This is a genomic window from Escherichia sp. UTM R2, assembly GCF_048593455.1.
Lineage (GTDB): Bacteria > Pseudomonadota > Gammaproteobacteria > Enterobacterales > Enterobacteriaceae > Escherichia > Escherichia coli.
Genome location: NZ_JBFWDY010000002.1, coordinates 115,343 through 173,013, shown reverse-complemented (window position 1 = coordinate 173,013; position 57,671 = coordinate 115,343). Strand labels below are relative to the sequence as shown.

Annotated in this window: 47 protein-coding genes (1 of these 47 cut by a window edge); 19 read left to right on the top strand and 28 right to left on the bottom strand. The window is 50.3% G+C overall.

Translation table 11 applies throughout. The features are described 5' to 3' along the window. Positions 1–5: 5 nt before the first annotated feature. From arsR to AB4H76_RS01595, 6 genes are all read left to right on the top strand, one after another. The gene (arsR, locus tag AB4H76_RS01620) at positions 6–359 is read left to right on the top strand and encodes an As(III)-sensing metalloregulatory transcriptional repressor ArsR (RefSeq protein WP_000008957.1); all 354 of its coding nucleotides are present in this window, start codon (positions 6–8) and stop codon (positions 357–359) included. A 53-nt stretch (positions 360–412) separates the two neighbouring features. Further along, complete coding sequence (gene arsB / locus AB4H76_RS01615; protein ID WP_077492218.1) at positions 413–1,702, top strand: arsenite/antimonite:H(+) antiporter ArsB; 1,290 nt, start codon at positions 413–415, stop codon at positions 1,700–1,702. 12 nt (positions 1,703–1,714) lie between these two features. Then, on the top strand, positions 1,715–2,140 hold the full coding sequence (gene arsC, locus AB4H76_RS01610) for a glutaredoxin-dependent arsenate reductase (protein ID WP_000065769.1): 426 nt from the start codon (positions 1,715–1,717) through the stop codon (positions 2,138–2,140). Positions 2,141–2,768: 628 nt separating this feature from the next. Continuing rightward, positions 2,769–3,992 carry a hypothetical protein gene (locus AB4H76_RS01605; RefSeq protein WP_085452735.1) on the top strand — a complete coding sequence of 408 codons (1,224 nt, stop codon included), beginning with the start codon at positions 2,769–2,771 and terminating at the stop codon, positions 3,990–3,992. Between the two features lie 247 nt (positions 3,993–4,239). Then, positions 4,240–4,806 (top strand): outer membrane lipoprotein Slp, encoded by a 567-nt coding sequence (gene slp / locus AB4H76_RS01600; RefSeq protein ID WP_001057453.1) that lies wholly within the window; start codon positions 4,240–4,242, stop codon positions 4,804–4,806. 155 nt (positions 4,807–4,961) lie between these two features. Then, positions 4,962–5,492, top strand: a complete 531-nt coding sequence (locus AB4H76_RS01595; protein ID WP_000478619.1) for a helix-turn-helix transcriptional regulator — start codon at positions 4,962–4,964, stop codon at positions 5,490–5,492. Positions 5,493–5,533: 41 nt separating this feature from the next. On the opposite strand, the gene AB4H76_RS01590 is transcribed toward AB4H76_RS01595, so the two are convergent. From AB4H76_RS01590 to hdeA, 3 genes are all read right to left on the bottom strand, one after another. Next, the gene (locus AB4H76_RS01590; protein WP_001296814.1) at positions 5,534–6,181 is read right to left on the bottom strand and encodes an MgtC/SapB family protein; all 648 of its coding nucleotides are present in this window, start codon (positions 6,179–6,181) and stop codon (positions 5,534–5,536) included. 63 nt (positions 6,182–6,244) lie between these two features. After that, positions 6,245–6,571 carry an acid-activated periplasmic chaperone HdeB gene (hdeB, locus tag AB4H76_RS01585; protein WP_001298717.1) on the bottom strand — a complete coding sequence of 109 codons (327 nt, stop codon included), beginning with the start codon at positions 6,569–6,571 and terminating at the stop codon, positions 6,245–6,247. A gap of 115 nt (positions 6,572–6,686) precedes the next feature. Then, positions 6,687–7,019 carry an acid-activated periplasmic chaperone HdeA gene (hdeA, locus tag AB4H76_RS01580; protein ID WP_000756550.1) on the bottom strand — a complete coding sequence of 111 codons (333 nt, stop codon included), beginning with the start codon at positions 7,017–7,019 and terminating at the stop codon, positions 6,687–6,689. A 254-nt stretch (positions 7,020–7,273) separates the two neighbouring features. Here hdeA and hdeD point away from each other — a divergent pair, with 254 nt between their 5' ends. Both hdeD and gadE read left to right on the top strand, forming a co-directional pair. Beyond that, the gene (hdeD, locus tag AB4H76_RS01575; protein ID WP_000965672.1) at positions 7,274–7,846 is read left to right on the top strand and encodes an acid-resistance protein HdeD; all 573 of its coding nucleotides are present in this window, start codon (positions 7,274–7,276) and stop codon (positions 7,844–7,846) included. A gap of 798 nt (positions 7,847–8,644) precedes the next feature. Then, positions 8,645–9,172, top strand: a complete 528-nt coding sequence (gene gadE / locus AB4H76_RS01570) for an acid resistance transcriptional activator GadE (protein WP_001295217.1) — start codon at positions 8,645–8,647, stop codon at positions 9,170–9,172. Here the strand turns inward: gadE and AB4H76_RS01565 are convergent, their stop codons facing one another. After that, positions 9,173–9,451 carry a hypothetical protein gene (locus AB4H76_RS01565; RefSeq protein ID WP_001205328.1) on the bottom strand — a complete coding sequence of 93 codons (279 nt, stop codon included), beginning with the start codon at positions 9,449–9,451 and terminating at the stop codon, positions 9,173–9,175. 107 nt (positions 9,452–9,558) lie between these two features. Here AB4H76_RS01565 and mdtE point away from each other — a divergent pair, with 107 nt between their 5' ends. Both mdtE and mdtF read left to right on the top strand, forming a co-directional pair. Beyond that, positions 9,559–10,668, top strand: coding sequence for a multidrug transporter subunit MdtE (gene mdtE / locus AB4H76_RS01560; RefSeq protein ID WP_306308715.1), 1,110 nt, complete (start codon positions 9,559–9,561; stop codon positions 10,666–10,668). Positions 10,669–10,692: 24 nt separating this feature from the next. Further along, the gene (gene mdtF, locus AB4H76_RS01555) at positions 10,693–13,806 is read left to right on the top strand and encodes a multidrug efflux pump RND permease MdtF (RefSeq protein ID WP_000024892.1); all 3,114 of its coding nucleotides are present in this window, start codon (positions 10,693–10,695) and stop codon (positions 13,804–13,806) included. A gap of 362 nt (positions 13,807–14,168) precedes the next feature. Here the strand turns inward: mdtF and gadW are convergent, their stop codons facing one another. The 4 genes from gadW to ccp form a co-directional block, all read right to left on the bottom strand. Further along, complete coding sequence (gadW, locus tag AB4H76_RS01550) at positions 14,169–14,897, bottom strand: acid resistance transcriptional activator GadW (RefSeq protein ID WP_077491482.1); 729 nt, start codon at positions 14,895–14,897, stop codon at positions 14,169–14,171. 368 nt (positions 14,898–15,265) lie between these two features. Continuing rightward, the gene (gadX, locus tag AB4H76_RS01545) at positions 15,266–16,090 is read right to left on the bottom strand and encodes an acid resistance transcriptional activator GadX (protein ID WP_001191058.1); all 825 of its coding nucleotides are present in this window, start codon (positions 16,088–16,090) and stop codon (positions 15,266–15,268) included. 359 nt (positions 16,091–16,449) lie between these two features. Continuing rightward, positions 16,450–17,850, bottom strand: coding sequence for a glutamate decarboxylase (locus AB4H76_RS01540; RefSeq protein ID WP_000372240.1), 1,401 nt, complete (start codon positions 17,848–17,850; stop codon positions 16,450–16,452). A gap of 210 nt (positions 17,851–18,060) precedes the next feature. Further along, the gene (gene ccp / locus AB4H76_RS01535) at positions 18,061–19,458 is read right to left on the bottom strand and encodes a cytochrome c peroxidase (protein WP_000784821.1); all 1,398 of its coding nucleotides are present in this window, start codon (positions 19,456–19,458) and stop codon (positions 18,061–18,063) included. A 404-nt stretch (positions 19,459–19,862) separates the two neighbouring features. Here ccp and AB4H76_RS01530 point away from each other — a divergent pair, with 404 nt between their 5' ends. Next, positions 19,863–21,512 carry an alpha,alpha-trehalase gene (locus tag AB4H76_RS01530; protein ID WP_077491964.1) on the top strand — a complete coding sequence of 550 codons (1,650 nt, stop codon included), beginning with the start codon at positions 19,863–19,865 and terminating at the stop codon, positions 21,510–21,512. 50 nt (positions 21,513–21,562) lie between these two features. Here the strand turns inward: AB4H76_RS01530 and AB4H76_RS01525 are convergent, their stop codons facing one another. Beyond that, the gene (locus tag AB4H76_RS01525) at positions 21,563–22,165 is read right to left on the bottom strand and encodes a helix-turn-helix transcriptional regulator (RefSeq protein WP_001167676.1); all 603 of its coding nucleotides are present in this window, start codon (positions 22,163–22,165) and stop codon (positions 21,563–21,565) included. 519 nt (positions 22,166–22,684) lie between these two features. Between AB4H76_RS01525 and AB4H76_RS01520 the strand changes: the two genes are divergently transcribed. The 3 genes from AB4H76_RS01520 (at position 22,685) to AB4H76_RS01510 (ending at position 26,379) form a co-directional block, all read left to right on the top strand. Continuing rightward, complete coding sequence (locus AB4H76_RS01520; protein ID WP_001493482.1) at positions 22,685–23,584, top strand: LysR family transcriptional regulator; 900 nt, start codon at positions 22,685–22,687, stop codon at positions 23,582–23,584. A gap of 48 nt (positions 23,585–23,632) precedes the next feature. Beyond that, positions 23,633–24,646, top strand: a complete 1,014-nt coding sequence (yhjD, locus tag AB4H76_RS01515) for an inner membrane protein YhjD (protein ID WP_000191237.1) — start codon at positions 23,633–23,635, stop codon at positions 24,644–24,646. Positions 24,647–25,056: 410 nt separating this feature from the next. After that, entirely contained in the window at positions 25,057–26,379 is a 1,323-nt protein-coding gene (locus tag AB4H76_RS01510) for an MFS transporter (RefSeq protein WP_001149003.1), read from the top strand. A 181-nt stretch (positions 26,380–26,560) separates the two neighbouring features. Here AB4H76_RS01510 and AB4H76_RS01505 read toward each other — a convergent pair whose 3' ends face one another. Both AB4H76_RS01505 and pdeH read right to left on the bottom strand, forming a co-directional pair. Next, positions 26,561–28,621, bottom strand: a complete 2,061-nt coding sequence (locus AB4H76_RS01505; RefSeq protein ID WP_001296794.1) for an AsmA family protein — start codon at positions 28,619–28,621, stop codon at positions 26,561–26,563. Positions 28,622–28,690: 69 nt separating this feature from the next. Further along, the gene (gene pdeH, locus AB4H76_RS01500) at positions 28,691–29,458 is read right to left on the bottom strand and encodes a cyclic-guanylate-specific phosphodiesterase (protein ID WP_001295219.1); all 768 of its coding nucleotides are present in this window, start codon (positions 29,456–29,458) and stop codon (positions 28,691–28,693) included. A 231-nt stretch (positions 29,459–29,689) separates the two neighbouring features. Between pdeH and kdgK the strand changes: the two genes are divergently transcribed. Next, entirely contained in the window at positions 29,690–30,619 is a 930-nt protein-coding gene (gene kdgK, locus AB4H76_RS01495) for a 2-dehydro-3-deoxygluconokinase (protein WP_001300928.1), read from the top strand. 95 nt (positions 30,620–30,714) lie between these two features. Here the strand turns inward: kdgK and AB4H76_RS01490 are convergent, their stop codons facing one another. The 9 genes from AB4H76_RS01490 to bcsR all read right to left on the bottom strand — a co-directional run bounded on the left by AB4H76_RS01490 (position 30,715) and on the right by bcsR (position 46,456). Continuing rightward, a complete protein-coding gene (locus tag AB4H76_RS01490) occupies positions 30,715–32,211 on the bottom strand; it encodes a M16 family metallopeptidase (protein WP_001163141.1) in 1,497 nt (498 codons plus the stop codon). A gap of 220 nt (positions 32,212–32,431) precedes the next feature. After that, on the bottom strand, positions 32,432–33,718 hold the full coding sequence (dctA, locus tag AB4H76_RS01485) for a C4-dicarboxylate transporter DctC (RefSeq protein ID WP_000858214.1): 1,287 nt from the start codon (positions 33,716–33,718) through the stop codon (positions 32,432–32,434). Positions 33,719–33,900: 182 nt separating this feature from the next. After that, positions 33,901–35,889: a biofilm formation regulator HmsP gene (gene hmsP, locus AB4H76_RS01480; protein WP_001266293.1), complete on the bottom strand. Its 1,989-nt coding sequence runs from the start codon at positions 35,887–35,889 to the stop codon at positions 33,901–33,903. 81 nt (positions 35,890–35,970) lie between these two features. Beyond that, positions 35,971–39,444, bottom strand: a complete 3,474-nt coding sequence (gene bcsC / locus AB4H76_RS01475; RefSeq protein WP_001225124.1) for a cellulose synthase complex outer membrane protein BcsC — start codon at positions 39,442–39,444, stop codon at positions 35,971–35,973. Further along, positions 39,426–40,532 (bottom strand): cellulose synthase complex periplasmic endoglucanase BcsZ, encoded by a 1,107-nt coding sequence (bcsZ, locus tag AB4H76_RS01470; protein WP_001295222.1) that lies wholly within the window; start codon positions 40,530–40,532, stop codon positions 39,426–39,428. The genes bcsC and bcsZ overlap by 19 nt, the downstream gene beginning before the upstream one ends. Before the next feature lie 6 nt (positions 40,533–40,538). Then, a complete protein-coding gene (bcsB, locus tag AB4H76_RS01465; protein ID WP_077491630.1) occupies positions 40,539–42,878 on the bottom strand; it encodes a cellulose biosynthesis cyclic di-GMP-binding regulatory protein BcsB in 2,340 nt (779 codons plus the stop codon). Positions 42,879–42,888: 10 nt separating this feature from the next. After that, complete coding sequence (gene bcsA, locus AB4H76_RS01460) at positions 42,889–45,507, bottom strand: UDP-forming cellulose synthase catalytic subunit (protein ID WP_000025914.1); 2,619 nt, start codon at positions 45,505–45,507, stop codon at positions 42,889–42,891. Further along, entirely contained in the window at positions 45,504–46,256 is a 753-nt protein-coding gene (gene bcsQ, locus AB4H76_RS01455) for a cellulose biosynthesis protein BcsQ (protein WP_000279530.1), read from the bottom strand. Before bcsQ ends, bcsA begins: the two co-directional genes overlap by 4 nt. Positions 46,257–46,267: 11 nt before the next feature. Then, positions 46,268–46,456 (bottom strand): cellulose biosynthesis protein BcsR, encoded by a 189-nt coding sequence (gene bcsR / locus AB4H76_RS01450; RefSeq protein WP_001063318.1) that lies wholly within the window; start codon positions 46,454–46,456, stop codon positions 46,268–46,270. Positions 46,457–46,728: 272 nt separating this feature from the next. Here bcsR and bcsE point away from each other — a divergent pair, with 272 nt between their 5' ends. From bcsE to bcsG, 3 genes are read left to right on the top strand one after another with little or no spacing between them, the layout of a single operon-like run. Next, the gene (bcsE, locus tag AB4H76_RS01445; protein WP_085452742.1) at positions 46,729–48,300 is read left to right on the top strand and encodes a cellulose biosynthesis c-di-GMP-binding protein BcsE; all 1,572 of its coding nucleotides are present in this window, start codon (positions 46,729–46,731) and stop codon (positions 48,298–48,300) included. Further along, on the top strand, positions 48,297–48,488 hold the full coding sequence (bcsF, locus tag AB4H76_RS01440; RefSeq protein WP_000988308.1) for a cellulose biosynthesis protein BcsF: 192 nt from the start codon (positions 48,297–48,299) through the stop codon (positions 48,486–48,488). The genes bcsE and bcsF overlap by 4 nt, the downstream gene beginning before the upstream one ends. Beyond that, the gene (gene bcsG / locus AB4H76_RS01435; RefSeq protein ID WP_000191622.1) at positions 48,485–50,164 is read left to right on the top strand and encodes a cellulose biosynthesis protein BcsG; all 1,680 of its coding nucleotides are present in this window, start codon (positions 48,485–48,487) and stop codon (positions 50,162–50,164) included. The genes bcsF and bcsG overlap by 4 nt, the downstream gene beginning before the upstream one ends. An 86-nt stretch (positions 50,165–50,250) precedes the next feature. On the opposite strand, the gene ldrD is transcribed toward bcsG, so the two are convergent. From ldrD to AB4H76_RS01420, 3 genes are all read right to left on the bottom strand, one after another. After that, positions 50,251–50,358, bottom strand: a complete 108-nt coding sequence (gene ldrD, locus AB4H76_RS01430) for a type I toxin-antitoxin system toxic polypeptide LdrD (protein ID WP_000141634.1) — start codon at positions 50,356–50,358, stop codon at positions 50,251–50,253. A 375-nt stretch (positions 50,359–50,733) separates the two neighbouring features. Then, a complete protein-coding gene (locus AB4H76_RS01425; protein WP_001295224.1) occupies positions 50,734–50,841 on the bottom strand; it encodes a type I toxin-antitoxin system toxin Ldr family protein in 108 nt (35 codons plus the stop codon). A gap of 375 nt (positions 50,842–51,216) precedes the next feature. Further along, positions 51,217–51,324 carry a type I toxin-antitoxin system toxin Ldr family protein gene (locus AB4H76_RS01420; protein ID WP_001295224.1) on the bottom strand — a complete coding sequence of 36 codons (108 nt, stop codon included), beginning with the start codon at positions 51,322–51,324 and terminating at the stop codon, positions 51,217–51,219. Positions 51,325–51,799: 475 nt separating this feature from the next. On the opposite strand from AB4H76_RS01420, the gene AB4H76_RS01415 reads away from it, so the two are divergent. Next, complete coding sequence (locus tag AB4H76_RS01415; RefSeq protein WP_001295225.1) at positions 51,800–53,071, top strand: aromatic amino acid transport family protein; 1,272 nt, start codon at positions 51,800–51,802, stop codon at positions 53,069–53,071. Positions 53,072–53,100: 29 nt separating this feature from the next. Here AB4H76_RS01415 and dppF read toward each other — a convergent pair whose 3' ends face one another. From dppF to dppA, 5 genes are all read right to left on the bottom strand, one after another. Continuing rightward, positions 53,101–54,105: a dipeptide ABC transporter ATP-binding subunit DppF gene (gene dppF, locus AB4H76_RS01410; protein WP_000107012.1), complete on the bottom strand. Its 1,005-nt coding sequence runs from the start codon at positions 54,103–54,105 to the stop codon at positions 53,101–53,103. Then, positions 54,102–55,085, bottom strand: a complete 984-nt coding sequence (gene dppD, locus AB4H76_RS01405) for a dipeptide ABC transporter ATP-binding protein (protein WP_001196486.1) — start codon at positions 55,083–55,085, stop codon at positions 54,102–54,104. Before dppD ends, dppF begins: the two co-directional genes overlap by 4 nt. Positions 55,086–55,095: 10 nt before the next feature. Beyond that, positions 55,096–55,998 carry a dipeptide ABC transporter permease DppC gene (gene dppC, locus AB4H76_RS01400; RefSeq protein WP_000084677.1) on the bottom strand — a complete coding sequence of 301 codons (903 nt, stop codon included), beginning with the start codon at positions 55,996–55,998 and terminating at the stop codon, positions 55,096–55,098. Between the two features lie 9 nt (positions 55,999–56,007). Beyond that, entirely contained in the window at positions 56,008–57,027 is a 1,020-nt protein-coding gene (dppB, locus tag AB4H76_RS01395; RefSeq protein ID WP_000938855.1) for a dipeptide ABC transporter permease DppB, read from the bottom strand. A gap of 307 nt (positions 57,028–57,334) precedes the next feature. Continuing rightward, positions 57,335–57,671: the final stretch of a dipeptide ABC transporter substrate-binding protein DppA gene (dppA, locus tag AB4H76_RS01390; protein WP_001222883.1), read on the bottom strand. It continues 1,271 nt past the right edge of the window; 337 of the gene's 1,608 nt are visible here — the last part of the coding sequence; the start codon falls outside the window, past its right edge; it ends in the stop codon at positions 57,335–57,337.

The following is a 57,671-nucleotide window of genomic DNA, read 5'->3' as shown; positions in this document are numbered from 1 at the left end:
GCAATATGTCATTTCTGTTACCCATCCAATTGTTCAAAATTCTTGCTGATGAAACCCGTCTGGGCATCGTTTTACTGCTCAGCGAACTGGGAGAGTTATGCGTCTGCGATCTCTGCACTGCTCTCGACCAGTCGCAACCCAAGATCTCCCGCCACCTGGCATTGCTGCGTGAAAGCGGGCTATTGCTGGACCGCAAGCAAGGTAAGTGGGTTCATTACCGCTTATCACCGCATATTCCAGCATGGGCGGCGAAAATTATTGATGAGGCCTGGCGATGTGAACAGGAAAAGGTTCAGGCGATTGTCCGCAACCTGGCTCGACAAAACTGTTCCGGGGACAGTAAGAACATTTGCAGTTAAAAATTTAGCTAAACACATATGAATTTTCAGATGTGTTTTATCCGGGAGGCATTATGTTACTGGCAGGCGCTATCTTTGTCCTGACCATCGTATTGGTTATCTGGCAGCCGAAAGGTTTAGGCATCGGCTGGAGTGCAACGCTCGGCGCAGTACTGGCGTTAGTTACGGGCGTGGTCCATCCGGGTGATATTCCGGTGGTGTGGAATATCGTCTGGAACGCGACGGCTGCGTTTATCGCCGTCATTATCATCAGCCTGCTGCTGGATGAGTCCGGCTTTTTTGAATGGGCGGCGCTGCACGTCTCACGCTGGGGTAATGGTCGTGGTCGCTTGCTGTTTACCTGGATTGTCCTGCTCGGTGCTGCCGTTGCCGCCCTGTTTGCCAATGATGGCGCGGCGCTTATTTTGACACCGATTGTCATCGCCATGCTGCTGGCTTTAGGGTTCAGTAAAGGCACTACGCTGGCGTTCGTGATGGCGGCCGGATTCATTGCCGATACCGCCAGCCTGCCGCTTATTGTCTCCAACCTGGTGAATATCGTTTCCGCTGATTTCTTTGGCCTCGGCTTTCGCGAATACGCCTCGGTGATGGTGCCGGTGGATATCGCCGCGATTGTTGCCACGCTGGTGATGTTACATCTCTATTTTCGCAAAGATATTCCGCAGAACTACGATATGGCGCTGCTGAAATCTCCCGCAGAAGCGATCAAAGATCCTGCTACGTTCAAAACTGGCTGGGTTGTTTTACTGCTTCTGCTGGTGGGATTTTTCGTCCTGGAACCGCTCGGCATTCCGGTGAGCGCCATTGCAGCTGTGGGCGCGCTGATATTATTTGTCGTCGCTAAACGCGGTCATGCGATTAATACGGGTAAAGTCCTGCGCGGTGCCCCCTGGCAGATTGTCATCTTCTCGCTCGGCATGTATCTGGTGGTTTATGGCCTGCGCAATGCCGGATTAACGGAATATCTTTCTGGCGTACTCAACGTGCTGGCGGATAACGGCCTGTGGGCCGCGACGCTCGGCACCGGATTCCTCACCGCCTTCCTCTCTTCTATTATGAACAATATGCCGACGGTACTGGTTGGCGCGTTGTCCATTGATGGCAGCACGGCATCTGGCGTTATCAAAGAAGCGATGGTTTTTGCCAATGTGATTGGCTGCGATTTGGGACCGAAAATTACCCCAATTGGTAGCCTGGCTACGCTACTCTGGCTGCACGTACTTTCGCAGAAGAATATGACTATCAGCTGGGGATATTACTTCCGTACAGGGATTATCATGACCCTGCCTGTGCTGTTTGTGACGCTGGCTGCGCTGGCGCTACGTCTCTCTTTCACTTTGTAATGAGATACTGATATGAGCAACATTACCATTTATCACAACCCGGCCTGCGGCACGTCGCGTAATACGCTGGAGATGATCCGCAACAGCGGCACAGAACCGACCATTATCCATTATCTGGAAACTCCGCCAACGCGCGATGAACTGGTCAAACTCATTGCCGATATGGGGATTTCCGTACGCGCGCTGCTGCGTAAAAACGTCGAACCGTATGAGGAGCTGGGCCTTGCGGAAGATAAATTTACTGACGATCGGTTAATCGACTTTATGCTTCAGCACCCGATTCTGATTAATCGCCCGATTGTGGTGACGCCGCTGGGAACTCGCCTGTGCCGCCCTTCAGAAGTGGTGCTGGAAATTCTGCCAGATGCGCAAAAAGGCGCATTCTCCAAGGAAGATGGCGAGAAAGTGGTTGATGAAGCGGGTAAGCGCCTGAAATAAAGCGGCGATATCCCCCCCACAGGTTGTTAGAAAAGTGCGCTTTATTTATGTCGGATGCGACGCTGGCGCGTCTTATCCGACCTACAAAGTTATGAAAATTCGATGAATAGTATGTTATTTGTAGGCCTGACAGGCGTAGCGCATCAGGCGATTTTGCTATTTACACAGTACTCCCTGCGTGAGATTCCAATTATCGCGTCCAGCATGGTGTATCAGTGAGCTGCTTAGTTATCAGCGATACAGCGCAGTAGTTTAAAGACGTACTGGATTATGATTTATCAGTGGTTTACACAACAAATTATTAAATAATTATAAGATACCTTAACCCATTTTATTATTACACATCTAAAACATCACAAAAAAAATCACTTCACACACTATCAGAGAACATAATAACTTTTTAAAATGAGCGCATTTTGATAGTTGTTAACGATTTCCTTTACGATACTATCACTACCCTTTTTTTACACACAAATATTACCGGGTGGAGATAAAAGGGAAATCAAAGGTAATTATATCAGGAAGATATAACGCATTACATTTATTGTGTGTAGAAGAAAATCCATTCCTGTTCTAATTATCCAATTTAAACATCTTAGCATAAAACAAATGATGAATAAGGAATTTTATGTCAATTGACTTTACCCCAGGTATAATAAATACATATCACGGCGATATTTATAACTGCACAACAAATACCGATAATGCTAAAACGCCAGACACACCGAAGTGGCCTTGCGATAATTGGGAAGAACAACAACCCATTAATTCCACATTCTCTGGAGAAGGATATATCTCTGATCAATATGATTTAGCGCAACACCAACTTCAACAAATTAATGCGTGCCACACGAACACTACATATACAAATGCAGACTACTCAAAAGTTGTGGCTCAACTTGTAAGTCTTATTACTAACATTGAAACGATAAGTTCGACACAACTTACGCAACAGACACAATCAATACTTAATCAGATTAATAACATTAGATATGAAAAAAACAAAAGTGCTGAATGTCGAATCATTGTTGTCGCTAATCCTAAACCCGACAAGGCAATCATAACTAAAATTAGCGTAGAAGAGGGAATACCCATAACATTCAGTGTCCAAACCATGTTTTCAGATACTAATTTTATTGCTGAACAACGAGCTGACTTACCAACTAATATAAAAGATATTCAAAGCCTGTATCAAAAAATGACGAAGTTATATATTGAGCACAGTGAAAATAAAAACAGGATGAAAGTCTTTGCCGGAACCAACTTTATTGATTTCAATATGACAGGACAGAACCTGTCCGGGTTCGTTCTAACCTTGTCAAGGTTTTATTTCGAAGATCTACTTAATATAAATTTCACTGACGCAAATTTAGGTGACACTATTTTTTTACATAAAGAACACCCTACCCCCAAATTATATAAAGATGGACAATATCTTGACAAGCAAATCGAAGGTTTATTTTCAACATTATTAACCATTAATGACAACCTTTTACGAGCAAAAGCGGAAATTGCTTCGACAATAATTAAATTTTTAGAGGCCAGGATAACCAATCTTTCATACAATGACATATTAAAATATCAGCAAGAATTCCAAAAACAATGTTATAAGCAAGTTAAATCCTTTACGACACTCTCTCGATACAATAAAATTCAAACATGGGAAGAAATGTCTGAATATCAATTCGAAGTATTTCAATACGAGACGCTTAACCCAAAAAAAATGTCACACACGCCTTATTTAAAGAGGCCACTGCCTAATGAAAAAGATATAAATTATGGGGTGGAAATAGAAATACCATCTGGTAAAAGAATTCGCTTATCAAATCATTACCAGAATATAATACCATAATATTGATTATTAGCACTTTATAATCATTGAATAAAAATAGATTTTATGTACTTTTAAAACAATGCACTATATTATGGGGTGATGGATATTCATGTCACGCCCCAAAATTAACTGAGTTCACCTAAACAGAAAGGATATAAACATCAGACAGGTTTACGTTACTATCAGGCATATCACCTCAGAATCAGATGAAAACTATAAAGAAATATCTATTATGGTTTTAATATTTGTTGATAAGGATAGTAACATGAACATGACAAAAGGTGCACTCATCCTCAGCCTTTCATTTTTGCTTGCCGCATGTAGTTCAATTCCGCAAAATATCAAAGGCAATAACCAACCTGATATTCAAAAAAGTTTTGTTGCTGTTCATAACCAGCCGGGGTTATATGTTGGTCAACAAGCGCGCTTTGGTGGGAAGGTTATCAACGTTATCAATGGCAAAACGGATACGTTGTTAGAAATCGCTGTATTACCGTTGGATAGCTATGCGAAGCCTGATATTGAAGCCAACTATCAGGGCCGACTGCTCGCCAGACAAAGCGGCTTCCTTGATCCAGTGAACTATCGTAATCACTTTGTTACCATCCTCGGTACCATTCAGGGTGAACAACCAGGCTTTATCAATAAAGTCCCGTATAACTTCCTGGAAGTGAATATGCAGGGCATCCAGGTGTGGCATTTGAGAGAAGTGGTTAATACCACCTATAACCTGTGGGATTACGGCTATGGTGCATTCTGGCCGGAACCGGGCTGGGGTGCGCCTTACTACACCAATGCGGTGAGTCAGGTAACACCTGAGCTGGTCAAATAACACCACCGAAAGATGCAGATGCTTTCTCAGCATCTGCATCATGTATTACATAAAATTAATATACAGTAAGCTAACTATTATTATTATAAGCCCTGTCCTGTTAATTACCTTTGGCAAACTGATTATAAAGTTAATGTCCGCACCAGGAGTCGGTTATGTTTCTTATAATTACCAGGGATACGATGTTCTTCACCGCGATGAAAAACATTCTGAGTAAAGGTAATGTCGTTCATATACAGAACGAAGAAGAGATCGACGTAATGTTGCATCAGAATGCCTTCGTCATTATTGATACATTAATGAATAATGTATTTCATTCTAATTTTCTCACTCAAATTGAACGATTAAAACCTGTCCATGTCATTATTTTCTCCCCCTTTAATATTAAACGCTGCCTGGGGAAAGTGCCGGTGACCTTTGTTCCGCGGACTATCACTATCATTGATTTTGTCGCACTCATCAATGGCAGTTACTGCTCTGTGCCTGAAGCGGCTGTGTCACTTTCGCGCAAGCAACATCAGGTTCTGAGCTGCATTGCGAATCAAATGACAACGGAAGATATTCTGGAGAAACTGAAAATATCGCTAAAAACGTTCTACTGCCATAAACACAATATCATGATGATCCTCAATCTTAAGCGGATCAATGAGCTGGTACGCCATCAGCATATTGATTATCTGGTGTGAATTTCAGGCTTACGGTGAGTCTGGCTACGCTGCCACACAGATTAGCTAATTGAAACGCCTTTCACCCCTGCCATACCTTTTAATAATCGCAACAGGTCTTCTATCGACGTTGTGGCATGAAGCTGGATATCAATGGCGACCACTTCATGATCTTCATTTTCCTGCAACGAAACTAAATCAGTTTTTATTTTTTGCTGCTTAAACCAGTCGAGCATTGATACCGTATTACCGTTCACTAATGTCAGCTGTAAATGGTAATTTTTGTTCATCAGGCGGAAGGTTAATTGATGGAAGACTTCCAGCACCAACAAGGTCATCACTGAACCATAAATACCCAGTTCGTACATACCGCTGCCAATAACCATACCTATGGCGGCGGTCACCCAGATATCCGCTGCCGTCGTCAGACCTACAATATTTTGGTTACGAACGAGAATGTTACCTGCACCGATAAACCCGACGCCCGTCACCACCTGAGCAGCAATACGGCTGGGGTCGAGTCCGACGTGATCTAAAGACAGCACGTCAGCAAAACCATATTTCGAAACAATCATAAACAGGGCGCTTCCCATGCCAATTAATACATGTGTGCGTAACCCTGCTCCTTTGCCGCGCATTTGCCTTTCCATGCCAATAGCGCCACAGGCAATTGCCGCGAGTATAAGACGTATAATAAATTCTGCTGTCATATAAAAATGCAAAAAGGAGCAGCAAGATGGCTCAACTTGCTACTCCTTTTTACTTGTACCTCATTAATTCGGCAAGTCATTAGATGCTTGATTTTTGAAGGTATACAAATTTTTCTGCGGGTTTTTTTTGCAGTATTCGATCACTTTAGGAATTTGAGTGAGATCGGTTTCATTTAAAGTAACGGTATCGCCACCTTTATATACTGTTTCTTCATGCAGCATCCACCATGCAACCGGGGTCATTGCTTTTGGATTCAGATCAATAAATTCCTGGCAGGTCATATCTTTAGCGGATTCATTGGCTGCCAGCGCAGATTGTGCGTTCACCAGTGACAAAGCCGCTACAGCGCCCATAAAAATAAACGCTTTACGGAGAGATGAAATATTCATTTTGTAACCCATTCAATATAGAGATTATATATGAACAGGAGGAATAGCTGCTTTTAAAGAAGATATTCCGGCCTGTTCAATATGCAAGGAAGTACGATGTAACGCATTCCCGGAATTACATATCTTTCTTAATTTTGTCCCATTCGCCTTTAACTTTATCTTTAAAGTTGGCTTGTTTATCCTGAGTACAAGCCTGAACGATAGCTGGGGTTACGGTTGCAATACCCTGAACATCTAAAACCGCATCTTCTGGTTTATCTTTGTTGTTCAGCGCTTCAGCAAAACCAACTGCAGTTGGCTGGAAGGATTCGTCCACAGCCAGGAAATCTTCACAGGTCCAGGAGTTGACCGGTTTTTTGTTATCAGCTGCTTTTTGCGCATCCGCTGCATTGCTCACAACTGGCAGAAGAAGCAGACCACCAAGAATAACGCCTAATACTTTTTTCATCGTAATATCCTCAACTATAAAGTGAAAGAGCCGTCACGAATCAATTTCGACACTGAGGTTATAACCTGGTTTTCTGTATATGTCATGTTGATGGAAAATATCAAAATCAGATATTTTTATTTCAATACAATGAGTTACAGATGCATCAGATACTGCAATTAGGAAATTTTTATTAAATCGACTGCATTCTTAGACGCGTTTTTGGCATAGATTGATAGCAGGGGATTTTCTTCTTAATTTTATAGGGTGGTTCTATGTTATATATAGATAAGGCAACAATTTTGAAGTTTGATCTGGAGATGCTTAAAAAACATCGCAGAGCAATCCAGTTTATTGCCGTGCTGCTGTTTATCGTCGGGTTGCTGTGTATCAGTTTCCCGTTCGTCTCTGGCGATATTTTAAGCACAGTAGTGGGTGCATTATTAATCTGCTCGGGTATTGCGCTTATTGTCGGGTTATTCAGCAACCGCAGTCATAATTTCTGGCCGGTATTATCCGGTTTCCTCGTCGCAGTCGCCTATTTATTGATCGGCTATTTCTTCATCCGCGCACCGGAGCTGGGCATTTTTGCCATTGCGGCATTTATTGCCGGTTTGTTCTGTGTTGCAGGAGTTATTCGCCTGATGAGTTGGTATCGTCAGCGTTCAATGAAAGGCAGCTGGCTACAGCTCGTTATTGGTGTGCTGGATATCGTCATTGCCTGGATATTCCTTGGTGCAACGCCGATGGTGTCTGTAACGCTGGTTTCCACACTGGTGGGAATTGAACTGATATTTAGCGCCGCCAGCCTGTTCAGCTTCGCCAGTTTGTTCGTTAAGCAGCAATAATTACCCCGGTTGTCACCCGGATCATAGTCACTTGATGTGACTATGATCCGATTAATACTCTCTCCGCTACGCAGTGTTGTAGATCAATTGCGCACTATCATTGAAATAATTACCTGCTAGTGATTATTTCAACCTACTGAATTTCATCTAATTTTTTTTACTCCATGGCAAATTAGCCATTTCAAACATTATCATGGCTGATATTTTCCGTAGTCAGGTTTAATGTTTTAAAAGTGCTGTGGGAAAGTGAACAAAGAGTTCCGTAAGCGTTGATGCTATGGGCGGTTAAATAAGTAATCCGGGTTCATTTTTTTGCAACTGGCGTTGATTACATTGCATAAATATCCGTGTCTCCAGACGCTATATAAAAACCTGAAGACATGAATGCGTTATTTACTCAGGTAATTTCAATGCGTTAAAAGAAAGCTGGCAATCCAATTGCCAGCTTAAGTCGAAACAAGGAGACTCGATATTTAAATCGGATTACATTTTAACTTTAGTAATATTCTTCAGAGATCACAAACTGGTTATTGATAACTTATTCTTGGGCAGTAATCCGCAAACGTTAACTTTTTGTTTACTATTTACAAGCTGATAACAACCAGGAATCTTACTTAGGATCAATATATGGAGTGCGTGATGGATAAATCTGAAGTATTGATTAGTGTTAATAGACGTATTAGTTCACGAAGGGTAAAGTTCTTATAGGCGTTTACTATATTGAACAACGATTCGGACAAGGATGTAAATAATGAAAAGGATGACATGTTCGAAACGATAACGGCTAAGGAGCAAGTTATGATTTTTCTCATGACGAAAGATTCTTTTCTTTTACAGGGCTTTTGGCAGTTGAAAGATAATCACGAAATGATAAAAATCAATTCCCTGTCAGAGATCAAAAAAGTAGGCAATAAACCCTTCAAGGTTATCATTGATACCTATCACAATCATATCCTTGATGAAGAAGCGATTAAATTTCTGGAGAAATTAGATGCCGATAGAATTATTGTTTTGGCACCTTATCACATCAGTAAACTAAAAGCTAAAGCGCCTATTTATTTTGTTAGCCGCAAAGAAAGTATCAAAAATCTTCTTGAGATTACTTATGGTAAACACTTGCCCCATAAGAATTCACAATTATGTTTTTCACATAATCAGTTCAAAATTATGCAACTGATTCTGAAAAATAAAAATGAAAGCAATATCACGTCGACGCTCAATATTTCGCAACAAACATTAAAGATTCAGAAATTCAACATTATGTACAAGCTGAAACTAAGACGTATGAGCGACATCGTCACCCTGGGTATCACATCTTATTTTTAGTCAGGAGATAAGCAACTGAAATTGATGGCTGGCATGACGAGGGATGCAGATGCTGATTTCATTACCCCCGGTGATTACTAAAGGAGAGGCTAAAACGACTTTATTCCCCTGGTATGTGTATCCACCAGTAGAACCCTTCGTTGCCCGAATGCTGGCAGGAACTGTTGGCAGAACGGCAACATTTTTTTTGTCGTTGACCTCACCATGTCGATCACTGTGCCTGTATCCCACCTTACTGGCTGACAACCCCACTATGCCGCTGGTCTGTAAATCCCTCATATCTCTCCTCGCGCGCAATTTAAAGAACCGTTATTTCTCAAGAATTTTCAGGGACTAAAATGAACAGAAGAAGAAAGCTGTTAATACCGTTGTTATTCTGCGGCGCGATGCTCACCGCCTGCGATGACAAATCGGCGGAAAACGCCGCCGCCATGACGCCTGAGGTCGGTGTCGTCACACTCTCCCCCGGTTCGGTCAATGTGTTGAGCGAATTGCCCGGTAGAACCGTTCCTTATGAAGTTGCCGAGATACGTCCCCAGGTGGGCGGTATTATCATTAAACGCAACTTTATCGAAGGCGATAAAGTGAACCAGGGCGATTCGCTGTATCAGATTGATCCTGCACCTTTACAGGCCGAGCTAAACTCCGCCAAAGGCTCGCTGGCGAAAGCGCTCTCTACCGCCAGCAATGCCCGCATCACCTTTAACCGCCAGGCATCGTTGCTGAAGACCAACTACGTTAGCCGTCAGGATTACGACACCGCGCGCACCCAGTTGAATGAAGCAGAAGCCAATGTCACCGTCGCCAAAGCGGCTGTTGAACAGGCGACGATCAATCTGCAATACGCGAATGTCACCTCGCCGATTACGGGCGTCAGCGGGAAATCGTCGGTGACCGTCGGCGCACTCGTTACCGCTAATCAGGCAGATTCGCTGGTTACCGTACAACGTCTGGACCCGATTTATGTCGATCTCACGCAGTCGGTGCAAGATTTCTTACGCATGAAAGAAGAGGTCGCCAGTGGGCAAATCAAACAGGTTCAGGGCAGTACGCCAGTACAGCTCAATCTGGAAAATGGTAAACGCTACAGCCAGACCGGCACGCTGAAATTCTCCGACCCGACGGTGGATGAAACCACGGACTCCGTGACGTTACGGGCGATTTTCCCCAACCCAAATGGTGACTTGCTGCCTGGCATGTACGTCACGGCATTAGTGGATGAAGGTAGCCGCCAGAATGTATTACTGGTGCCGCAGGAAGGCGTCACCCACAACGCCCAGGGTAAAGCAACGGCGCTTATTCTGGATAAAGACGATGTTGTGCAGCTACGCGAAATTGAAGCCAGCAAAGCCATCGGCGACCAGTGGGTTGTCACCTCTGGCTTGCAGGCTGGCGATCGGGTGATCGTTTCCGGTTTGCAACGCATTCGTCCGGGTATCAAAGCACGAGCAATTTCCTCCAGCCAGGAAAACGCCAGCACCGAATCGAAACAATAACGTTGCAGGCTTAAGGGGACTTTCATGGCTAACTATTTTATTGATCGCCCGGTTTTTGCCTGGGTACTTGCCATTATTATGATGCTTGCAGGTGGTCTGGCGATCATGAACTTACCGGTTGCGCAGTATCCGCAGATTGCGCCACCGACCATTACCGTCAGCGCTACCTATCCAGGTGCCGATGCGCAAACGGTAGAAGACTCGGTCACTCAGGTGATTGAGCAAAATATGAATGGGCTTGATGGCCTGATGTACATGTCTTCAACCAGTGATGCGGCGGGTAATGCCTCTATCACTCTGACCTTCGAGACTGGGACATCTCCTGATATCGCACAGGTTCAGGTGCAAAATAAACTGCAACTCGCTATGCCTTCATTACCTGAAGCGGTGCAGCAGCAGGGGATTAGCGTTGATAAGTCGAGCAGTAATATTCTGATGGTAGCGGCGTTTATTTCTGATAACGGCAGCCTCAACCAGTACGATATCGCGGACTATGTAGCGTCTAATATCAAAGACCCGCTAAGCCGTACCGCGGGCGTTGGTAGCGTACAGCTCTTTGGTTCCGAGTACGCCATGCGTATCTGGCTGGACCCGCAAAAACTCAATAAATACAATCTGGTACCTTCCGATGTTATTTCCCAGATTAAGGTGCAAAACAACCAGATTTCCGGTGGTCAACTGGGTGGCATGCCACAGGCGGCAGACCAGCAACTAAACGCCTCGATCATTGTGCAGACGCGTCTGCAAACGCCGGAAGAATTTGGCAAAATCCTGTTGAAAGTTCAGCAAGATGGTTCGCAAGTGCTGCTGCGTGATGTCGCCCGCGTAGAACTTGGAGCGGAAGATTATTCCACCGTGGCGCGCTATAACGGCAAACCTGCTGCCGGGATCGCCATCAAACTGGCTACCGGAGCAAACGCCCTGGATACCTCGCGGGCAGTCAAAGAGGAGCTGAACCGCTTATCAGCCTATTTCCCCGCAAGTCTGAAGACGGTTTATCCTTACGACACCACGCCGTTTATCGAAATTTCTATTCAGGAAGTTTTTAAAACACTGGTTGAGGCTATCATCCTCGTCTTCCTGGTCATGTATCTGTTTTTGCAGAATTTCCGTGCCACAATCATCCCGACGATTGCCGTACCGGTGGTTATTCTCGGGACGTTTGCGATCTTGTCGGCGGTCGGTTTCACCATCAACACGTTAACTATGTTCGGGATGGTGCTGGCGATAGGATTACTGGTGGATGACGCCATCGTGGTGGTGGAGAACGTCGAGCGTGTCATTGCGGAAGATAAGCTACCACCGAAGGAAGCGACGCATAAATCGATGGGGCAGATCCAACGTGCGCTGGTCGGTATTGCTGTTGTTCTTTCCGCAGTGTTTATGCCGATGGCCTTTATGAGCGGCGCAACCGGGGAGATCTACCGCCAGTTCTCCATCACGCTGATCTCCTCCATGCTGCTTTCAGTATTTGTGGCAATGAGCCTGACCCCTGCCCTGTGCGCCACCATTCTGAAAGCCGCGCCGGAAGGCGGTCACAAACCTAACGCCCTGTTCGCACGCTTCAACACGCTGTTTGAAAAATCAACTCAGCACTATACCGATAGCACCCGCTCGCTGTTGCGTTGTACCGGTCGCTACATGGTGGTCTACCTGCTGATTTGCGCCGGGATGGCGGTGCTGTTCCTGCGTACACCGACCTCTTTCTTACCAGAAGAGGATCAGGGGGTATTTATGACCACCGCGCAGTTACCTTCCGGTGCCACCATGGTTAACACCACGAAAGTGCTGCAACAGGTGACGGATTATTATCTTACAAAAGAGAAAGATAATGTTCAGTCGGTGTTTACCGTTGGCGGCTTTGGCTTCAGCGGCCAGGGGCAAAACAACGGCCTGGCGTTTATCAGTCTCAAGCCGTGGTCTGAACGTGTCGGTGAGGAAAACTCGGTTACCGCGATCATTCAGCGGGCAATGATTGCGTTAAGCAGTATCAATAAAGCCGTCGTCTTCCCGTTCAACTTACCCGCGGTGGCTGAACTGGGTACCGCGTCAGGTTTTGATATGGAACTGCTGGACAACGGTAACCTGGGGCACGAAAAACTAACCCAGGCACGAAACGAGCTGTTATCACTGGCAGCGCAATCGCCTGACCAGGTCACCGGGGTACGCCCGAACGGCCTGGAAGATACGCCGATGTTCAAAGTGAACGTCAACGCCGCGAAAGCTGAGGCAATGGGTGTGGCGCTGTCTGATATCAACCAGACAATTTCCACCGCCTTCGGCAGCAGCTACGTGAACGACTTCCTCAACCAGGGGCGGGTGAAAAAAGTGTATGTCCAGGCAGGCACGCCGTTCCGTATGTTGCCGGATAACATCAACCAATGGTATGTACGCAACGCCTCTGGCACGATGGCACCGCTTTCTGCCTACTCGTCTACCGAATGGACCTATGGTTCACCGCGATTGGAACGCTACAACGGCATCCCGTCAATGGAGATTTTAGGTGAAGCGGCGGCCGGGAAAAGTACCGGTGACGCCATGAAATTTATGGCAGACCTGGTCGCTAAACTTCCGGCAGGCGTCGGCTACTCATGGACCGGACTGTCGTATCAGGAAGCGTTATCCTCAAATCAGGCTCCCGCACTATATGCCATTTCACTGGTCGTGGTGTTCCTCGCCCTCGCCGCACTTTATGAGAGCTGGTCAATTCCGTTCTCGGTGATGTTGGTTGTTCCGTTAGGCGTCGTTGGCGCATTACTGGCCACCGATCTGCGCGGCTTAAGTAATGACGTCTACTTCCAGGTTGGTTTGCTGACCACCATCGGGCTTTCCGCCAAGAACGCCATCCTGATTGTCGAATTTGCCGTTGAGATGATGCAGAAAGAAGGGAAAACGCCGATAGAGGCAATCATCGAAGCGGCGCGGATGCGTTTACGCCCAATCCTGATGACCTCTCTGGCCTTTATTCTCGGCGTGCTGCCGCTGGTTATCAGTCATGGTGCCGGTTCTGGCGCGCAAAACGCGGTAGGTACCGGCGTGATGGGCGGGATGTTTGCCGCAACAGTACTGGCAATTTACTTCGTTCCGGTCTTTTTCGTTGTAGTGGAACATCTCTTTGCCCGCTTTAAAAAAGCGTAACGTGTAAATGAGAGTAAGGTTGAACGTGAAGGTTCAGCCTTACTCTTTCCTGCTAACCATTCACCACTCAACAACCAGCTAACCGTCAGGAATACCAGGCTTAGTACACAGCACTGAAAGTAGAAACCACTCCAGCCATTCGTCATCAATTTGAACAGCACAATACTGACCCACATTCCCGTAATCGTATGAATTGTCAGCTTAATAATCCCAAACATGCCGAGTCTTTTCCTCCTGAAAATACCTATACCGCCTGGCAAACTGCGAAAGAGAACTAGCCGGTAGCCCGGCAGAAATCATCAGGGAAGAGTTTCACATGAAGCAGGTGTGAGATCCTGACCAATATTCAAATGCGAAATATGTCAGGAAAAGGTACCTGGCGAATGTTGCGCAAACTGATGTGGCGTTACACCATAATATTGTCGAAATGTGTTTATAAAGTACGACGTACTGCTATAGCCACATTTTTCCGCAATAGTATGCAGAGGAATTTGACGTAACTCGAGTAATCGTCTGGCCATCGACATCCTGGAGGCGAGTAATATTTTACTGAAACAGGTATTTTCATCCTGCAACTTTTTTTTGATTAGACTCTCGCTGGTATACATTCTTTCCGCAATATCGCGCAGATACCAACGTTTGGCGATATCAAAGCTAATAAGGCGTTCAACTTTTCCTGAAACAGTACTGATACTATTGAAAAGTAAGGGGATCAGTTCTTTCTTATGAGAAAACATCGATAAACAGGAAAGATAGAGCATTTTGCTCAGTATCGGCGAATTTACCCCGGAGTCATTGAAACTATCAAAAATCGCCGTCACCAGCGGCATGGGGGGTGACTGGTTAATTAACAGACGGTCTTTGCTATGTAACCCTAAATTGCGTGGTATCTGACGAATATTTTGTAAGTAATGGCAAACTGTCAGCTCATCGATATCCAGTCGTCGCGTATCCGGTGAACAAAACGCAAAATCGTCTGCCAAATTTTTATCCAGTAACAGGATACTCTCGCTGTGCAACGATATTTTTTGCTGTTCATGATAAATATCGAATGAACGACGAACGAGGATCACCGAGCAGACATGCGTCATGACTATCCCTTATATTTCATTACTGCGATTATTTCAATTTCAGTATACTAATGAAATGATGCCAGACTGTTTCTTAGCGCAAAAACTGCCAGATTTGGTAGGACCAAAATTTATCCACAAAGTAGTTTTGCATAACAGTTAATTGATAATAAGTAAATGCAGCACGAATATATTTTCGCACAGCGTATAGCTTATGTTTATAAAAAAATGGCTGATCTTATTTCCAGTAAAAGTTATATTTAACTTACTGAGAGCACAAAGTTTCCCGTGCCAACAGGGAGTGTTATAACGGTTTATTAGTCTGGAGACGGCAGACTATCCTCTTCCCGGTCCCCTATGCCGGGTTTTTTTTATGTCTGAGTAAAACTCTATAATCTTATTCCTTCCGCAGAACAGTCAGTGCCGTAAAAATTCCCTTGCGCAACAATACTTGCCGCCGAGTCACGGTTCGACAATCTCTGCGCCGATCGCTCCTGATACTCTGTGGGCGTCATCCCATAATAATTTCGAAAGACGTAAATGAAATACGACACGCTGTGATATCCACAGGATACTGCAACTCGCTTAATTGAAAAACCATGTATAACAATAAGTTGCAAAGCACGTTGCATTCTACACTCAGTAAGCAACTGTGAATATGATGTCTCTTCTTCGCGCAATTTTTTCTTTAACAGACTTGGACTCATCAACAGCTCGCTGGCGATTCGGGCTAGTGTCCACTCATGGGCGATATTATTATTGATAACCGTACAAACTCGTGTTCGCATGTTCGGTTGTAAAACGTTCAGAAGCAGCGGTATAAAGTGCTCATCCTCAAGAAAAACAGATAACAACGCAAAGATTAATGCTCTTTTACGTAGCATTTCTGCATAGCGAAGATTCTTATTCTGCGATAGTTGCGCAACTTCCTGAAAAACAGGAATATCTCTGCTACAGTGATGAACGAGTAATGAAGAAACTTTTTTATGTGCATGAAGATTTAATGCCTCCTCCTTGAGCATCGGGAGAAATAATGAAAGCGTGTCCCTTGACACGAATACAAAATTTTCAACACACTTATCTACTCGAATTTGGCTTGCATCCGCAAAAACCAGGTCACCGCCATTAAAATAGCGATATTCACCATTAACCATGGTGAGAATATATTTATGTCTTGCGTACGCAATTAGACAATTCCCATGTAGTGATTGCATAGTTGGCTTAATATTACATAAACATATTACTGTTTATTAATGTAGCACGCCGCCCTCTTAAGTCAAATTGATTGATAAATAAATTTAAACGAAGCGGGAAAACAGGATGATAATCTACGGGCAGGATGACTGGATTTATAATACAAAAGACGTGCTTAAGAACGCAGTGAAATTAATAGTAAGCAAATAATCCCTTGCAGTGACATTAAAGATATCCGTTACATTGAATAAACATTCATATAACATATATCTTATCAACACGATGAATAGACAGCCAATATATTATTGCTATTAATAAGCAACCGAATGCCCAGCTGTTTTTTAAAGGTTGGGCATTCGGTTTTTACAACGTTATGTTATCAGGTGTGTTTAAAGCTGTTCTGCTGGGCAATACCCTGTAGTTTCGGGTGATCGCTGAGATATTTCAGGGAGGCTTTGTAGTCTTCCAGCAACAGTTCAGCAAAGTCCATTTCGAAGCCGCGACGACACATAATGCGCATCACCACGATGTCGGTGGCTTCACCGCCGAGAGTGAAGGCCGGAACCTGCCAGCCGCGCAGACGCAGACGTTCAGAGAGGTCGTACAGGGTGTATCCCGGATCTTCACCATCTTTCAGTTTGAAGCAAACCGCCGGGATGCCTTCGTCCGGGCGACCCGTACAGATGAACTCATACGGCCCCAGTTTGGCGATTTCATCCGCCAGATAAGCGGCAACCTGGTAAGAGGCGTTCTGTACTTTGGTATAGCCTTCACGACCGAGGCGCAGGAATTCATAGTACTGTGCAATTACCTGACCTGCCGGGCGGGAGAAGTTGATGGCAAAAGTACCAATCTGACCACCCAGGTAGTCAACGTTGAACACCAGTTCCTGCGGCAGCGCTTCTTCGTCACGCCAGATAACCCAGCCGCAGCCCAGCGGAGCCAGACCGAATTTATGGCCTGAAGCACTGATCGATTTCACCCGCGGCAGGCGGAAGTCCCAGACGATATCCGGGGCGACGAACGGTGCCAGAAAGCCACCGCTGGCGGCGTCGATGTGCATGTCGATGTCGATACCGGTGTCGGCCTGGAATTTATCCAGCGCATCGTGCAGCGGTTGCGGGAACTCATAGTTACCGGTGTAGGTCACGCCGAAAGTCGGCACCACGCCGATGGTGTTTTCGTCACAGGCTTCAATCATGCGTTTCGGGTCCATAAACAACTGACCGGGGCGCATAGGGATCTCACGCAGCTCCACATCCCAGTAGCGGGCGAATTTATGCCAGCAGATTTGTACCGGACCGCACACCAGGTTTGGTTTATCCGTTGGTTTGCCTGCAGCTTCCATACGCTTGCGCCAACGCCATTTCATCGCCATCCCGCCGAGCATACAGGCCTCGGAAGAACCAATGGTGTTGGTGCCAACGGCCTGACCATTTTTCGGCGCAGGCGCATGCCACAGATCGGCAACCATATTTACGCAACGCAGGTCGATGGCTGCGGATTGCGGATATTCTTCTTTGTCGATCCAGTTTTTATTGATCGACAAATCCATCAATTTATGGACGTTTTCGTCGTCCCAGGTCTGGCAGAAAGTGGCCAGGTTCTGACGAGCGTTGCCATCAAGATATAATTCATCATTGATAATCTGAAATGCGACATCATCGCGCATTTCGTGCAGCGGAAATCGTTTTGACTCCGCGATAGTAGAAATGGCCTTTGCGCCAAAACGTGAATCGAGTAGTTCTGAGCGGAAATCCGTTAACAGCTTCTGGTCCATTTCGAACTCCTTAAATTTATTTGAAGGCAATAAAAAAGTAGGATTTATCCGCAATGGAAGCAAGGCATTACAGGCTTAATTTAAATAACAAAATCCTAAGCAGAAAAACGACTTTTTATAATATAAACATTTAACATGATAATATTAAAAACAGACTTTATTATCGTAATAAAAATCGCCCAAACATTCCTGTTCGGGCGATCAAATTAATTATTGTTTATCCTGCATATACGGCGTGTACACCCCGTTCAGACTGTGCAGGAAAGCTACGATATCATCCACATCCTCCTGCGGCAGCTCTTTGCCTACCTGATAGCGCAACATCAGTTTCACCGCCCCGTCCAGCGTCGGCACGTCACCGCGATGGAAGTACGGTGCCGTTAAAGCAACGTTACGTAAACCGGGTACTTTCTGACGCAATTTATCACGCTCTTCTTTAGTCACATTCATACGACCAATATCCGCCGCCGTAATTTCCCCAAAGTTAAAGTCTTTTTTCAGCCCCAACGGTTCAAAGGAACGTCCGCCGAGAATAATACCACCATGACAAGTTGCACATTTATTATCTTTAAATAATTGATAGCCTTTTTTCTGTTGCGCCGTCAGCGCATTTTCATCTCCACGCAACCATTTATCAAATGGGGAATCCGGCGTAATTAATGTTTTCTCAAATTCAGCAATGGCATCAGTAATATTTTCGCCACTGAAACCTTGCGGATAGACTTCGAGGAACTGCGCTTTAAGCTGCGGATCTTTTTCCAGCTTAGCAATAATTTCGTCCCAGGATTTCGACGCCATTTCAATCGGGTTCAACGGCGGTCCACCAGCCTGATCCTGCAATGTTGCCGCACGACCATCCCAGAACTGCTCAACGTTAAATACTGAGTTAAATACCGTCGGCGCGTTAATCGGCCCAACTGCGCCACCAACACCAATTGATGTTTTTCTGCCATCGACGCCCCCCGCATTCAACGCATGGCAATGAGCGCATGAAATGGTGCTATCAGCCGATAAACGGGGATCGTGATACAGCGCAAAGCCCAACGCCACTTTTTGCGCATCAGTAGGCAGTTTTTGCGGGATGGGCTGCACCGGTTCATTGCGATGTTCCGGAGCAGTATCATTGCTGGCGTAATATTCCGCGCGCTGTTTTGCAATCCAGGCGAGTATTTCCGCCCGCTCTTCATCACTCACCTTACCCGCCCAGTGTAGCGCGGTATAACGTGTTGGTGGCATAGTTTCATACTGCATCACCCATTCAATCTTATTCAGATCGCTTTGCGAAACGGGTTTATCAGCCAGCAGTGCCGCACGCACGGCCTCGAGGTTAAAAGATTTATATCCAAGCTTAATGTCGTAATCCATCAACTGTTTCGCGCCAGGAATATAATAATAGGCGGGTAATTCTGCCGAAGGCGTGTGGCAATAGTCGCATCCTTTTTCGCGGAGAAAGCCTAAAACCTTATTATTTTCACTGACAGCAGATGCCTGAACATCGGCCTGTTTACTGCGTTTATTATCGTGGTACCACACATAACCAGATAACCCTAAATAGCAAATCGCGACGCCAGCCAGGCCGATCGCGGTAATACGTGAGACCATTTTCATTATTCTTCCCTCACGGTGGTGAGTTATTGTGACCCAGAAAATTTTCCAGAATGCTGCAAACGTCTCTGCGAGACAAAGCCATCATAAAAAACAGGGAGATACGCTTTTTGATAGGAATCAATCAATTACATGAATATAAACTATCAATAAGATAGCCTGTACCTATTACCCAGATCAGGATTGGCATATCATGATTGCGGCGAGAGCAGGATTGAATGTTCTGAAAATGAAAAACAACACGAAATCCGTATTTTTATAAATTCCATGGATATTAGTGCGTTATATTTTTTGACAGGTTAATAAACGTGATCCACCGCACGCTTTGTCGCCCACCAGGCGGAGCGAATGACTACCCTTAAAGAAAAGCCCGATAATTAGCGACGAATTTCGGAGGTTGGATCCTTATGCTCAATCAGAAAATTCAAAACCCTAGTCCAGACGAACTGATGATCGAGGTCGATCTCTGCTATGAACTGGACCCGTATGAATTAAAACTGGATGAGATGATCGAGGCAGAACCGGAACCCGAGATGATTGAAGGGCTGCCCGCCTCTGATGCGCTGACGCCTGCCGATCGCTATCTCGAACTGTTCGAGCATGTTCAGTCGGCGAAAATTTTCCCCGACAGTAAAACCTTTCCCGACTGCGCACCCAAAATGGACCCGCTGGATATTTTAATCCGCTACCGTAAAGTGCGCCGTCATCGTGATTTTGACTTGCGCAAGTTTGTTGAAAATCACTTCTGGCTGCCGGAGGTCTACTCCAGCGAGTATGTATCGGACCCGCAAAATTCCCTGAAAGAGCATATCGACCAGCTGTGGCCGGTGCTAACCCGCGAACCACAGGATCACATTCCGTGGTCTTCTCTACTGGCGCTGCCGCAGTCATATATTGTCCCGGGCGGCCGTTTTAGCGAAACCTACTATTGGGACTCCTATTTCACCATGCTGGGGCTGGCGGAAAGTGGTCGGGAAGATTTGCTGAAATGCATGGCCGATAACTTCGCCTGGATGATCGAAAACTATGGTCACATCCCCAACGGCAACCGCACCTATTATTTGAGCCGATCGCAACCACCGGTTTTTGCGCTGATGGTGGAGTTGTTTGAAGAAGATGGTGTACGCGGTGCGCGCCGCTATCTCGACCACCTTAAAATGGAATATGCCTTCTGGATGGACGGTGCAGAATCGTTGATCCCTAATCAGGCCTATCGCCATGTTGTGCGGATGCCGGACGGATCGCTGCTCAACCGTTATTGGGACGATCGCGACACGCCGCGTGACGAATCCTGGCTTGAGGACGTTGAAACCGCGAAACATTCTGGTCGCCCGCCCAACGAGGTGTACCGCGATTTACGCGCGGGAGCGGCCTCAGGTTGGGATTACTCTTCCCGTTGGCTGCGTGATACTGGTCGTCTGGCGAGCATTCGTACCACCCAGTTCATCCCCATCGATCTGAATGCCTTCCTGTTTAAACTGGAGAGCGCCATCGCCAACATCTCGGCGCTGAAAGGCGAGAAAGAGACAGAAGCGCTGTTCCGCCAGAAGGCCAGTGCCCGTCGCGATGCGGTAAACCGTTACCTCTGGGATGATGAAAACGGCATCTACCGCGATTACGACTGGCGACGCGAACAACTGGCGCTGTTTTCCGCTGCCGCCATTGTGCCGCTCTATGTCGGCATGGCGAACCATGAACAGGCCGATCGTCTGGCAAACGCCGTACGCAGCCGGTTACTGACACCTGGCGGGATTCTGGCAAGCGAGTACGAAACCGGTGAACAGTGGGATAAACCCAATGGCTGGGCACCGTTACAATGGATGGCAATTCAGGGATTTAAAATGTATGGCGATGACCTTCTGGGTGATGAAATCGCGCGCAGCTGGCTGAAAACGGTGAATCAGTTCTATCTGGAACAGCACAAAATGATCGAGAAATACCATATTGCCGATGGTGTTCCCCGCGAAGGCGGCGGTGGCGAGTATCCGTTGCAGGATGGGTTTGGCTGGACTAACGGTGTGGTACGCCGTTTAATTGGTTTGTACGGCGAACCATAATATTTTTACAGCCAGCCGCTAACTTCCTGCTGGCTGTAAAATTATCCTCTTCAGGAGGAGATATTTAACATCATTGCCGCCTGGGTGCGATTTTTCACTTCCAGACGGCGATACAGGGATTCCAGATGCGCTTTTACCGTTCCGGTACTGATATTCAGCGCTCTGCCGATCTCCTTATTTGATTCGCCCGCCGCTAACATGGTTAAAATCTCCCGCTGGCGGGCGCTTAACGATTTGAGATCTTTAATGTCCTTTTCCGGCGTCGTCCGCCAGTCTCCAGGCAGAAACATCATCCCCATCGCCGCACTATTTACCGCCAACGCAAATGTCTCGACGGTTGAATCACGAGGCACAATGGCCAGCACATTAAAATGGATAACTTCCTGTAACCACCGTTTATTGCAATCCGTCGCCGTGATTAACACCTTAACCTCAGGAAACTGCACCACGGTTTTTTGCAGCAACCAGTAGCAAAACTCACCATCCTGATCGCCATCGAGCATAACTAAGGCTTCAGGGTAACTTTCCAGCTTTTGCCATAACTCGTCTGCCTGACTGGCCCCCTGAATACTCACTCCTGGAATACGCTGCTGTAAACTGATTTTCATTCCATGAATAAATATTGACTGCCTGTCAAACATGACTATTTGCATAACTGAATCTCCACCTGAATACGTTAAAAAGACTTAAGTAGTGGAAGGGTATTACCCGCGAGAAAAAATAAGAATTCGCCATTTGGCGGTGGCCATTCTACAGAGATGACGCGTAGAAAATAGTTACCGATATAAATAGTTACAGCTAAACGCCTGAAATTACATGTCGAGGGCACTATTTAAAACAATTTTGAGGATTTCCTTATATTGGTGGTTAGTACGCATGCAATTAAAAATGAAACTCCGCGACCACAAGCAAAAATAACAAACGGCAATGAGACAAAAATAAGCACAAATAGCCAACACGTCCTCTATTCACTTTAAAGGGAATCGCTGAAAAATACGCTCTGTTTAGGGGGATTCACCTTTCTCAGAAAGCTATTCCGCCCTTTTCCTGCTGAGAAATCGCCACATTCGTCATGACAACATTGTGAAACCCGGCATTAGATGTTAGAAAAAACAATAAACAATGCGATATGCGCGTTACTGTTTCGCTGTGAATAACAATCGGTCAAAGAAATGGATAAAATTCACGCAATGCAGTTGTTCATCAAAGTCGCGGAGCTGGAAAGTTTTTCCCGCGCGGCGGATTTCTTTGCTTTGCCAAAAGGAAGTGTTTCGCGCCAGATACAGGCACTGGAACATCAACTTGGCACCCAGCTTCTCCAGCGCACCACGCGACGGGTCAAACTCACGCCAGAAGGCATGACCTATTATCAACGAGCAAAAGATGTGTTGAGTAATCTCAGCGAACTGGACGGTCTGTTTCAACAGGATGCCACCAGTATCAGCGGTAAATTACGCATCGACATCCCGCCAGGAATCGCGAAAAGCCTGTTACTGCCGCGCCTGTCGGAATTTCTCTATCTGCATCCGGGAATTGAGCTGGAACTGAGTAGCCATGACCGTCCGGTAGATATTCTTCATGATGGTTTTGATTGCGTGATACGCACTGGCGCGTTACCGGAAGATGGCGTTATCGCCCGTCCCCTCGGCAAACTGACCATGGTCAACTGTGCCAGTCCGCACTATCTGACGCGCTTTGGTTATCCGCAAAGCCCCGATGATCTGACTTCACACGCAATAGTGCGTTATACACCGCATCTGGGTGTACATCCGTTAGGTTTTGAGGTTGCCAGCGTTAATGGCGTCCAGTGGTTTAAGTCTGGCGGCATGTTGACGGTAAACAGTAGCGAAAACTATCTCGCCGCCGGTCTTGCCGGTCTGGGGATTATTCAGATCCCGCGCATTGCCGTGCGCGAAGCCCTGCGTGCCGGGCGGCTTATTGAAGTATTACCTGGCTACCGTGCCGAGCCGCTCTCCCTTTCGCTGGTTTATCCGCAGCGTCGGGAGCTTTCCCGGCGTGTAAACCTGTTTATGCAGTGGCTGGCTGGCGTAATGAAAGAGTACCTGGACTGACCGACTATACTTTTTAAGAATGACCACGACAGAAGGACAAAAGAGCGGATGACGCAGGAAAACGAGATCAAACGTCCCATCCAGGATCTGGAGCACGAGCCGATTAAGCCGTTGGATAATAGCGAGAAAGGCAGCAAAGTTAGCCAGGCGCTGGAAACCGTCACCACCACTGCCGAAAAAGTCCAACGCCAACCGGTTATTGCGCACCTGATTCGCGCGACAGAACGCTTTAACGATCGGCTGGGTAACCAGTTTGGTGCGGCTATCACCTATTTCTCATTTTTGTCGATGATACCAATTTTGATGGTGTCGTTTGCCGCAGGGGGCTTTGTGCTGGCCTCCCATCCGATGTTGCTACAGGATATCTTCGACAAAATTCTGCAAAACATCAGCGATCCGACGCTAGCCGCCACGTTGAAAAACACCATCAACACCGCCGTTCAGCAGCGTACGACTGTAGGGCTTGTCGGCCTGGCGGTGGCACTTTATTCCGGCATCAACTGGATGGGTAACCTGCGTGAAGCGATTCGTGCCCAGTCGCGCGATGTCTGGGAACGCTCGCCGCAAGATCAGGAGAAGTTCTGGGTAAAATATCTGCGAGATTTTATTTCGCTGATTGGTTTGTTGATTGCGCTGATTGTGACGCTTTCGATCACCTCGGTTGCCGGTTCGGCGCAGCAAATGATTATTAGCGCCCTGCACCTGAACAGCATTGAGTGGCTGAAACCGACGTGGCGATTGATTGGCCTGGCGATTTCCATCTTCGCCAACTATCTGCTTTTCTTCTGGATCTTCTGGCGGTTGCCGCGCCACCGTCCGCGCAAAAAAGCCCTGATTCGCGGAACATTTCTGGCTGCTATTGGTTTTGAAGTGATTAAAATCGTGATGACCTACACCCTGCCATCGTTGATGAAATCCCCCTCTGGCGCAGCATTTGGTTCCGTGCTGGGGCTGATGGCATTTTTCTACTTCTTCGCCCGTTTGACGCTGTTTTGCGCGGCGTGGATTGCCACCGCCGAATATAAAGACGACCCGCGAATGCCGGGGAAAACGCAGCCTTAAAATAGGCCGGATGCGGCGTAAACGCCTTATCCGGCATACGATTTTATTCGGCCTGGCTCCCCGTAGGCCGGATAAGATGCGCCAGCATCGCATCCGGCTATAATGCGCACATAACCTCTTGAAACTCGTCCCCAGAGCCTCTTCAGCCATCTATTTGGGAGCAAACAATTTCATTCCAACTCATAACCCCAGCATATAAATCCAGTTGGTAACTTTTATTTAACCTGAAACCAGTTTTATCCACTATTTATAAAATTATGTGAAGCATTTCATAGAAGAAAAATCACTGGCCTAAACATTATCCCCTTTTTGCCTGATTTTTGACCATTTCCGCGATTTGTTACACATTGAAATATCACTTTTGCTGTGCGTAATATGGCTATTCGTTAGCCAAAAAATAAGAAAAGATTATGCAAGCAACAGCCACAACACTCGACCACGAGCAAGAATACACGCCGATCAACTCGCGTAATAAAGTCCTTGTCGCCTCTCTCATTGGCACAGCCATTGAGTTCTTCGACTTTTACATTTACGCCACTGCGGCCGTTATTGTGTTTCCGCATATCTTCTTCCCGCAGGGCGATCCTACGGCAGCAACGCTACAGTCGCTCGCCACCTTCGCCATCGCCTTCGTCGCGCGCCCCATTGGCTCTGCCGTTTTTGGTCATTTTGGCGATCGCGTTGGGCGTAAAGCGACGCTGGTCGCCTCGTTGCTAACGATGGGGATTTCGACCGTGGTGATTGGTCTGCTGCCGGGCTATGCCACGATTGGTATTTTCGCCCCGCTGCTGCTGGCGCTGGCTCGATTTGGTCAGGGCCTGGGCTTAGGCGGTGAATGGGGCGGCGCGGCGCTGCTGGCGACTGAAAACGCCCCACCGCGCAAACGTGCACTGTATGGCTCCTTTCCGCAGCTGGGCGCACCGATTGGCTTCTTCTTTGCCAATGGCACTTTCTTGCTGCTTTCCTGGCTACTGACCGACGAGCAGTTTATGAGCTGGGGCTGGCGTGTGCCATTTATCTTCTCGGCGGTGCTGGTCATTATCGGCCTGTATGTTCGCGTGTCGCTGCATGAGTCGCCGGTGTTTGAGAAAGTCGCTAAAGCGAAAAAACAGGTGAAGATCCCGCTGGGTACGCTGCTGACCAAACATGTTCGCGTAACCGTACTGGGTACGTTCATTATGCTGGCAACCTATACGCTGTTTTACATCATGACGGTCTACTCTATGACCTTTAGTACCGCCGCCGCGCCAGTTGGGCTTGGCCTGCCGCGTAACGAAGTGTTGTGGATGTTGATGATGGCAGTTATTGGTTTTGGCGTGATGGTGCCAGTCGCTGGATTACTGGCTGATGCCTTTGGTCGCCGTAAAAGCATGGTAATCATCACCACGCTGATCATCCTGTTCGCGCTGTTCGCCTTTAACCCACTGCTCGGTTCTGGCAACCCGATTCTGGTTTTTGCCTTCCTGCTGCTGGGGTTAAGTCTGATGGGTCTGACCTTCGGGCCAATGGGTGCGCTGTTACCAGAGCTGTTTCCGACAGAAGTGCGTTACACCGGAGCATCGTTCTCTTACAACGTAGCGTCGATTCTCGGGGCTTCCGTTGCGCCATATATCGCAGCCTGGTTGCAGACTAACTACGGGCTAGGTGCGGTGGGGTTATATCTGGCGGCGATGGCTGGCTTGACGTTAATCGCCCTGCTGCTGACCCATGAGACGCGACATCAGTCGTTGTAATAAGAGTGAAAAGCCTGATGCGCTACGCTTATCAGGCCTGAATTTCCATACAATATATTGAATTCGCAAGGATTTGTAGGCCGGATAAGGCGTTCACGCCGCATCCGGCATGAACAAAGCACACTTTGCCAACAATCTAAATCTGTTTAATTGCCGGATGTCAGACATCCGGCAATTATCATCACTTCTTCATCTGCGACAAAATCGTCCGACACTGATTAGCCTCCCCTTCGGAAGGTGAGATCAGTGCCAGTAACGCCGCCGCCGGTGTTACCAGCGTTGCCAGTGCCGCAGCAACAGCACCACGGGCAATCAGCGGTCCGGCTTTCACCCCAGCCTGCGGATTTTTAAACGTCCCCCGCACATACAGCGGCGAACGCAGTGTGATAATCCGAATTCCTTTACTCTCCGGATCAATAGTCAAATCCAGCTGTTCCGAAGCAAAACTTGCCGTGCCGGTAACATTAATCAACGCGTTCTCAGTATCGAAAGCAAAAATCTGCGGGCGCGCCACGCCGTTGGCAATATTCAGATTCGCCGCCGCGCAGTTCACCCGCACCTCATCATCACCAAATATCGCACCGACAATGTAGTTGCCGACATTCAGCCCAACAATCTCCATCAGGTTGCGGCTCACCAGCCCGTCATTCATCAACAGTTTCAGGTTGCCGTTACTGTTGCCTAAAAGTGCCGCCACCGAGTTACCGCTACCGCGTAGTTCCGCGTCACCGTTCATTTCCCCCAGCGTCTTCTGCATCAGTTCCACATCGGGCATCAGTTCTTTCAGTTTCAGTCGACGAGCCTGAATATCTGCCCGCCCCTGCATCGGCTTTTTATCGCCTTCCAGATGAATATTCGCCGCAATGCTGCCGCCCGCCATGCCAAATTTCAGCGGTTGCAGGCGCAGGTCAGCATTTTTGAGGATGATATGAGTAGAAAGATCGCTAATCGGCAGGCTACTGCCATGCTCAATGCGCCGCCCTTTGAAGCGAACATCGGCATCCATAACGTCCCATTTATCGGTTTCGAAGCGGTCATAAGGCAGCACTTTGCCCGCAGGCTGAACGCTTTTTTCGCCCTTCTTCTGTTCAGACCGTTTCGACTTTTCTGCCCCTTTCCCGGAATCAACGCCAATCAACGGTCCCAGGTCCGCCAGCCGCAATTGCCGCGACTCGACATCACCTTCCAGTTTTGGTCGTGGCTTTCCGGTGGTGTAGACCAGAGAACCGTGGATATCGCTATCACCAATTCGCCCATTAAAACCGCGATAATCAAAGACCGACGATTTTTCAGTGTCGATTTTCGCTACCAGCCGACCATCCGTTTCAAACGGCGGGGTATCGGGCAGCAGAACGCCCGTCAGTTCATAGAGATCACCCAGTGAATCGCCAGAAAATTTAAGCCGTAAATCGACACCGCCCATCTTCATTGGGTCATTCACGACGCCATCAAAAGCAACACGGGTGTTACCAGAGCGGAAATCAGCCTGTACCGGAAACGGCGTCCCTTCGCCACGCAGCGCCAGCATACCGCCTATTTTTCCCGTACCCGTGAGCGGTTCACCGTTATATCGTCCCTGCGCCTTCAGGCCAAAAACGTAATCGCCCACCTTTTCTTTATCCGCTTTACCTTTCGATCCAGTAACTTCGCTGAACGGCAGCGGCTTGCCTAAGGGATCAACAAAAATCTCCAGATCCGCTTTGCTTACTTTGTCATCAATGGCGATCCGCCCTTGATCGAAAAGAATATTATCCAGCCGAAACGACCATGCCGACGGCTTTGCATTCGCGTCTTTGTTATCATCGTTGGCAAGATTAAACGTCCAGTTATTGTTCTTTTCAGAGAGGCGAATCAGGCGCGCGTCGGGCTTTTCGAGCTTGATCCACGGCAGCCAGACCGTTTTGGTCAGCAGCGCCAGCGGGGCCAGCGTTGCCTCTACGCGTGGCAAATGCACCATCGTGACTTCGGGAATATCCGGTGGATTGCCAAGAATGATGTCTTCCGCGTGTACATGGGGCCACGGCACCCAGCTGCGCCAGCCAGTTTCTTGTTTTTGCCGCTCCCACACCACGCCCAGATCGCCACGGATAGCGAACGGACGATTCAACTCCGCAGAGACTTTCTGGTTGATAGTCGGTTTGAGTCGATTCCAGTCAAAAGTTGCAATCAAAATGATCGCCACGACAATCAACAACAAGAAAGCCCCTGAAATCGCAGCGGTTATTTTGCCTGCCTTGCTCATCGTTCGCTTCCTCATATTCTTCCTGTGCCAGTCCTAAAGATAGTCCAGCCAGGCGGAAAATGAGGCAGCTTATAGCGCCAGAACCGCCGTATTCAGCGTTTCTATCGGTGCCGGGCGTGAAAGAAACCAGCCTTGTGCGGCGAATGCGGGCGAGTTCTGAACATCACGCCACTCTTCCGGCGTTTCTACGCCCTCGACAATCACCCCGCGACAATAGCGATTCATTAGATGTAAAAGCTGAGAAAAGAGTGTGCGTCCTTCCGGCGACTGACGCAGCATCACAAACAGTTCTCGCGCGATTTTGATGTAGTCATAACGCACTTCACTTAGCGCAGAGAAATTTGCCATCCCGGTACCAAAATCATCCAGCCACAGCGGGCCAAATTCACACATCGAGGCAAAGGTTGAATCTTTCGGCAGACGGATATGCTCCACCAGTTCGAAACGCAGCCAGGGAAGACGCTCAATCTGGCGCAGGATTTTTGGTTGCTGACGCAGGGCGATGAGCGTAGGGCCATCAATATTGACCGATGCCAGCAGGCCGTGCTCTATAAAGAAGTCGGCTTTTTGCGCCAGCAAATCAATCTGCTCTTTCACAACCTCCATCCGATGGCTGACGGTGATTTCAGTAAAATAGCGATCCGGCGGCAGGCGTTGCGAAGGGTTCAAGGGATGCGTGACCACCGTTAATAGCTCCACGGCCATTAACCGCCCGCATGTTTGATAGATCGGCTGCCAGGTGTAAGCACGCTCACACTGCAACCAAAAACGCCGTTCCTGCAAGCTCTCGATGCTTGCTTCAGGGTTGCTTATTCGCTGGATAACCTGCCTTATCATCAAAGATGTCCTGTGTTTAAAAGTGATGCTGCCCGGACTCGACAAAGATTATCGGCGCGTAAGGGCAGAACTTTACCGCCTGGCCGGGGTAAATTTCCTCACTCCACAACGGAATCTTTCAGGAATACGTTCTGGCTCAAAAAAATAATGGAACACTGTTTTAATATGGTTGACCAGCAAACCACCACAGCGCAAACTAACGCTAATTTTTTACAGATCAGGTTCACGACTATGTCCAAAAAGATTGCCGTGATTGGCGAATGCATGATTGAGCTTTCCGAGAAAGGCGCGGACGTTAAGCGCGGTTTCGGCGGCGATACCCTGAACACTTCCGTCTATATCGCCCGTCAGGTCGATCCTGCGGCATTAACCGTTCATTACGTAACGGCGCTGGGAACGGACAGTTTTAGCCAGCAGATGCTGGACGCCTGGCACGGCGAGAACGTTGATACTTCCCTGACCCAACGGATGGAAAACCGTCTGCCGGGCCTTTACTACATTGAAACCGACAGCACCGGCGAGCGTACGTTCTACTACTGGCGGAACGAAGCCGCCGCCAAATTCTGGCTGGAGAGTGAGCAGTCTGCGGCGATTTGCGAAGAGCTGGCGAATTTCGATTATCTCTACCTGAGCGGGATTAGCCTGGCGATCTTAAGCCCGACCAGCCGCGAAAAGCTGCTTTCCCTGCTGCGCGAATGCCGCGCCAACGGCGGAAAAGTGATTTTCGACAATAACTATCGTCCGCGCCTGTGGGCCAGCAAAGAAGAGACACAGCAGGTGTACCAACAAATGCTGGAATGCACGGATATCGCCTTCCTGACGCTGGACGACGAAGACGCGCTGTGGGGTCAACAGCCGGTGGAAGACGTCATTGCGCGCACCCATAACGCGGGCGTGAAAGAAGTGGTGGTGAAACGCGGGGCGGATTCTTGCCTGGTGTCCATTGCAGGCGAAGGGTTAGTGGATGTTCCGGCGGCGAAACTGCCGAAAGAAAAAGTGATCGATACCACCGCAGCTGGCGACTCTTTCAGCGCCGGTTATCTGGCGGTACGTTTGACGGGCGGCAGTGCGGAAAACGCGGCGAAACGTGGGCACCTGACCGCAAGTACCGTTATTCAGTATCGCGGCGCGATTATCCCGCGTGAGGCGATGCCAGCGTAAACGCAGCATATGCAAAAGGCTGGATAAAGTGTTACCCCTCTATCCAGCTCATCCATAAATACCTGATGGTTGTGCTAACTCATCACCATCAGGCATTACTGTGCAGGTGGAATATCCGTCACTTCAGGATGTACGTCATCCGTGGCGACAGAGGTGGTCGCAGCGGCGGTAGATGGGGCCATGATTTGATCCCAGACCGCCTGCAACGCTTTCATGTTAAATTCCGGCTCGCCTTTCGGCTGCAGCAGTATTAACGCCATATCATTCGACAACTGTTGACGCAGATCCTGATTTAACATCTCTACCGTCAGGCTATTAAGGAAATCCTGCCGCAGTTTCTGATATTGCTCCGGCGCGATATCGACAACCTGATTTTGCAACGAACGCATCCGCTGACCCATCAGAATATCGGTATCAGCTCGTGCATAGGCGGCAAACAGTTTCTGCAGCTCCAGTTTCTTTTGCGCCACTAACGCATTGAACTCTTCTTCCGGCAGACCTTTATCGCGAACCTTCGCCAGTTCACGCGCCACCAGATTAAGGTTGCTGTTCAGCTTGTCGTTTGGTGATTCGATGTTGATGGCACACTGCGCACGCAGATACAGCACACGGCAGTCAAATCCAAGACCGATGTCTTTGCTGTTACTGGCACTTAACGCTTGCTGAACATGCCAGAACAGCGCCTCGCGGGCCAGGTCCGCACGCCAGTAGCGCAGCAGTGCGGCTGATTCACGAATCGGCTGCCACGGCGTATCCCACATGATAGATAACCGGTCCTGACGCACCGCGTCAGTCATAATACTCACCGCTTCCGCACGCAGCGGAGAAAGCGTCGGCACCGGAGCTGGCGTTTCACGTTTGCCTTTCAGTTCGCCAAACGTTTTGTTTATTTGGTCGACAACCGAGCGCGCATCCACGTTTCCCACCACCAGTAGCGTCATTGCATCCGGGGTGTACCATTTCTGATAGAAATCTTTAATTTTTTCCGCTTCAACGGGTTGTTTCAGCGGATCGGCAGGATCGTGACCTAACAAGGTTGACCCTTTCAGACGATAGCGCCACCAGCCCTCTTTAGTATCGGCAGGCCAGGTTGCCACCATGTCCTGACTTTGCAGCGCGTGGTTGATGGTTTCTGGTGTGATGGTCAATTTGCCAGTGGCATTTGCCAGATAAGAGAGCGCTTCTTTCAGCAAATCGTTACGGTTATTGGGCAAACTCAGATTAAACAGCGTGGTGTCATAAGAGACAATTACCGGCGGCATCGGGCGTTTAGGGTCGATCCCCTGCTGCCACAATGAACGCGCCTGTGCTGCGTCAAGGCCACCGCTTTGCGTTAGCGCAATACGAGGGATGGCGTGACTGTAACCGCTCTGTTGTGTACTTTCGGCGAGCGAACCGGTATTAACCAGCAGGCGAATTTCAACACGATCGCTGGGACGCTGGGGGGTGGTCAGCACTTGCCACTGTAAACCGTTGGAAAGCGTCCCCTGTTGCCATGCTGGATCAGGCTGGAGCGCATCTGCCTGCACATAGCCAGCAGTGGCCATCATCAGCAAACCGCCCGCTAAAAGTCGAATTTTTGTGCCCTGCATGTGAACCCCTGATCAACTATCCTGGTAATAAAAAAACTGCCCGTTGTCGGTCAGTCTAAATGACGTTAAAAACACTTCGTGTTAGACCGCAAGAACATGAAAATGTCACGGAAGAAGTGAAATAAACCTGAACTCACCCAGGTGGTAAGTTCAGGCACAGGGGTCAATTATGCGCAAACACCCGCACTCGGGGAAGGGAGTGCGGGCATAAGTGATGAGATTAAGAGGATAATTCGTGCGTTTTGCCATCCGGCGCACGATTATTCAGCACATCGTCCAGTTTTTTGTGGTCCAGTTCTTTCACCCACTTAGCAACGACAATGGTCGCTACGCCGTTACCGACCAGGTTAGTCAGCGCACGAGCTTCTGACATAAAGCGGTCGATACCGAGGATCAGCGCCAGACCCGCTACCGGCAAATGGCCCACCGCAGAGAGCGTCGCCGCCAGCACGATAAAGCCACTACCCGTTACCCCTGCCGCCCCTTTAGAAGAAAGCAGCAACACGATTAACAGCGTGATTTGGTGGACGATATCCATCTGACTGTTAGTGGCCTGGGCGATAAACACCGCCGCCATTGTCAGGTATATCGATGTGCCATCAAGGTTAAACGAGTAGCCTGTCGGGATGACCAGCCCCACCACCGATTTACGGCAGCCGAGTTTCTCCATCTTGTCGAGCATACGCGGCAGCGCCGACTCGGAAGATGAAGTCCCCAGTACAATCAGCAGTTCTTCACGGATGTAGCGGATAAATTTGAAGATACTGAAACCAGTCGCTTTAGCGATTGAACCCAATACCAGCACCACAAACAGGATACAGGTAATGTAGAAACAGATAATCAGCTGCCCCAGTTGCACCAGTGTGCCGACGCCGTATTTACCGATGGTAAACGCCATTGCCCCGAACGCACCAATAGGTGCCAGACGCATGATCATATTGATGATGCCGAAGATGACCTGCGAGAAACTTTCGATGACGTTAAAAATCAGTTGGCCTTTGCTGCCCAGACGGTGGAGCGCAAAACCAAACAGTACGGCAAACAGCAGCACCTGCAGAATGTTACCGCTGGCAAATGCGCCAATGACGCTCGCCGGGATGACATCCATAATGAAGGCGACAATGCCCTGGTCTTTCGCCTGATCGGCGTAAACCGCTACCGCTTTCGCATCAAGCGTTGCCGGATCGACGTTCATTCCGGCACCAGGCTGCACGACGTTAACGATGATAAGACCAATAATCAGCGCGATGGTACTGACAATTTCAAAGTAAAGCAGTGCGACTGCGCCGGTACGACCGACCGCCTTCATGCTTTCCATGCCCGCAATGCCCGTTACGACGGTACAAAAGATGACAGGAGCGATGATCATCTTAATGAGCTTAACGAAGCCGTCGCCAAGCGGTTTCATTTGCTCGCCTATTTCAGGATAGAAATGGCCAAGGAGAATACCAATGGCTATCGCTGTCAGGACCTGAAAGTAAAGGCTTTTAAACAGAGAGGTTTTCATAGGGTGTCCTTTAGTAAAACCACAGGTCTTGTAAGGTTATGGGGTACCTGCGGCCTTAAAATAACACCCAGACAACATCACAGAAATGTACCTGGATCATAATTGAAACAAAAAGGTTAAAAAGTTTGAGCTGGCTCGCACAAACCAGCACTTTTTAAAGTTTTGTAATCAGTTTGGGGTAGCTACTTTTCTTCCAGGTAACTCTCTTCGAAGATTTCAATAGGGAGTGGGCGAGCAAAAAGGAAGCCCTGGGCAATACCAACGCCCGCTTTTGCCAGCCAGTCGCGTTGTGCTTCAGTCTCCACGCCTTCGGCAATCATTTGTAAGTTCAGGCTCTGCGCCAGCATGATAATTGCAGCAATCATGCTGCTATCTCCCGGCAAGCCTTCAACAAACATTTTGTCGATTTTCAGTACGTCGATTGGCAACGATTTCATATGCTGCAGCTGACGCAGCCCTGCGTAGCCCATGCCGAAATCATCCAGCGCCACCCGAACTCCGGCATTGCGCAGCGGACGGAGGATTGCCACCGCAGCATGAGGGTCGTCAATACGTCGGCTTTCTGTCACTTCCAGAATCAGTGTTCCCGGCTGAATGCGATAGCGGGTTAACAGTTCCAGCATATCCGCCACCATATTCGGGTGCATCAGTTGCAGCGCAGAGAGGTTTACCGACAAGGGCAGCATAATGCCGCGCTCTTGCCAGGCTGCAAGCAATCGACAGGACTCTTCCAGCACCCAGTGACCGACGGTAACCATCAGCCCACAGCACTCAATGCGATCGATTAAGCCATCCGGCAGGTCCCAACTGCCATCCGGTTGCTGGATACGCAGTAACACTTCCGCACTGACCAGTTTACCGCTGGTCATCTCGACCTGTGGCTGTAACCAAATAGCAAACTGATGATTTTCCAGTGCATTAAGGATATCGCTCTCTTCCGTCAACCGCTTCTGGGCGGCTTCCATCTGCTGCGGATCAAAGAACTGAATCTGATTCTTGCCTTTATGGCGAGCGGTAAATGCCGCAGAAATAGCGCGACTGTAAAGCTGTTCGGCGGTGAGATCGCCGTAGAACATCGCCACGCCAATGCTACAGTGCGGACGGAGTTGAATACGTTCAATCGGCAGGCGCTCGCTCATGATAGTGAGCACTTGCTGACCTAAGGTGATTGCGTGCCACGGTTCCTGTACACCGTTGGCAATGACAGCAAAGTCATAACCGCTAATCTGCGCGAGGATCATACGTGGCGACAGTACCGATTTGAGTTTTTCCACCAGCGTCAGCAGCAGAATTTCTCGTTGCGCCTCTTTCAGCACGCCCGCAGTATCACGCAGGGTTTCACAGGTGATGATCATCAGCGCGGTGGTTTGTTTACGCGCGACAACCTGCTCCAGCATCTCCATCAGCAAGGCTTTGTTCGGCAAATCCGACACCGGGAAGCGCATCGCATTTTCGTTCTGTTCTTCATAATGGCGCTGCAGCAATTGCTGGTTGAGGTTGTAACTGCGCACCAACATACCGATTTCATCGTCCTGATGCAGACGCGGTAATGCCAGCTGGTGACCAACAAGCTCCTTGGCTGGGATGGCGTTAAGTTCGCGAGCAATATTGCGTAACGGATGCAAAATCAGGCGGTTAATGCACCAGCTGATGGCGACGGTCAGGATAAGCGACAAAAGTAAGTAAATGGTCACTAACGTTGAGAGGGTGCTCATCACGAACTTATACATACGGAAGGAATCCGCCTGTAGTACCAGATAGGCAATTGGCTGCGGGTTTGCCGGACGTTCGAGCGAGTAAACGCCCAGCGAGATTTGAACCGGTAGCTCAAACAGGCGAGTAACCATTACCGGCACCGGGCGCTCTGGAATAAAACTTTTACGCAGCGCCTGGAACTGGTTAGGCAGCACTACATCGGCACGGCTGACCACGCCTGCCGGTTTAATGCTGGCAAGAATAGCTTCCGCTTCGGGAATATCGCCTTTCAAAATAGCTGAAGATAAGGGTTCGCGGACAGAGCGAGCAATGCTTTCCAGTTGCGTAGCCGTGTTATAGCGATTCTGCTGGACCAGATGGAACAGCAAAACGGTGCAAAAAATAAAAACGAACACCAGGACAACGGCTGCCACCATTGCCATCTGCTTGATTGTTAACGAGCGACTTACGCGCAAATTGTCTCCCCCCGGAAATCCCAGATTGCCGCCCGAGTATACCCGATCGCAGCGGCATTAAGAGAGGCGCTATCTGAAAACTTACCAGTCGGCGTAAGGTATCAGCGGCTGCGGCGGTAAATCCATGTCACCCTGCCATCCGGCGGCGGAATAACGTACGTAGAGCAGGAAATGGCTGGGTGCGTAATCTTTCGCCTGCTGGATATCAATTGCCGTGCCAACAAACCAGTTGGAAGTAACACGTCGTTCAAGTAATGCCCGCGCCGTGTAGCCGAAGCCCTGACTGCTGCCGCCATCGTTGGATTGTCGCGCAGCTTCTTCCTGCCAGTCGGTCGGGATCAGATTCATCAGCGGATAACGCGGCATGGTTTTGGTGCGTGAATGCGACCACGAGCCAGACGCACCCAGCTCCCACGACCAGTTTTCCGTGCGCTCCCGCCACATCACCGGTATGGCAAACGACAGGTATTCCTGCGGACTGTAGTAACCGCCCTGACCGAGTGAGTAGCCACTCAGATCTTTGTCGTAATGCCAGATCATGTTGTTCAGGCCGATTGTGACGCGGCGATTGTTCTGGTTAATGACCTTATAGTAATAGCCCGTCATCCAGCGCACGCGCCAGTTATCTTCGACATTTTTACCGGTTAACTGGTCGCCACTAAGCGATGCCCAGACGCCGTTTGCTTCACCTTTATCGTAGCTCAGACTTAGCCCCACACCGTCGGCACGTACGCCACCCCATTTTTTCCCGGTATTGCTCGGGGAGTCTTTTTGCCCACCAAAGGCCAGCAAAGAACTGGAGATGGGCCGACGGTGGGCGTTAACGGTGTAACCCAGCGGCCCGATATCATCGCTGTAACTGATGCCGCCGACCACATCCACCACGTTGAAGCCCATCGGCGTGGTACCGATATCCCAGCTCCAGACGTCATTTCGCCAGCCGACCGCCACGCTGGCACCGGAATCCGACTGGCTGCGGTTGCCGCTACAGTCCTGTAATGTACAGGTGCCCCAGTTGTCATCCCATTTGCCATCGGCATTAGTGGAGAAACTGCCGACGTTCATATTGACGAAATCACTGCGAAAGAACATCCGCCCGTCAGAATACGGCGCATCCACCTGCAACATGGTAGTGTGCGCTTTCAGATCGGAGTAACCACCGGTGCCGCTCGAACCCCAGTAATCGTGCTCAAGGGTGACGTTAAGATCCTGCTGGCGATAGAGGTCCGCCGCATCGCTGCGCACGCCACGTTTCAGCCAGTCATCTTTCTCGTCGTTACGGGTCAGTCGGGTAAAGGTGTCGTTATCCTGCGGACGCGTCGTAGTCACACCGGATGCGACCATGGCGTCTTTGTAGGTTTCCAGCGCCTGCGTTGGATCGCCCGCCTGCGCTTCAAACTTCGCACCATCACGCAGCACCATCGCGCTTTCCATCGACGGTGGCTGAGATTTTGCCTGCGGGATCAACTTATTAAACGTCCGCTGCGCTGCTGCGGTATCGCCAAGCTGCGCCTGTGCCAGCGCCACGCGCCGCTGTGTGTTCAGCGAGGCGTTATCGGTAGCGGGCAGTTTCGCCAGCTGGCTACGTGCCGCCGCTTTGTCACCGGCAGCAATATCCACTTCCGTCAGACCAAGAATGGCGTCGGCGTTAGCTGGCTCCCGCGTCAGGACATTCTGATATGCAGCGCGGGCGGCGGTGTAATCACGTCGTTGTTGCGCCCAGTCAGCCAGCGTGAGGTCAATACGCGTGGAAGGTGGTTGCTGGCGCAGCATCGCTTCCGCTTCTGCCTCTTTGCCGCTTTCTCGCAGGCGGTTAGCGGTTTCCAGCACCTGATCGCTTTGCAGTCGATTAACCAGCTCCTGAATATTGCTGTTCCACTGCGCACGCGGCAGGCTGTTGATATGCGCCAGCGCCGCTCTGTCCTGGTCATGACCAGAGAGGTACAGCCCGTAAGCGTAAACCTGCTCCGGGTCGTTCGACTTCTGCTGCGCCAGATTGCGCATTAACGTATCGGCCTGGCTGCGTTGTCCGGCCTGCCAGAGATCCTGCGAAAGTCGGTAAGTAATCCATACGCTGCCGGGGTCCAGCGCCAGTCGTTGCCGCTGAAGTGCTGCCGCCTGCGCCCATTTGCCCTGGTTTTCCAGTGCCTCTGCCTGCTGTGCCAGACGGTCGTTTTGCAGGCTGCGTTCGATATCATCAATGCTACGCCGCTGACTGGCAGAGAGCGAGGCGATAAACGCTTCAGCTTTTTCTGGCGATTGCTGGCGGTAAATATTTGCCAGCCCGCGCACGGCGTTAGTGTTGCCGCTGTCCATACGCAAGGTCTGCTGATAATAACGTTCGGCGGCGGGATAATCTTTTCGCGCCATCGCCACATCGCCCAGCCCCAGCACTGCATAACTGTCGGTGTTATCGACATTACGCGCCTGCTGGAACAGGCGTTCTGCCCGGTCAGGATTATTGGCTTTCAGCGCAGCATCGCCCTGCTGGATCGCCAGCCAGTAGCGGTTTACTTTCAGCAGACTGTTCCATTTGTCGTTGTTGCTGCTGTGCGGGTCCAGTGCGAGGGCTTTTTCCAGATTCGCCACTGCATTGGCGCGATCGCCTTTCTGAGAATACGCCTGGCCCAGCGCCCCCAGAGCTTCACTGTCTTTCGGGTTCGCCCGCACCGCCTGTTGTAGTTCGGGAATGGCTTTACCCGCCATACCAGAGTCCACCGCCGCTAAACCTTGCGCACGAGCGCGGAAAGCAGGATCGGCCAGCTGTTTTTGCTGTTCTGCCAGTTGCGATTGCGCAGCCGCCACGCTATCGCCATCACTAAAGATCGAGAGATATTTTTTCAGCGCCGACACACTGGCATCACTGACGGGCATGTCTTTAATCTGCCCGTACCAGATTTTAGAGGCCCCTTCGCGCCCGGCGTTCGATTTTGCCATCTGTTCCAGGACGGCAAAACCTTCGTCACGGCGATCGCTACTAAACAGCAATAGCGCCAGATTGTTTTGCAGGCCCGTATTGCCCGGTGCATCCGCATTGATGCGTTTTAACTGATTAATCGCTTCGCCACGGCGAGCCGGAATTTTCGCCACCGTACTCCAGTACTCGACAGCAATGTCACCTTCCGGCGGCGCACCGTTGAACAGTTTGTTGTAACTCGCCACAGCTTCTTCTGCATGACCGGTCGTCGCCTGCAATCGTGCCTGTTGCAGTGCCTGACGACCATCCGGCGTGGAAAGTAGCATCGTAGTCCGCGACGATTTATACGCATTTGAACTCGGCGCTAACTGCGACAGCCGATCGAGCTGTTTTTGCGCGCCATCAATATCGCCCTGACGTAACAAAGAACGGAAACGGGCGGCAACGACGTCCGGGTTATTCGGATCAATAAGTTCCAGCCGATATAACGACTGTTGCACCAGATCTTCACGATGGGTCGCTTCGCCTAACCGAACTTGCTCCAGCAACTGTTGCTGAGCGGTTGGTGCTGCCTCGACCATCGGCATGACGGCCAGACCGAGGGAAAGCGTGAATATGTTTAGTGTGAATTTGCGCATTCCTGGCCCCAGTCAGGTAATAACTCACCTTTTGTCGAGAAGCGGAAACGGTGTTGATCCCAGCCTTGTCCAAACAGGGTCAGCACATAGTTGTAATAGGCATCGCTGCCGGGAAAGTTATCGGCCACGCGCTGGCGCTGAACGGCCTGCGCATCGCGGTTTTGTAAAAAGGGCAGCATGGCGGCAGAAAAACCGACTGGTCCTTTACCCTGCGCTTTCCCCGTAGCCACATCCACTTTTTCCGGCGGATAACCGTTTTTCTCAGTGAATGTCGCCATCGGTTTAAACCGGTTGAGCATCCGCGCTTTTTGCGGATCGCTGTCAGGCATCATGCCTACCCACATGTAAACGCGGATAGCGTCGTAGCTGCTGATCAATGTTTTTTCGGCTTTTAGCTGCCAGCCTTTGTCTTTCTCATAGCGCACCCAGTCTGGCGAAAAACCTTTCGGGGCGGTTTCCAGCAATAAACGTTGATTGGTTTCGCGCAGCGTGGTCCACGGCGCGCCAAAGCGGGTGAAATACTGCGCCAGCGTCGGCGGCAGGTAGCTGGGGTTAAAACGCCAGCTGTTATCCTCAGCAAAACCCACTTTGCCCGGTAACAACATGGAACCCAGCCCAGGCACCGTCACCACTTCCTCCCGCGCGATACGTTTTAGCAACGCGCTGCCGATGTCGGTATAACGCTGCTCTTTCCACAAACGCCCCGCCTCCAGCAACGACCAGGCCATCCAGACATCACCATCGGAGGCCGAATTGCTGTCCAGCACTTCCCACTTACTGTTCTCTTTCTTGCCCCACAGCCAGGCGGGCAAACGTTCTTTTAAAGAACCCTGAGCGAGATTGTTCTGCGTCCAGTCGAGAATATTATCGAAAGCTGCACGGTCGTTAGCCGCCAGGGCAAAGAACATGCCGTAACTTTGCCCTTCGGAGGTGGTGATTTTGCGCGCGTCGCTGGGGTCGATGACGCGCCCTTCCTGACTGATGTAATCCTTTTTAAACTGCTCCCAGGCAGGCCAGGTACAGGCTGCCTGAACACTAAAGGCAGCCAGCAGCAGCATCGTCACGATTCCACTACGCAACACATTCATCTTCAATTACTCGTTATCCGGGTTAAGACGACGACGACTAATAATTCGCAGCAGACGCCACAGTACCCATGCCAGCAATATCACACTGATAGCCGCCAGCACCGCCAGCAGAATCGGATGGTTTGCCAGCGCATACCACAAGCGCTCGAACCACGGCAGATGACCTACGTAATAAACGTCGCCAACACGTAGGCTGTTGATACCGGACTCGCGGATCACCGCGACCGAACCGAACATGGTGGCGCGTTTGCCGCTATCGTTCACCGCATCGTTAAGCATTTCATAACCGCGTGGGCTATCTGCCAACAGCGCAATCACGCTGCGCTGGTCGTTATACGGCGACTGGAAGCCAATCACCGCCGCCATCGCACCGGAAGAGGTCAGCGTTGACCGGGTTTCTGCCGCGCGATCGCTCTCGTCCGGCACAATGCCGGGGAACGGGGTCTGGCGCATCGGTGTTTTCACCCAGCTTTCTGTCGCCTGCACCAATAGGTCGATCTGCTTATCGTCTTTCAGTTTGTCCGGGATACCACCGATGATCATGATATCGGCATCTTTGCCCTGAATGGTGCTGCCATCATCGGTCACCGTCAGATTAATCGCCGGGAAGCCCGTCTGTGCGCCGATAAAACCAACAGTATTCAGCAACGTTTCCATCTGTGCTTCGTTAGGCGCTTTCGGCATCACGGTGATGGTTTGCGACAGATCCGCCATCCGGCTGAATGGGAAGCCCGCGTTAGCAAAGGCGCGTAGATCCGGCATCGGGATGAAGTGGTAATACTTCGAGAAGTCGATGGTGGAGTCGTCACCAATCACCACATGATTCTGCACCGGCTGGAAGGTAATACAGTTATCCACCGAACCGCCCGGCATCGGGTTCATATACTCAAAGTCGAAGCGCAGCTGGTTGGTCGCGCCCAGTTTCAGCGCCGGAATAGAGACATCTGTTTTGCCATCCAGCAAACCTTGTAATACCGGAATCCGCAGCAGCAGGCGGTTCGCCTCCTGTTTGCTGCTCAGGTTGAAGGATTGCAGGAACTGGTTATTCAGGCTGATATCCATCCGCGAACTGTCTTTCACCGGCGGCATGGTGTAGCGGTAATTAATATCCATATCAATGCCGGTACTGCGCATCAGGTAGAGATCCGGCGGCAGGTTTAGCGAAACGTTAATCGCTGCTGGCTCAAGACCGCTGGATTGTAACTGTTCTTCATAGGTTTTCAGTTCGCCAAATGTGACCGGACGATCGGTACGTACCCAGTTCGGCGCATCGTACGGCTTACGCGGTAGCAGCGGTTTTACTTCATTCACTACCACGCTTTCACCACGGAACAGAATGTTACCCTGAGCGATACCTTTCGCTGCCTGCAACAGGTCTTTGTCGTCACGACCAAACACCACCAGCAGTTTGACGTAAGGATTCTGCGGATGGTTAATCATCTCAATCACAGGGGCTTTTACCGCCGGATGATCGCGCAGGAAGTCCGGCCGTTTGTCGTTGGTTGCAAAGACAATGGCATTGCGATCCGGCAGTTGGTTATAGAGCACTGGGAAGTTCTGCCCACGCCAGCCAGAACGCGAACCAAACCACGAGGCGACAATGGCAGATGCTTGTTGCAGCCCAACATCCGGCGCACCCGCAAAGACCATCGGCAAGGTGTTGGTGCGGTTATCACGCGGGTCAAAGAATGGCACCGGGAAGTGTGACAGGTCATTCTTCACATTCAGGGTCTGATAGGTCAGATCCAGTCCACTGCTCCGCCCAACATCCAGCCAAAGCGTGGTGCTGGCCGGGTTTTCGCACACGTCCTGATAATGGCCGACAAACTCCAGCCGTACACGGTTGAAGTCGGTAATAAACAGTGGGTTAATGGGCATTTGCGCCAGCGTTTTTTTACCCAACTGTTCTTTGGTCACTGGCAGCACGCCCATCAATTCATCATTGAGATAAACCTTTAACTGCGACTGGACAGGCAGTAACGATGGCGATGGGGTGTATTCGAGGTTGAGCATCGCCTTCGTCACCACTTCATCGCTGCGCATACCAAACTCAATGCTGCCGTTCGGGTTAATGCCACGTAGCACCATGCTGCCCGGCGGCGGTGCAATTTGCGCAAAGGTCAGCTTCACATCACGCGAAGGACCGTTCTGCGCCACGACTGGCGCATCAGCGCCCTGCACGCCCGGCATCACTTGCCCCATCTGCGGATTTTGTTCCGTCTGGGCGGCTACAGCTGGCTCAGCATTGATCAGTGGTTGCGTTGCTGGCGTCGCCTGCGTCATGAAAGAGGGGAACGCACTCATCCCCATAGCCACTGCACAAATCCAGAATAGTTTTCTTTTCATCGCGTTATCATCATTGTTGAGCCAAAGCCTGATCCGATGGTTGTGCCGTTTCGCTCCGCTCCGGGCGGCGCGGAATAAACGATACAACCCAGGAAACCAGAGAAGTCAGCACACGGAATATGCCCTTCACCGAAGAAGGCGCAAACTCCGCCAGATGGCGGTAGCCACGGAAGCCGAGCTTCAGAATATCCAGCAGACTTTCCAGCGGCTTATCTTCCGGGTAGCTGTCCTGCCAGAGCGCCCATGTATCCGCACGGGCAAACGTACACTGCACAAAATCGATATGTTGCTGGGTGGTGAGCGGCATTAATTTCAGCCCAACTTCATTACCCATCACGCGCGCCACCTGGGTCGGGAAGACGTATTCCTGCTGACCGCGTTTAAGCAACAGATTCACTTTCTGCCCTTCCAGAATCTGCGCCTGACCGTTGATCTTGATCCCCAAACCACCGTCGGAGAAATCCTGAACGGTACACGAGAAGAGGTGACCATCTTCGCGGGCAATTGCCGCGGGCATCGTCATCTCCACGCGGTGCGATCGGCGTACCTGTTTGCTTTCTACCGATACTGCAACTGCGCCGCCAAGAACAATCAGGTTGTAGAATACCCACACCATACTGACGACCACGGTGAGCATCTCGGTTGGCGGGCCATAGAAGTAGCGCCAGATGCCTACCGCAACGCCCACCAGGTTGAGCAGGACAAGGAAGATGTAGGGCCGCGAGATCACCCAATCGACGTACTCTTCTTCCACCAGTCCACCTTTGGCGGTGACGTTAAATTTGCCTTTGTGCGGGTTAATCAGCGCCACCAGCGTCGGTGGTGCGATATACCACGCCAGCACCGTTTCGTAGATTTCACTCCAGAAAGAGTGGCGATATTTGCCCTGGATCTTGGAGTTGGTCAGGCTGGCATGGATCATATGCGGCAGCACGAATAGGGCGATCATCAACGCTGGCGCATAGATGATGTAGGCATGAAGCAGCAGGAACGCCAGCGGCGCAGTCAGGAAGATCAGCCGTGGAATGCCCGACAAGAAGTGGAACATGGCGTTGACGTAGCACAGCCGCTGAGCAAACTTCAGTCCTTTACCGGTGAGCGGGTTATCGAGACGGAAGATTTGTACCATCCCGCGCGCCCAGCGAATACGCTGACCGATATGCGCCGACAGACTTTCGGTCGCCAGCCCCGCCGCCTGCGGAATACGCATATACGCGGAGGTATAGCCACGACGGTGCAAACGCAGAGAAGTATGCGCATCTTCAGTCACGGTTTCGACAGCAATGCCGCCAATTTCATCCAGCGGCTTACGACGAATCACCGCACAGGAACCGCAGAAGAAAGTGGCGTCCCACATATCGTTGCCATCCTGCACCAGACCATAGAACAGCGTGCCTTCGTTCGGTGTTTTACGAAAACGCCCCAGGTTGCGTTCAAACGGGTCCGGCGAGAAGAAGTGGTGTGGAGTCTGCATCATCGCCAGCTGTTTCTCTTTCAGGAACCAGCCCATGGTCATTTGCAGGAACGATCGCGTTGGTACGTGGTCGCAGTCGAAAATCGACACGAACTCGCCTTTGGCATATTTCAGCGCATTGTTGATGTTGCCCGCTTTCGCATGTTCATGAGTGGTACGGGCGATATATTTCACCCCCACGTTTTGCGCAAACTGGCGAAACTCTTCCCTACCGCCGTCATCGAGGATCCAGATGTTCAGCTTGTCTTTCGGCCAGTCGATACCCAGCGAGGCGTAAATAGTATTTTTCACCACGTTGAGATCTTCGTTGTAAGTCGGGACAAAGATATCCACCGACGGCCACAGCGACATATCTTTCGGCAATGGCACCGGCTGACGATTCAGCGGCCATACTACCTGGAAGTAGCCGAGCACCAGCACAATCCACGCGTACGTTTCAGCGAAGAGCAGAATAAGCCCGCACACCAGGCTGACCGGATCGTCCCAGTTCAGCGTAGAGGTGTAACGCCACCAGATATAACGGCAAGAAACGGTCAGCGACAGCACAATCAACATTAGCGCCGAGAAGCGCCCCGGCATCCGCCGTACGATCAGCGCTACACCCCACAGCAGCATCAGGAAGATAAACTGCGCCAGCGGGTTAAACGGTTGAGTAACGCAGATTAACGCCAGAATCAGCGAGAAGGTGACGATGATACCGAGGATCAACCGCCGCGCCCCGGCACTCAAATGACCGAGCTCTTTTTTCTCATCAAGATGCTGTGTTTTATGGCTAACGCGCTCAGGCAGCTCGTTCATCCATTGATGGTAACGTCCACGAATATTCTGCAGACCTGAAAATGCCCGCCTGCGCGGTTTCGGCGTTTCTTTGCGCGATGTACCGATCAGTAACCAGCATGTTTGAATGAGATAACGGACCGGGTCCAGCGGACGCGGACGCGAGGCGTTGATATGCGGATACAGGTTTTTATGTTCTGCGCGAATACGCTGCCAGCGCGGGTGCTCCAGCGGAATAAAAATCCAGGCCAGGATCATCCAGAAACAGCCGAGCGTCGCGCTGAAAGCCGACGCACCGTGACGACGATAATCGCGATAACGCCCGATAAGCCGCGCGTTGACCGGCGGGATAAGCAACCACCGGGTCAGGATACTCATGATGCACTCCCGACTGGCGTTTTCAGCCCGGAGTAGTTCAACAGGCACCAGTTCGCCAGCGTCAGTATCTCTTCAGCCGCCAGCGCATCACTGCGATATTCACCTACTGGTTGCTTAGCCGCCAGGCATTCAGCCATCGCTTCATCACGATGAATGAGCATCGGCAGTAATCGGCGCTGGCTTTGCAACCAAAGCTGGTAAATATCGTCCTGAACCTGACTGCCAATACGGAAGTTATTAATCAAAATATGTGCGCCATCCGGCAGCGCTTGCTGATGCAGTCGGATATGGCAGTTGGCATCCACATTGACGATTGCCAGCGAGTGATCGCACAAACTCAGCAGCTGGTGGGTTATCTGCGAGGCATCACGCGGTAAGTCGATTAAAATCCACTGGTAACGCCCGCTGGCTTTTAGTTGCTGTAAGCCGGAGCAAATATCGCTCAGCCGGGTTTGCCAGTGCTGTGGATTTTCTTGTTCTTCAATGGATAACTGACCAAAAGGCAGCAAATCGAGCTGCGAGGTGTAGCGCAACCCGGCGTCACGCCAGTCCTGGCCATCCAGCATCGCTCTGGCCCAGCCCTGACGGTGGGTAAAATCAACGTTAAATGACAGGCGCAACAAGTTGTCCGGGCAGGCATCGACCACCAGGACATTTTCTCCCAACATTTGTAATGACCAGGCTAATGCGGCGGTGATGGTTGTTGTCCCCACGCCTCCCCGCACCCCCTGCAATCCCAGTACGGCCATTCACCAATCCCCTACTTTTGTTGCGCAAACTCTGCCAGCAACGGCCAGCGTTTTAATGCCGCGGCCAACTGTTCGCGTTGGGAAATATCGGCATAATCAATATCAGGCAGTGAAAATGCCTGCTTTAACGCCACAATATCATTCTGGAAGATATAGCCTATCGCGGGATCAGGCAGAGTATCTGGTTCATTGTTATTCATATTGCTTGATCCCTATGAAATAACCGTACCGTTCATGAGACAATTCTAACCGTGAGCATTTCGCCGGTTTATTGTTTACGGCGAGACGGGAATTTGCTCACTTTTTGACTTTCCGTTACGCAACAGAAAAAGTTAAAAACGAAAAGACTAAAATCACACGTCTTGTGACCTTCTAAATTGATTCACATGCTAAATCTGATAAGTTTTAATTTCAATGGTAGGTTTATTTCTTAGCTTTCGCTAGTAAACTGATAATCAGACAAAATGGTGACATGAGGGACATTGTGGACCCTGTATTCTCTATCGGTATCTCATCATTATGGGATGAGCTGCGACATATGCCAGCAGGCGGCGTCTGGTGGTTTAACGTCGATCGCCATGAAGATGCTATCAGTCTGGCGAATCAAACAATTGCATCCCAGGCTGAAACCGCACACGTCGCGGTCATTAGCATGGACAGCGATCCGGCGAAAATCTTTCAATTAGATGATTCTCAAGGGCCGGAAAAAATAAAATTATTTTCAATGCTAAATCATGAAAAAGGTCTATACTATTTGACCCGTGATTTGCAGTGTTCTATTGATCCCCATAATTACCTTTTTATTCTTGTTTGCGCAAATAACGCATGGCAAAACATTCCTGCCGAGCGGCTTCGCTCATGGTTGGATAAAATGAATAAATGGAGCAGGTTAAACCATTGTTCGCTTTTGGTAATTAATCCCGGAAATAATAACGATAAACAATTTTCATTGTTGCTTGAGGAATACCGTTCACTTTTTGGTCTTGCCAGTTTGCGTTTTCAGGGTGACCAACATTTGCTGGATATTGCCTTCTGGTGCAACGAAAAAGGGGTCAGCGCCCGTCAGCAGCTTAGCGTTCAGCAACAAAATGGTATCTGGACATTAGTTCAAAGCGAAGAGGCGGAGATCCAACCACGCAGCGACGAAAAACGCATTCTGAGTAATGTTGCTGTACTGGAAGGTGCGCCGCCGCTATCGGAACACTGGCAACTGTTCAACAATAACGAAGTCCTGTTCAATGAAGCCCGTACCGCTCAGGCGGCGACGGTGGTCTTTTCTTTACAGCAAAATGCGCAAATCGAGCCACTGGCCCGCAGCATTCATACCCTGCGTCGCCAGCGCGGTAGTGCGATGAAAATCCTCGTGCGGGAAAATACCGCTAGCCTGCGCGCCACCGATGAACGTTTGTTATTGGCCTGCGGTGCAAATATGGTTATTCCGTGGAATGCGCCACTCTCCCGTTGTCTGACGATGATCGAAAGCGTGCAAGGGCAGAAGTTTAGTCGCTATGTGCCGGAAGATATCACTACCTTGCTGTCAATGACCCAGCCGCTCAAACTGCGTGGTTTCCAGAAGTGGGATGTGTTCTGTAATGCCGTCAACAACATGATGAATAACCCTCTATTACCTGCCCACGGTAAAGGCGTTCTGATTGCCCTACGTCCGGTACCGGGTATCCGCGTTGAACAAGCCCTGACGCTGTGTCGCCCTAACCGTACCGGCGATATCATGACCATTGGCGGTAATCGGCTGGTGCTGTTTCTCTCATTCTGTCGGATTAACGATCTGGATACCGCGTTGAATCATATTTTCCCATTGCCTACTGGCGACATTTTCTCAAACCGTATGGTCTGGTTTGAAGATGATCAAATCAGTGCCGAGCTGGTGCAGATGCGCTTGCTTGCCCCAGAACAATGGGGCATGCCGCTGCCTTTAACGCAAAGTTCTAAACCGGTCATCAATGCCGAGCACGATGGTCGCCACTGGCGACGAATACCAGAACCCATGCGACTGTTAGATGATGCTGTGGAGCGCTCATCATGATGACCATCAGCGATATCATTGAAATTATTGTCGTTTGCGCACTGATATTTTTCCCGCTGGGCTATCTGGCGCGGCACTCTTTGCGACGCATTCGCGACACCTTACGTTTGTTCTTTGCTAAACCTCGTTATGTTAAACCGGCCGGGACGTTACGCCGCACGGAAAAAGCCAGGGCAACCAAAAAATGACTCAATTTACGCAAAATACCGCCATGCCTTCTTCCCTCTGGCAATACTGGCGCGGCCTTTCCGGCTGGAACTTCTATTTTCTGGTTAAGTTCGGCCTGTTGTGGGCGGGATATCTTAACTTCCATCCGCTCCTCAATTTGGTGTTTGCCGCGTTTCTGCTGATGCCCCTTCCGCGCTACAGCCTGCATCGCTTGCGCCACTGGATTGCCCTGCCGATCGGCTTTGCTTTGTTCTGGCATGACACCTGGTTGCCTGGCCCGGAAAGCATAATGAGCCAGGGTTCGCAGGTGGCGGGGTTCAGTACCGATTATTTAATCGACCTTGTCACACGCTTTATTAACTGGCAGATGATTGGGGCCATTTTTGTTTTATTAGTGGCCTGGTTATTCCTGTCACAATGGATTCGCATTACCGTTTTTGTGGTTGCCATACTGCTATGGCTGAACGTACTTACCCTGGCGGGACCAAGTTTCTCCTTGTGGCCAGCCGGACAACCGACGACCACTGTAACAACGACGGGTGGTAACGCAGCGGCAACCGTTGCGGCGACGGGTGGCGCACCGGTAGTGGGTGATATGCCCGCACAAACTGCACCGCCAACAACGGCGAACCTTAACGCCTGGCTGAATAATTTCTATAACGCGGAGGCGAAACGTAAATCGACCTTCCCGTCTTCGCTGCCCGCTGATGCTCAGCCATTTGAACTACTGGTGATTAACATCTGTTCGCTTTCCTGGTCGGATATAGAAGCCGCCGGGTTGATGTCGCATCCACTGTGGTCGCATTTCGATATTGAGTTCAAGAACTTTAACTCCGCCACCTCCTACAGTGGCCCGGCGGCGATCCGTTTACTGCGCGCCAGCTGCGGGCAGACTTCGCACACTAATCTGTATCAACCGGCAAATAACGACTGCTATCTGTTTGATAACCTTTCGAAACTGGGCTTTACCCAGCACCTGATGATGGGACATAACGGCCAGTTCGGCGGTTTTTTGAAAGAAGTTCGCGAAAATGGCGGCATGCAGAGCGAATTGATGGATCAAACAAATCTGCCGGTTATTTTGCTGGGCTTTGATGGTTCGCCGGTTTATGACGATACCGCTGTGCTTAACCGCTGGCTGGACGTTACCGAAAAAGATAAAAACAGCCGTAGTGCCACGTTCTACAACACGCTTCCACTGCATGACGGCAACCATTATCCGGGGGTCAGCAAAACAGCGGATTACAAAGCGCGGGCGCAGAAATTCTTTGATGAACTGGACGCCTTCTTTACTGAACTTGAGAAATCGGGTCGTAAAGTGATGGTGGTCGTGGTGCCGGAACACGGCGGCGCGCTGAAGGGCGACAGAATGCAGGTATCTGGCCTACGTGATATCCCTAGCCCGTCTATCACCGACGTCCCCGTTGGGGTGAAATTCTTCGGCATGAAGGCACCGCATCAGGGGGCACCGATTGTCATCGAACAACCGAGCAGCTTCCTGGCTATCTCCGATCTGGTGGTTCGCGTTCTCGATGGCAAGATTTTCACCGAAGACAATGTTGACTGGAAAAAACTCACCAGTGGGTTGCCACAAACAGCACCGGTCTCCGAGAACTCAAATGCAGTAGTTATTCAATACCAGGATAAACCGTACGTTCGCCTGAACGGCGGCGACTGGGTGCCTTACCCGCAGTAAGAACGAAAAAGGCCGCAGAGTTTCCCCCCTGCGGCCTGGTCCGGGCGCAAATTGCCATTACGGCAGCCTGACGCCCGCATGACACGTTACTTCCGCTTGTTCAGCCAGTTCACGATCATACTGGCAAGAATGCCAGCAATGACCGGAGCCGCTAAATCATGCCAGAAGGCCATGCCCAGCTCTGCGAACGTCATATAGCCGCCTGTGTTGTAATGACAACGTTTCGCGGCTATTCTTGAGTGGTCTAGAGTTAAGATTAGCCCCCGTGGTGTTGTCAGGTGCATACCTGCAACGTGCGGGGGTTTTCTCTCTCCAGCAACCAATGCCACCAGGGATAAAGCCCCCGCAACATTGCGCCTCACCGGAACCTTTCCGGCTTGCCGCTGATTCTACGACTGTTTTTCTGTTCCGGAATCCGTCACGTCTTCACTCTGTGCTGCGCATTCCGCAGAATATTATCCGCTTGCAACCGTTGCATTTTTCTTACGAAAAAGGCCGCAGAGTTTCACCCCTGCGGCCTGGTTCGGGCGCAAATTGCCATTACGGCAGCCTGACGCCCGCATGACACGTTACTTCCGCTTGTTCAGCCAGTTCACGATCATACTGGCAAGAATGCCAGCAATGACCGGAGCCGCTAAATCATGCCAGAAGGCCATGCCCAGTTCTGCGAGCGTCATATAGCCGCCTGTGTTGTAATGACAACGTTTCGCGGCTATTCTTGAGTTGTTCAGGTTCAAGAATGGCCCCCGTGATGTTGTCAGGTGCATACCTGCAACGTGCGGGGGTTTTCTCTCTCCAGCAACCAATGCCACCAGGGATAAAGCCCCCGCAACATTGCGCCTCACCGGAACCCTTCCGGCTTGCCGCTGATTCTACGACTGTTTTTCTGTTCCGGAATCCGTCACGTCTTCACTCTGTGCTGCGCATTCCGCAGAATATTATCCGCTTGCAACCGTTGCATTTTTCTTACGAAAAAGGCCGCAGAGTTTCACCCCTGCGGCCTGATCCGGGCGCAAATTGCCATTACGGCAGCCTGACGCCCGCATGGCACGTTACTTCCGCTTGTTCAGCCAGTTCACGATCATACTGGCAAGAATGCCAGCAATGACCGGAGCCGCTAAATCATGCCAGAAGGCCATGCCCAGTTCTGCGAGCGTCATATAGCCGCCTGTGTTGTAATGCCAACGTTTCGCGGCTATTCTTGAGTTGTTTGGGTTCAAGATTAGCCCCCGTGATGTTGTCAGGTGCATACCTGCAACGTGCGGGGGTTTTCTCTCTCCAGCAACCAATGCCACCAGGGATAAAGCCCCCGCAACATTGCGCCTCACCGGAACCTTTCCGGCTTGCCGCTGATTCTACGATTGCTTTTTACTGTCAGCACCCGGCAATCTTCCTCATTGCGCGATGCCTTCCAGCTTAATTTCTTTATTTGCAATAGTTGCAGTTCATATCCGGGCTGACTCCAGACTGGTAGTGAAATGCGCAATTTTGTAGAATTGCGCCTCCTCGCGACCTCCCCAGTGAATCTGTTGCCTCATTTTTTACATACTGCGTATTCGACTTCTCCACCTGTTGCGCAAGAGAAACTGGGTTTATTCATTTTTGCGAGGCCGACTTCTTTCTGGACAGGACTTTATGCAGCACAACACACTATCGAAACACAATCAGAAATTGCCGTTTACACGCTACGACTTCGGCTGGGTTTTATTATGCATAGGCATGGCGATTGGTGCCGGAACCGTGCTGATGCCAGTACAAATTGGCTTGAAGGGAATTTGGGTATTTATTACCGCAGCGATCATTGCTTATCCTGCCACCTGGGTAGTGCAGGACATTTATTTAAAAACCCTTTCTGAAAGCGATTCCTGTAATGACTACACCGATATTATCAGTCATTACCTGGGGAAGAACTGGGGAATTTTCCTCGGGGTTATCTACTTTTTGATGATTATCCACGGGATTTTTATCTACTCTCTCTCCGTGGTTTTCGACAGCGCCTCGTACCTGAAAACCTTCGGTTTAACCGATGCCGATCTTTCACAATCTCTACTTTATAAAGTCGCTATTTTCGCCGTACTGGTGGCGATTGCGTCTGGTGGTGAACGATTACTGTTTAAGATTTCCGGGCCAATGGTGGTGGTCAAAGTAGGGATTATTGTCGTGTTCGGTTTTGCGATGATCCCGCACTGGAATTTCGCCAATATAACCGCCTTCCCGCAAGCCTCCGTCTTTTTCCGCGATGTCTTGCTTACCATTCCATTTTGCTTCTTTTCTGCAGTATTTATTCAGGTACTTAACCCAATGAATATTGCCTATCGTAAACGGGAAGCGGATAAAGTACTGGCAACCCGGCTCGCGCTGCGTACCCACCGAATTAGTTATATCACGCTCATCGCGGTGATCCTGTTTTTTGCCTTTTCGTTTACCTTCTCAATTAGCCACGAAGAAGCCGTTTCTGCCTTTGAACAAAATATCTCAGCACTGGCGCTGGCCGCGCAGGTGATCCCTGGGCATATCATTCATATCACCTCTACGGTGCTTAATATCTTTGCCGTACTGACCGCATTCTTTGGCATTTATCTCGGTTTCCACGAGGCCATTAAAGGCATTATTCTCAATCTGTTAAGCCGAATTATTGATACCAAGAAAATTAACTCACGCGTGCTGACTCTGGCGATCTGCGCTTTTATCGTCATTACGTTGACGATTTGGGTTTCGTTTCGTGTATCGGTGCTGGTGTTCTTTCAGTTGGGAAGCCCGTTATATGGTATTGTGTCGTGCCTCATTCCGTTTTTCCTGATCTATAAAGTCGCACAACTGGAAAAACTTCGCGGATTTAAAGCCTGGCTGATTCTGCTGTACGGCATTTTGCTATGCTTGTCGCCACTGTTGAAGCTGATTGAGTAAACCGGAGCGCATGGCCCCGGTTTTGTGAGTTAACGCTGCGGATTTTCATCCTGATCAACAGCAAAACAAGCTACCAGTTGACCGCCGTAGTCTTTTAGCTGCGGCTGCAACTGGGTGCAGGGGCCGAAGCGCCGACGACATCGGGCGTTGAAGGCGCAACCCGGCGGTGGATTCAGTGGGCTTGGTAGTTCACCGCTGAGCTTGATGCGCTCGCGGCGATCGTCCGGGTTCAGGCGCGGCGTCGCGGAAAGTAGCGCCTGAGTGTACGGATGGCGCGGGTTATTGAAGATTTGGTCTTTCGTTCCCTTCTCCACGCAGCGGCCCAGGTACATCACCATCACTTCATCAGCAATGTGCTCCACCACCGACAGGTCGTGGGAGATAAAGACATAAGACAGCCCCAACTCCTGCTGCAAATCCATCATCAGATTCAGCACCTGCGCGCGCACTGAAACATCCAGCGCGGAAACCGGTTCATCGGCAATCACCACATCCGGGTCGAGCATCAGACCACGGGCGATGGCGATACGCTGACGCTGACCGCCGGAGAACATATGCGGATAGCGGTCATAGTGCTCGGTTTTCAGGCCGACTTTCGCCATCATCGACAGGGCTTTTTCCCGACGCTGTTCTTTGCTTAAGCTGGTGTTGATCAGCAGCGGCTCTTCAAGAATTTGCCCGACTTTTTTACGCGGATTCAGCGAACCGTAAGGGTTCTGGAAGACGATCTGGATTTTCTGCCGACGCAGCTTCTGCGCCTGCGGATCGTGCTTAAGCAGATCCTGCCCCTGGTAATACAGCTCGCCACCGGTGGGCATTTCAATCATCGTCAGCAACCGACCGAGGGTCGATTTACCGCAGCCAGATTCGCCCACTACTGCCAGCGTTTTGCCACGTTCAAGGTTAAACGAAACGCCATCCAGCGCTTTAACCAGACGTTCCGGCGCGAACATGCCTTTCTTCACCGGATAATGTTTTTTCAGGTCGATAGCCTGCAACAGCGGTTGTTGCAGGGTGGCCTCTTGCGTACTCATAGTGTCGGCCTCCCGGCATCATCAAGTGGGTAATGGCATTTGGACTGACGCCCGTCAGCGAGCATATTCAGCGCCGGTTCTTCAGCGCGACATCTGTCAGTGGCATAGGGGCAGCGCGGGTTAAGCAGGCAGCCGTTCGGGCGGTCGTACTTGCCGGGAACGACACCTGGCAACGACGCCAGACGTTCTTTGTCCTGAGCAAATTCTGGCAGCGCACGCAGCAATGCCTGAGTATACGGGTGACGCGGCGCATGGAAGATGGCGTGCGCATCACCGGTTTCCACCACCTGGCCTGCATACATCACGATGATTTTATGTGCCGCTTCCGCCACCAGCGCCAGGTCATGGGTAATTAACACCAGCGCCATGTTCTCTTTCTGCTGTAGCTCCAGCAGTAGTTCGATGATTTGCGCCTGAATGGTCACGTCCAGCGCGGTGGTCGGTTCATCGGCAATCAGCAGTTTTGGCCGACAGGCAATCGCCATGGCGATCATCACGCGCTGGCTCATGCCGCCGGAAAGCTGATGCGGGTAAACATCCAGACGCGATGCCGGATCGGGAATACCGACCTGATTCAGCAGGTCAATCGCTCGCTGACGGCGGGTACTTTTGTTGCCGCCCTGATGCACCTTAATCGCTTCCATAATCTGGAAACCCACGGTGTAGCACGGGTTAAGGCTGGTCATCGGGTCCTGGAAGATCATCGCCACTTCGGCACCCACCAGGTTGCGGCGCTCTTTTTCTGAGATACGCTGCAAATCCTGGCCGTTAAACTCCAGTTTTTCTGCCATTACGCGGCCCGGATAATCAATCAGCCCCATAATCGCCAGTGAACTGACCGACTTACCGGAGCCGGACTCACCCACAATCCCGACCACTTCGCCCTGTTTTACGCTGTAGCTGATGCGGTCTACGGCGCGGAACGGCGCGCTTTCGTCGCCGAAATGCACCGATAATTTATCTACATTTAATAACGCCATCTCGAACCTCTTACTGCTTCAGTTTGGGATCGAGCGCGTCACGCAGACCGTCACCCATCAGGTTAAATGCCAGCACCGTCAGCAGGATCGCCAGACCCGGGAAGGTCACGACCCACCAGGCGCTTTGCGCGAACTGCAACACGTCGGAGAGCATGGTGCCCCACTCAGGCGTTGGCGGCTGTGCCCCCATGCCGAGGAAACCAAGAGCAGCCATATCGAGAATGGCGTTAGAGAAACCGAGCGACGCCTGAACAATCAGCGGCGCAAGGCAGTTCGGGAAGATGTTAATAAACATCTGACGCATCGCCCCGGCACCCGCCACGCGAGACGCGGTGACGTAATCGCGGTTAACTTCCACCAGCACGGCGGCGCGGGTTAAGCGCACATAGTGCGGCAAGGCAACGAAGGTCAGTGCCAGCGCGGCGTTACCAATCGACGGGCCGAAAATTGCCACCAGCACCAGCGCCAGCAGCAGACTTGGCAGCGCCAGCATGATATCGACCACGCGCATAATGATGTTATCGACCAGGCCGCCAAAGTAACCGGCGATCAGGCCGAGAATAACGCCCATAATCAGCGATAACACAACTACCAGACAGCCAACCAGCAGCGACAGGCGCGCACCGTACATCAGGCGCGACAGCACATCACGGCCTACGTCATCGGTGCCCAGCAAGTGCGCCATGCTGCCGCCTTCCTGCCAGGCTGGCGGGGCGAGCAGTGCATCGCGGAACTGTTCCGCCGGGTTATAGGGTGCAATCCAGTTGGCAAAGATCGCGATGAACAGCACGATGACGACGTAAACCAGCCCGACGACCGCGCCTTTGTTGCGTTTAAAATAGTGCCAGAACTCCTGTAACGGGGTCATCGGCACCGGTGCGCTAATCACTTTATTTTCAGTAACCTGTGACATGATGTCCCCTTACTTCTTATGACGAATACGCGGGTTCACCACGCCGTACAGCAGATCGACCAGCAAGTTGACGAGGATAATCATCGTCGCCACCAGCAATACGCCGCCCTGCACTACCGGATAGTCGCGGCGTTGCAGTGCGTCAATCAACCAGCGTCCCAGACCGGGCCACGAGAAGATGGTTTCGGTCAGAATCGCCCCCGCCAGCAATGTTCCCACCTGCAGGCCGATAACGGTCACCACCGGCAGCATCGCGTTACGCAGCGCATGGACGATAATCACCCGCATGCGGGTTAGCCCTTTGGCGCGCGCGGTGCGGATGTAATCCTCGCCCAGCACTTCCAGCATCGAGGAGCGTGTCATACGCACAATGACCGCCAGCGGAATAGTACCCAGCACAATGGCAGGCAAGATCATATGGGCGACGGCATCGATAAAGTTGCCGTCTTCACCCCAGATGGCGGTGTCGATTAGCATAAAACCGGTTAACGGATTGGAGTCATCGAGGAACACCATATCGCTCACGCGACCGGAGACGGGCGTCAGGTTCCAGTGCACCGAAACCAGCATGATCAGCATCATGCCCCACCAGAAGATAGGCATTGAATAACCTGTCAGCGCCAGGCCAACCGCTGTGTGATCGAAAATGGAACCGCGTTTAACCGCAGCCAGCACGCCGACCGGAATACCGACTGCCGTAGCAAAAATCATCGCGCAGACGCCAAGTTCCAGCGTGGCCTGGAAGCGCGGCACGAACTCTTCCCAAACCGGGATGCGGCTTTTCATTGAAATGCCTAGATCGCCATGCATAACGCCCCAAATGTAATGGAGATACTGCTGCCACATCGGTTTATCTAAGCCGAGTTCAGCCAGCAGCTGCGCGTGACGCTCTGGGGAGATCCCACGTTCGCCCGCCATGATCATCACCGGATCGCCCGGGATCATGTGGACAAAGGCAAATGTGAGAAGGGTAATACCGATAAACGTGGGGATGACGAGTCCCAAACGTCGGAGAATAAACTGCAACATAACCCGGATTCTCTATAGTGACCCGCAGCCTGGAACTGCGTGTCTGTATTGCTCACAAATCAATTCCCGCCCTTATCGGACAGGGAATGAAGTATTGCTGCCGGATGGCGCTGCACGCAGAGGCACAGCGCCACCGGGTATACAGATTGTTGACAAAGTGCGCTTTGTTTATGCCGGATGCGGCGTTAACGCCTTATCCGGCCTACAAAATCGTGCAAATTCAATACATTGCAGAATTTTCGTAGGCCTGATAAGCGGAGCGCATCAGGCATTTTTGCCTTTGCCATCAGTCTTGTATGGCTTTTAATTATTCGATAGAGACGTTTTCGAAGTGATGTTTGCCTAATGGATCAACCACATAGCCTTTAACTTCTTTACGTACCGGTTCAAACACGGTGGAGTGAGCGATGATCAGTGCCGGAGCCTGATCGTGCATCACCACCTGCGCTTGTTTGTACAGTTCAACGCGTTTATTGTGGTCGTCGGTAGCACGCGCCGGTTGAATCAGATCTTCAAACGGTTTGTAGCACCATTTTGAGTAGTTGGAGCCTTGTTCAGAGGCGGCGCAGCTGAACAGGGTGGCGAAGAAGTTATCCGGATCCCCGTTATCGCCAGTCCAGCCCATCATTACCGTCTGGTGCTCG

Coding starts and splice junctions, on each gene's coding strand:
- AB4H76_RS01565 (WP_001205328.1), bottom strand. CDS start 9,451: ATGAGGGATTTACAGACCAGCGGCATAGTGGGGTTGTCAGCCAGTAAG.
- slp (WP_001057453.1), top strand. CDS start 4,240: ATGAACATGACAAAAGGTGCACTCATCCTCAGCCTTTCATTTTTGCTT.
- kdgK (WP_001300928.1), top strand. CDS start 29,690: ATGTCCAAAAAGATTGCCGTGATTGGCGAATGCATGATTGAGCTTTCC.
- bcsC (WP_001225124.1), bottom strand. CDS start 39,444: ATGCGCAAATTCACACTAAACATATTCACGCTTTCCCTCGGTCTGGCC.
- bcsF (WP_000988308.1), top strand. CDS start 48,297: ATGATGACCATCAGCGATATCATTGAAATTATTGTCGTTTGCGCACTG.
- gadE (WP_001295217.1), top strand. CDS start 8,645: ATGATTTTTCTCATGACGAAAGATTCTTTTCTTTTACAGGGCTTTTGG.
- dppD (WP_001196486.1), bottom strand. CDS start 55,085: ATGGCGTTATTAAATGTAGATAAATTATCGGTGCATTTCGGCGACGAA.
- yhjD (WP_000191237.1), top strand. CDS start 23,633: ATGACGCAGGAAAACGAGATCAAACGTCCCATCCAGGATCTGGAGCAC.
- AB4H76_RS01420 (WP_001295224.1), bottom strand. CDS start 51,324: ATGACGCTCGCAGAACTGGGCATGGCCTTCTGGCATGATTTAGCGGCT.
- gadW (WP_077491482.1), bottom strand. CDS start 14,897: ATGACGCATGTCTGCTCGGTGATCCTCGTTCGTCGTTCATTCGATATT.
- dctA (WP_000858214.1), bottom strand. CDS start 33,718: ATGAAAACCTCTCTGTTTAAAAGCCTTTACTTTCAGGTCCTGACAGCG.
- AB4H76_RS01590 (WP_001296814.1), bottom strand. CDS start 6,181: ATGACAGCAGAATTTATTATACGTCTTATACTCGCGGCAATTGCCTGT.
- hdeA (WP_000756550.1), bottom strand. CDS start 7,019: ATGAAAAAAGTATTAGGCGTTATTCTTGGTGGTCTGCTTCTTCTGCCA.
- AB4H76_RS01505 (WP_001296794.1), bottom strand. CDS start 28,621: ATGAGCAAGGCAGGCAAAATAACCGCTGCGATTTCAGGGGCTTTCTTG.
- ldrD (WP_000141634.1), bottom strand. CDS start 50,358: ATGACGTTCGCAGAGCTGGGCATGGCCTTCTGGCATGATTTAGCGGCT.
- bcsQ (WP_000279530.1), bottom strand. CDS start 46,256: ATGGCCGTACTGGGATTGCAGGGGGTGCGGGGAGGCGTGGGGACAACA.
- dppF (WP_000107012.1), bottom strand. CDS start 54,105: ATGAGTACGCAAGAGGCCACCCTGCAACAACCGCTGTTGCAGGCTATC.
- AB4H76_RS01605 (WP_085452735.1), top strand. CDS start 2,769: ATGTCAATTGACTTTACCCCAGGTATAATAAATACATATCACGGCGAT.
- AB4H76_RS01530 (WP_077491964.1), top strand. CDS start 19,863: ATGCTCAATCAGAAAATTCAAAACCCTAGTCCAGACGAACTGATGATC.
- AB4H76_RS01425 (WP_001295224.1), bottom strand. CDS start 50,841: ATGACGCTCGCAGAACTGGGCATGGCCTTCTGGCATGATTTAGCGGCT.
- bcsG (WP_000191622.1), top strand. CDS start 48,485: ATGACTCAATTTACGCAAAATACCGCCATGCCTTCTTCCCTCTGGCAA.
- bcsA (WP_000025914.1), bottom strand. CDS start 45,507: ATGAGTATCCTGACCCGGTGGTTGCTTATCCCGCCGGTCAACGCGCGG.
- arsR (WP_000008957.1), top strand. CDS start 6: ATGTCATTTCTGTTACCCATCCAATTGTTCAAAATTCTTGCTGATGAA.
- AB4H76_RS01520 (WP_001493482.1), top strand. CDS start 22,685: ATGGATAAAATTCACGCAATGCAGTTGTTCATCAAAGTCGCGGAGCTG.
- hdeD (WP_000965672.1), top strand. CDS start 7,274: ATGTTATATATAGATAAGGCAACAATTTTGAAGTTTGATCTGGAGATG.
- dppB (WP_000938855.1), bottom strand. CDS start 57,027: ATGTTGCAGTTTATTCTCCGACGTTTGGGACTCGTCATCCCCACGTTT.
- bcsB (WP_077491630.1), bottom strand. CDS start 42,878: ATGAAAAGAAAACTATTCTGGATTTGTGCAGTGGCTATGGGGATGAGT.
- arsB (WP_077492218.1), top strand. CDS start 413: ATGTTACTGGCAGGCGCTATCTTTGTCCTGACCATCGTATTGGTTATC.
- ccp (WP_000784821.1), bottom strand. CDS start 19,458: ATGAAAATGGTCTCACGTATTACCGCGATCGGCCTGGCTGGCGTCGCG.
- gadX (WP_001191058.1), bottom strand. CDS start 16,090: ATGCAATCACTACATGGGAATTGTCTAATTGCGTACGCAAGACATAAA.
- AB4H76_RS01415 (WP_001295225.1), top strand. CDS start 51,800: ATGCAGCACAACACACTATCGAAACACAATCAGAAATTGCCGTTTACA.
- dppC (WP_000084677.1), bottom strand. CDS start 55,998: ATGTCACAGGTTACTGAAAATAAAGTGATTAGCGCACCGGTGCCGATG.
- AB4H76_RS01525 (WP_001167676.1), bottom strand. CDS start 22,165: ATGCAAATAGTCATGTTTGACAGGCAGTCAATATTTATTCATGGAATG.
- pdeH (WP_001295219.1), bottom strand. CDS start 29,458: ATGATAAGGCAGGTTATCCAGCGAATAAGCAACCCTGAAGCAAGCATC.
- mdtF (WP_000024892.1), top strand. CDS start 10,693: ATGGCTAACTATTTTATTGATCGCCCGGTTTTTGCCTGGGTACTTGCC.
- bcsZ (WP_001295222.1), bottom strand. CDS start 40,532: ATGAATGTGTTGCGTAGTGGAATCGTGACGATGCTGCTGCTGGCTGCC.
- AB4H76_RS01510 (WP_001149003.1), top strand. CDS start 25,057: ATGCAAGCAACAGCCACAACACTCGACCACGAGCAAGAATACACGCCG.
- AB4H76_RS01540 (WP_000372240.1), bottom strand. CDS start 17,850: ATGGACCAGAAGCTGTTAACGGATTTCCGCTCAGAACTACTCGATTCA.
- AB4H76_RS01490 (WP_001163141.1), bottom strand. CDS start 32,211: ATGCAGGGCACAAAAATTCGACTTTTAGCGGGCGGTTTGCTGATGATG.
- mdtE (WP_306308715.1), top strand. CDS start 9,559: ATGCTCACCGCCTGCGATGACAAATCGGCGGAAAACGCCGCCGCCATG.
- bcsR (WP_001063318.1), bottom strand. CDS start 46,456: ATGAATAACAATGAACCAGATACTCTGCCTGATCCCGCGATAGGCTAT.
- AB4H76_RS01595 (WP_000478619.1), top strand. CDS start 4,962: ATGTTTCTTATAATTACCAGGGATACGATGTTCTTCACCGCGATGAAA.
- arsC (WP_000065769.1), top strand. CDS start 1,715: ATGAGCAACATTACCATTTATCACAACCCGGCCTGCGGCACGTCGCGT.
- hdeB (WP_001298717.1), bottom strand. CDS start 6,571: ATGAATATTTCATCTCTCCGTAAAGCGTTTATTTTTATGGGCGCTGTA.
- bcsE (WP_085452742.1), top strand. CDS start 46,729: ATGAGGGACATTGTGGACCCTGTATTCTCTATCGGTATCTCATCATTA.